The following is a 57671-nucleotide window of genomic DNA, read 5'->3' as shown; positions in this document are numbered from 1 at the left end:
CGCCCTGCTCGGCAAAAATCTGGTTCAGCGCGGTCAGTACGCCCGGACGGTTTTCGTGAATGTGCATCAGACGACGACCGCCGTGTAGCGGCAGCGAAACTTCCGGGAAGTTAACTGCAGACAGCGTAGAGCCGTTATCGGAATACTTGGTCAGTTTCCCAGCCACTTCCAGACCGATGTTTTCCTGCGCTTCCAGCGTTGAACCACCAATGTGCGGCGTCAGGATCACGTTGTCGAAATCACACAGCGGCGAAGTGAAAGGATCGCTGTTGGTTGCCGGCTCGGTTGGGAATACGTCGATTGCCGCCCCTGCCAGGTGCTTGGTCGCTAACGCGTCGCACAGCGCAGGAATATCAACAACCGTACCACGTGCGGCGTTAATCAGCAGCGCGCCTGGTTTCATCAACGCAATCTCACGCGCGCCCATCAGATTTTTGGTGGAGGCATTTTCCGGTACGTGCAAACTGACCACGTCGCTCATATTGAGCAGGTCGGAAAGATGCTGCACCTGCGTGGCGTTGCCGAGTGGGAGTTTATTTTCTATATCATAGAAATAGACATGCATCCCCAGCGATTCCGCCAGAATGCCTAGCTGAGTACCAATGTGGCCGTAGCCGATGATCCCCAGTTTTTTGCCACGCGCTTCAAAGGAGCCGGTAGCCAGTTTGTTCCACACGCCGCGGTGTGCTTTGGCGTTCGCTTCGGGTACACCGCGTAGCAGGAGAAGCAGTTCGCCAATCACCAGTTCCGCAACGGAACGCGTGTTAGAGAATGGCGCGTTAAACACGGGGATCCCGCGCTTTGCCGCAGCGGTCAGATCAACCTGGTTGGTGCCGATACAGAAGCAGCCAATCGCGACCAGTTTCTCTGCGGCGTCAATCACATCTTCAGTCAGATGGGTACGGGATCGCAGGCCAATGAAGTGGGCATCACGGATGGACTCTTTCAGTTGTTCAGTGTCCAGAGCGCCTTTGTGAAACTCGATGTTGGTATAACCTGCTGCACGAAGGCTTTCGAGTGCTTTTTGATGCACGCCTTCTACCAGCAGAAATTTAATCTTATCTTTCTCCAGTGATACCTTTGCCATTTCCCCGACCCTGTCTTTTTTTGTTCAAACTGATGTGTTGTGTGTGGGATTTTCATCCGCCTCTTCAACATATCAAAAAATAATATTGCGGCAATATGAACGTTTGCGTCGCCGTGCTGAAGAAATGTCATTCAGAGAGAAATGTCAGAGGAAAATACTGGCGATAACTTTTTCTTTGGAGAGATCGGCAGGACAATATTATAAACGTGACACAAGTCACCAAATTTGCCCTGCCAAAATTTTTTTAACGGGAGAAGACACTCCCATCAGATCATTTTACGATAGTTTTCACGCCGTCTGGGGTACCGATCAGCGCGACATCCGCACCACGGTTGGCAAACAGACCGACGGTTACCACGCCCGGAATCGCATTGATGGCGTTTTCCATGGCCACGGCGTCAAGGATCTCCAGACCGTGTACATCAAGGATCACGTTGCCGTTGTCCGTCACTACGCCCTGACGGTATTCAGGACGACCGCCCAGCTTCACCAACTGGCGAGCCACAGCGCTGCGCGCCATTGGGATGACTTCAACCGGCAGCGGGAAGTTGCCGAGAATGTCGACTTCTTTGGACGCATCCGCGATGCAGATAAATTTCTTCGCCACGGAAGCAATGATTTTTTCACGGGTCAACGCTGCACCGCCGCCCTTGATCATCTGCATATGGCCGTTGATTTCATCCGCGCCATCAACGTATACGCCGAGACTATCAACTTCGTTAAGATCGAACACGTGGATGCCAAGGCTTTTGAGTTTTTCGGTTGAAGCGTCCGAACTGGATACCGCACCTTCAATCTGACCTTTCATTGTGCCCAGCGCATCAATAAAGTGTGCGGCTGTTGAACCTGTACCTACGCCCACAATGGTACCGGGCTGTACATACTGAAGTGCCGCCCATCCTACTGCTTTTTTCAGTTCATCCTGCGTCATGATCGTTTCGCCTGTGGTGTGAATATGGTGGGAAAATTCACGCGCATTATAGAACATTGTGCAGAAAAATGTCCCCACACCCGCTCGCAAGCGGCGGATTTCGTCTTTACCCAACCTAAATTTGTGTCATAGTGCAGAACAAGCAAAATTTTCAGGAGTGCGTCAAAGCAATGAAACGTCCGGACTACAGAACACTACAAGCACTGGATGCGGTTATTCGTGAACGAGGATTTGAGCGCGCGGCGCAAAAGCTGTGCATCACGCAATCCGCGGTTTCACAGCGCATAAAACAGCTTGAGAATATGTTCGGACAACCGCTGCTGGTGCGTACCGTACCACCACGCCCAACCGAACAGGGGCAGAAACTACTGGCACTTTTGCGTCAGGTTGAACTGCTGGAAGACGAGTGGCTGGGTGATGAACAAACCGGATCGACGCCGCTGCTGCTCTCACTGGCAGTGAACGCCGACAGTCTGGCGACCTGGTTGCTTCCGGCGTTAGCCCCGGTACTGGCCAATTCACCGATTCGGCTGAACCTGCAGGTTGAGGATGAAACGCGCACCCAGGAACGTCTGCGTCGTGGTGAAGTGGTCGGTGCGGTGAGTATCCAACATCAGGCGCTGCCAAGCTGTCTGGTGGATAAACTTGGCGCGCTGGACTACCTGTTCGTTGGCTCCAAACCTTTCGCCGAGCGTTATTTCCCTAACGGCGTCACCCGCTCCGCCCTGCTGAAAGCCCCGGCGGTAGCGTTTGACCATCTTGATGATATGCATCAGGCGTTCCTGCAACAAAACTTCGACCTGCCGCCGGGAAGCGTGCCGTGCCACATCGTTAACTCTTCTGAAGCCTTCGTCCAGTTGGCGCGTCAGGGCACCACCTGCTGCATGATCCCGCACTTACAGATTGAGAAAGAGCTGGAAAGCGGCGAGCTGATCGATTTAACGCCAGGTCTGTTCCAGCGTCGGATGCTGTACTGGCACCGTTTTGCACCGGAAAGCCGCATGATGCGCAACGTTACCGACGCGCTGCTGGAATACGGGCACAAGGTGTTGCGTCAGGATTAAACCGTTTATTGCTCCAGAGTGCCGGATGGCGGCGTAACGCCTTATCCGGCCGACAAGCCTTTACCCTCTATTCATGCTATTCCCGCCACGTCTTTGAAATAAATCACAAAATCAAACACGCCATGCGGCAAAAAACGACGCCCTGTTGGCTATTTTTTGCTGGCGACAAGCCAAATGAAAAAGCTCACCGTATCCGCAAAGATTCAACTTATTGCGTAATACGGAGCAAAAAATGGCAAACGTGCAGGAGTGGCAAACACTCGCTAATAAAGAACTCAGTCGACGGGAAAAAACCGTCGAATCGCTGGAAAGACAGACGGCGGAAGGAATTGCCATCAAGCCGCTGTACACTGAAGCGGACCTCGATAATCTGGAAGTCACGGGCACTCTTCCCGGCCTACCGCCTTACGTGCGTGGCCCGCGCGCCACCATGTATACCGCGCAGCCGTGGACCATTCGCCAGTACGCTGGTTTCTCTACCGCCAAAGAGTCCAACGCCTTTTACCGCCGTAACCTCGCCGCCGGGCAAAAAGGACTTTCCGTCGCCTTTGACCTTGCCACCCATCGCGGCTATGACTCTGACAACCCGCGCGTGGCAGGCGACGTCGGCAAAGCGGGCGTGGCGATCGATACTGTCGAAGATATGAAGGTGCTGTTCGACCAGATTCCGCTGGATAAGATGTCGGTATCAATGACCATGAACGGCGCGGTGCTGCCGGTACTGGCGTTTTATATCGTCGCTGCAGAAGAACAAGGCGTAACGCCGGAGCAACTCACCGGGACCATTCAGAACGATATTCTGAAAGAGTACCTGTGCCGCAACACCTACATTTACCCGCCAAAACCTTCAATGCGCATCATCGCCGACATCATCGCCTGGTGTTCCGCCAATATGCCGCGCTATAACACCATCAGTATCAGCGGTTATCACATGGGGGAAGCTGGGGCGAACTGCGTCCAGCAGGTGGCGTTTACGCTGGCTGACGGCATTGAGTACATCAAAGCCGCGCTGTCTGCCGGGCTGAAAATTGATGACTTCGCGCCGCGCCTGTCATTCTTCTTCGGCATCGGCATGGATCTGTTTATGAACGTCGCCATGCTGCGCGCGGCTCGCTATTTGTGGAGTGAAGCAGTCAGCGGTTTTGGCGCAAACAACCCGAAATCTCTCGCTCTGCGTACCCACTGCCAGACCTCCGGCTGGAGTCTGACCGAGCAGGATCCTTACAACAACGTGATCCGCACGACCATTGAAGCGCTCGGCGCTACGCTTGGCGGCACCCAGTCTCTGCATACCAACGCCTTTGATGAGGCGCTCGGGCTACCCACCGATTTCTCCGCCCGCATCGCGCGTAATACACAGATCATCATTCAGGAAGAGTCAGAGATCTGCCGCACCGTCGATCCGCTGGCCGGATCGTATTACGTCGAGTCACTCACCGATCAAATCGTGAAGCAGGCGCGCACGATCATCAAACAAATTGATGAGGCAGGCGGCATGGCGAAAGCGATCGAAGCCGGGCTCCCTAAACGGATGATCGAAGAAGCTTCCGCGCGCGAGCAGTCGCTGATCGACCAGGGTAAACGCGTTATCGTCGGCGTGAACAAATACAAGCTGGATAAAGAAGACGAAACGTCGGTACTGGAAATCGACAACGTGAAGGTGCGAAACGAGCAAATTGCCTCGTTGCAGCATATCCGCGCAACTCGTGACACAGATGCCGTCAATGCCGCGCTCGCGGCGCTGACCCACGCCGCGCAGCATAATGAAAATCTGCTGGCCGCCGCCGTTAACGCCGCCCGCGTTCGCGCCACGCTAGGTGAGATCTCCGACGCGCTGGAAACCGCTTTTGACCGCTATCTGGTTCCCAGCCAGTGCGTCACCGGCGTGATTGCGCAAAGCTATCACCAGTCCGACAAATACGCCGATGAGTTCGACGCCATCGTTGCGCAAACCGAACAGTTCCTCGCGGAAAATGGTCGCCGACCGAGGATCCTGATCGCCAAGATGGGCCAGGATGGTCACGATCGCGGCGCGAAAGTGATCGCCAGCGCCTACTCCGATCTCGGCTTCGATGTTGACCTCAGTCCGATGTTCTCCACTCCGGAGGAAATTGCCCGTCTGGCGGTAGAAAACGATGTGCATGTAATAGGCGCATCGTCACTGGCGGCAGGTCATAAAACGCTGATCCCGGAACTGGTTACCGCGCTCAAAAAATGGGGGCGTGAAGATATCTGCGTGGTAGCAGGAGGCGTTATTCCGCCACAGGATTACGCCTTCCTGCACGAGCATGGTGTGGCTGCCATTTATGGCCCCGGCACGCCAATGCTCGCCAGCGTCCGCGATGTGTTAACCCGTATCAGTCAGCATCATGATTAACGCCGCCACGCTTGAGGATACCGTCCGCCGCTTGCGGCTTTGCGAGCGGGCTACGCTCGCCCAGGCGATGACGCTGGTCGAAAGCAGCCACCCGCGCCACCAGCCGCTGAGTACGCAGTTGCTGGACGCAATTATGCCGTTCACCGGTAACGCCCTGCGTTTGGGGATAACCGGTACGCCGGGCGCGGGCAAAAGCACCTTTCTGGAAGCATTCGGCATGCTGTTAATCCGTCACGGATTACGGGTGGCTGTGATCGCCGTCGATCCCAGCAGCCCGGTCAGCGGCGGCAGCATTCTTGGCGATAAAACCCGCATGACGGAGCTGTCTCGCGCCGAATCTGCGTTTATTCGCCCGGTCCCTTCCAGCGGTCATTTAGGCGGAGCCAGCCAGCGCGCCCGCGAATTAATGCTGTTGTGCGAGGCGGCTGGCTTTGACGTGGTGATTGTAGAAACCGTCGGGGTTGGGCAGTCAGAAACCGAAGTCGCAGGCATGGTGGATTGCTTTATCTCCCTGCAAATCGCTGGCGGTGGCGACGATTTGCAAGGCATCAAGAAAGGTCTGATGGAAATGGCGGATCTGGTCGTCATCAACAAGGACGACAGTGAGAACCATGCCAGCGTGGCCATCGCCCGTCATATGTACGAATCCGCCCTGCATATTCTGCGCCGCAAATATGACGAGTGGCAGCCGCTGGTTCTGACCTGTAGCGCCCTGGAAAAACGCGGTATTGAGGAGGTTTGGCAGGCGATAACCGACTTTAAAACGTGCCTTACCGCCAGCGGTCGACTGGAAAAAGTTCGCCAGCAGCAGGCGGTGGACTGGTTACACCAGCAGGCTGAAGAAGAAGCCCTACATCTGCTGTTTGCGCGGACTGATTTCGACCGCTATTTCCAGCAGACGCTACAGGCTGTCAAAAACAATGATCTGTCGCCGCGCACCGGTCTGCGGCACATCAGCGAATTTATCCAGCATCATTACTTTCAATAAAGAGAACATTATGTCTTATCAATACGTCAACGTGGTCATCATCCAGAAAGTCGCGGTTATTGAGTTCAATTACGCCCGCAAGCTCAATGCCCTGAGTAAAGTGTTTATTGACGATCTGATGCAGGCGCTGAGCGATCTCAATCGTGCGGACATTCGCTGCATCATTCTGCGCGCTCCGAGTGGAGCCAAAGTTTTCTCCGCCGGGCATGATATTCATGAACTCCCGACCGGACGTCGCGATCCGCTCTCCTATGACGATCCGCTGCGTCAGATAACCCGCATGATCCAAAAATATCCAAAACCGGTGATCTCTATGGTTGAAGGCAGCGTCTGGGGCGGCGCATTTGAGATGATCATGAGTTCCGATCTGATCATCGCCGCTGAAACATCCACCTTCTCGATGACCCCGGTCAACCTCGGCGTGCCGTATAACCTGGTCGGCATCCACAACCTGACTCGCGACGCCGGTTTTCACATCGTGAAAGAGCTGATTTTTACCGCTTCGCCGATTACCGCTCAGCGTGCGATGGCCGTCGGGATCCTCAACCATGTGGTTCCTGTAGACGAATTGGAGGATTTTACTCTGCAAATGGCGCACCACATCTCGGAGAAAGCACCACTGGCGATCGCCGTCATTAAAGAAGAGCTGCGCGTGCTGGGTGAAGCGCACACCATGAATTCCGATGAGTTCGAGCGCATTCAGGGCATGCGCCGCGCGGTGTACGACAGCGAGGATTATCAGGAAGGGATGAACGCGTTTATGGAAAAACGCAAACCTAATTTTGTCGGCCATTAATCACGTCTGAGGAAGGAGACGGCCATGAAACGGATGAGCGCCGAACAGGCGGCAGAAATTATCCAGCACGATGATATGGTGGCGTTTAGCGGCTTTACCCCCGCGGGTTCGCCAAAAGCGTTACCCACCGCAATTGCCCAACGTGCCTGCGAACAGCATCAGAACGGACAGCCTTTTCAGATCCGCCTGCTGACCGGAGCATCAATTGGCGCCGCCGCTGATGACGTACTATCCGCGGCGGATGCCGTTTCCTGGCGTGCGCCTTATCAAACGTCATCGGGCCTGCGCGACAAAATTAATCAGGGCCAGGTGAGGTTTGTCGATCTCCATTTGAGCGAAGTGGCGCAAATGGTTAATTACGGCTTTTTTGGCGAGATCGATGTTGCCGTCATTGAAGCCTCAGCCATCGCGCCGGATGGCCGGATTTGGCTGTCCAGCGGTATCGGTAATGCCCCCACCTGGCTGCTGCGGGCGAAAAAAGTGATCATTGAATTGAATCATTACCATAATCCGCGTGTGGCGGAGTTTGCCGACATCGTGATACCCGGTGCGCCGCCGCGGCGTAACAGCGTACCCATTTTTCATACCATGGATCGCGTAGGCAGTCAGTGCGTACAGATAGACCCCAAAAAGGTGGTTGCGGTGGTGGATACCGAACTGCCCGATGCAGGAAATGCATCGGATAAAACCAATCCGGTCAGCCAACAAATTGCCGATAACGTAGTCTCTTTTCTGCTGGCAGAAATGGCGCACAAACGCATTCCAGCTGAGTTTCTGCCCTTACAAAGCGGGGTGGGCAATATCAACAACGCGGTAATGGCTCGACTGGGCGAGAACCCGGATATCCCGCCCTTTATGATGTATTCGGAGGTGTTGCAGGAGTCGGTGGTGCATCTGCTGGAAACGGGCAAGATAACCGGTGCCAGCGCCTCCAGCCTGACCATTTCAGCCCCGTCGCTACAGAAGATTTACGACAACATGGACTTCTTCGCCAGCCGGATTGTGTTGCGCCCGCAGGAGATCTCCAATAACCCGGAAATCATTCGTCGGCTGGGGGTTATTGCGCTCAACGTCGGTCTGGAGTTTGATATCTACGGTCATGCCAATTCCACGCACGTTGCGGGGGTGAACCTGATGAACGGCATCGGCGGCAGCGGAGATTTCGAGCGCAACGCCTACCTGTCTATCTTTATGGCGCCGTCGATTGCCAAAGGCGGGAAAATCTCAACCATCGTACCGATGTGCAGCCATGTCGACCACAGCGAACATAGCGTTAAAGTGATCGTGACCGAACAAGGGATTGCCGATCTGCGTGGGTTATCTCCGATGCAGCGGGCGCACACAATTATCAATAACTGTGCGCATCCGCTTTACAGAGATTACTTGCACCGCTATCTGGAGAAAGCGCCCGGCGGGCATATCCATCACGATCTCAGCCATGCGTTCGATCTGCATCGCAACCTTCTCGAAACAGGCTCGATGCTAGGTTAACTTGCACTACCGTCACGATCTTCAGCAATATGCTGGAGCATGGTGGCGGTATAGCGATGATTTTTCAGCGAATAGAGAAACTCCTGCATATACATGGGACTGCCGGGCGCGTCGAAATATTTCAGCGTCGACGGGTTCACCAGCCGCCAGGCGAAGTGAGGGATCACCGTCAAAAACTGCCCGCGCTCCACCGCGCTAATCTTGGCCATAAAGCTGTACGGACGATAGATAATCGTCGGGTTGATCCCGCAGGGTCGCATGTATGCATCCAGCATCGCCTCAAAGTTGGCGCGATTCTGGAAGCGCATTTGCAGCCAGGGCAGCTCGCGCAGCAGATCCTGCGGCTGTTTTTCTTCATAGCGCCGGGAAACGAGAAACCCCAGACGCAGCGGAGGCAGTTCGCTGATCGCCAGATTTTCCAGCTCCTGCACGCGGGGGGAAACGTGCTGCGGCGAGATAATAAAATCCAGTTTGCGATCGAACAGGTTATCAATCACCCCATTCTCGCTGAATTCAACGGCCTGAGCCGTCACACCGTCATACTTGTCACCAAGGCTAATCAACTGGTCAAAAATAATCGTTGGGTAGGTATTGTCGATGCCGATAACAATTTCCCGCGAGCGGCGAGAGGCGTTATGGATTTCGTTATCAATGGCAGAGAGGCGCTGATAAACGGGAAACAGCTTCTGATACAGCTCTTGTCCTGCTTTATTCAGGCTGATGTTGTTATCTTTGCGGGTAAACAGCGTATAGCCGATTTGATCTTCCAGTGCAGCAATGCTTTTACCGAAGGGCGATGCGGTCATATGTATTTTTTCTGCCGCTCTGGCGATGTTATTGGTTTGCGCCAGCAGAATGAAATTACGCATCTTTTTCGAGATAAAAATATCCATAGCGTCCCCTTAAAAATCGCTATGGCCTATCCTCATTACGGCGAAAAAAAAGACCGGATGTGAAGTCTCATTTTTACAGTTGCTCACAGAAAAAACCCGGCTGGAAAGCCGGGTCTGCAACAATTACTGAGTTTTGGCTGGCGTTGCGGCTGGTTGCCCCGCCGTCGGCTCAATCTGGAAGACGACATCAACCTGATCGTCAAACTGAATAACCGGCTGTTCGTAGGTTTCCTGAGCAGAAGCAGCAGGTGCGGCATCTGCTTTCATCATCCGTACCATCGGGCTAGGCTGATAATTGGAAACGTGGTAGCGCACGCTGTACACCGGGCCAAGTTTGCTATTGAAGCCCGCAGCCAGTTGTTCTGCCTGATGAATAGCATCATCAATTGCCGCTTTACGCGCTTTATCTTTGTAAGCATCCGGTTGGGCAACACCAAGCGATACCGAACGGATCTCATTCAGACCAGCCTTCAGCGCGCCATCGAGCAGAGCGTTAAGTTTGTCCAGCTGACGCAGCGTGACTTCAACGGTGCGCACCGCACGATACCCTTTGAGGATACTTTTACCGTTCTGGTAGTCGTAATCCGGCTGGGTACGCAGGTTGGCCGCGCTAATGTCTTTCTTCGCTATCTGGTTCTGTTCAAGGAAGGACAGATATTGCGCCACGCGCTCATCGGCCTGCTTCTTCGCTGAAGCCGCATCCTTGGCAGCAACGTTCACTTCAATTGCCAGCGTAGCGATGTCTGGTGTCGCATCCACGCTTGCTGTTCCGGAAGTCACGATGTGCGGTCCATTTGGCAGCTCATTTGCCTGTACCGATAGTGCGCTGAATCCGACTAATGCCGCCAGGGCCATTATTTTGAACTTCACGGTCGTTCCTCCATGTTTCAATAATTACCCCGAAACTCAGGGCACATGCAGGCAAGCTTAGACGATCTCGCTGCGTTGTCCATCAGACAACACTTAGTTGAACAACGCATGAACGTGCGCAACACCTTCTTTTGCCAGTTGAAAAGCAATAAACCACATCACTAATCCTACCAGCGTATTGATTATGCGCTGCGCTTTAGCAGTGCGCAGACGCGGAGCCAGCCAGGCCGCCAGCAATGCCAGACCGAAAAACCACAGGAACGAAGCGCTGACGGTTCCCAGCGCAAACCAGCGCTTCGGCTCAACGTCCAGTTGCCCCCCCAGACTCCCCAGCACCACAAAGGTATCCAGGTAAACATGGGGATTGAGCCATGTCACCGCCAGCATGGTGGCGATGATTTTCCAGCGCCCCTGCTTCATCACCTCGGCACTGGCCAGTTCCAGATTACTGCTCATCGCCGTTTTTAACGCCCCGAAACCGTACCAGAGTAAAAAAGCCACCCCACCCCAGGTGACCAGCGCCATCAGCCATGGTGACTGCATCAGCAAGGCGCTACCGCCAAAGATCCCCGCACAAATCAGCACTAAATCGCTGATAGCACAGAGTAAAGCAATCATGATGTGATACTGGCGGCGAATGCCCTGGTTCATCACGAAGGCGTTTTGCGGACCAAGCGGAAGAATCATGGCCGCACCAAGTGCAAGCCCTTGAAAGTAATACGATAACACGTTAATCATCCCGAACTGTTTCTCTTAGGAGCAGACTATAGCGCGGGGAAAACATTAGCGGAAATGGATAATTTTAATCGTAGATTAGGGAAATTAATGGAAAGAAAGTTTTTATCGGCCCGGAAAGCGATAGCGCCTCCGGGCGCGTAATTACTCTGCCGCGCGCTCTTTCACACGCTTGAAGTTCACATCCATCTGCGGATACGGGAAGCTGATGCCGTTGGCATCGAACTCGCGCTTAATGCGTTCCAGCACATCCCAGTAGACGCTTTGCAGATCGCTGCTGTTGCTCCAGACGCGTACCACAAAATTAATTGAGGAAGCCCCCAGCTCATTCAGGCGTACCGTCATTTCACGGTCTTTAAGAATGCGATCTTCCGACTGAATGATATCAGTGAGGATTTTTTTCACCTGATCGATATCGGAGTCGTAAGCCACGCCGATAATAAATTCGTTACGACGAACCGGCTCACGAGAGAAGTTAATGATGTTCCCGGCAATAATTTTACCGTTCGGGATCACTACAATCTTACCGTCAACGGTACGCATGGTGGTGGAGAAAATCTGCACGTTGAGCACGGTTCCCGCTACGCCGCCGAGATCGACATACTCACCCGCACGGAACGGACGGAACATTACCAGCAGGACACCTGCGGCGAGGTTGGACAGCGAACCTTGCAGCGCCAGACCGACGGCTAAACCTGCGGCACCGAGAACGGCGATCACGGAGGCTGTTTGCACCCCAACGCGGCCCAGAGCGGCAATCAGCGTAAAAGCGATAATACCGTAACGCACCAGTGCAGAGAGGAAGTCGGCAACAGTGGCATCAATTTTACGCGCCAGCATCAGGCGGTTAACGGTATTTGATACAATGCGCGCCACGATCATACCGATAATGACAATCGCGATGGCCGCAACGATGTTGACGGCATAGCTCAACAGCAGTTCCTGGTTGCGCACCAGCCAGGTGCCCGCACCGTTTATGCTGTCGACAACATTCAAATCTTCCATTCAATATTCCTTTTTTGCTTACCCAAACGGGAGAAATAAAGCCGCCCTAACGGGACTGGCAACCTGACAAGGGTAAACAATAAACCTGGATTTTGCCAAACAGATCACAGAATTCTCTGCCAGCAGAACGTTGACATAGCAATAAAAAAGGCCCGCATTTGCGGGCCTCATGTCACGTGGAACTGCGTAAATTACAGAACGTCAACCGCGTTCAGTTCTTTGAAAGCCTGTTCCAGACGGGTGATCATGGTTGCCTGACCAGCACGCAGCCATACGCGCGGATCGTAGTATTTCTTGTTCGGCTGATCTTCGCCTTTCGGGTTACCCAACTGGCCCTGCAGGTAAGCTTCGTTTGCTTTGTAGTAGTTCAGAACGCCTTCCCAGGTAGCCCATTGGGTATCGGTGTCGATGTTCATTTTCACTACGCCGTAGCTTACGGAGTCTTTGATTTCCTGAGCAGTAGAACCGGAACCACCGTGGAAGACGAAGTTCAGGCTGTTGTGCGGCAGGTTATGTTTCTTAGAAACATAGTCCTGAGAGTCGCGCAGGATGGTCGGGGTCAGAACGACGTTACCCGGCTTGTAAACGCCGTGTACGTTACCGAAGGAAGCTGCGATGGTGAAACGCGGGCTGATTTTGCTCAGCTCGGTATATGCGTAATCAACGTCTTCCGGCTGGGTGTACAGTGCAGAAGCGTCCATGTGGCTGTTGTCCACACCGTCTTCTTCGCCACCGGTGCAACCCAGTTCGATTTCCAGAGTCATGCCCATTTTGGACATGCGCGCCAGGTATTTGGAGCAGATTTCGATGTTCTCTTCCAGAGACTCTTCAGACAGGTCGATCATGTGAGAAGAGAACAGCGGTTTGCCGGTTGCTGCGAAGTGTTTTTCGCCCGCGTCCAGCAGACCGTCGATCCACGGCAGCAGTTTCTTCGCGCAGTGGTCAGTGTGCAGGATAACCGGAACACCGTAGTGTTCAGCCATCTGGTGAACGTGATGCGCGCCAGAGATAGCACCCAGGATTGCAGCGCCCTGAGGAACGTCGGACTTCACGCCTTTACCAGCGATGAAAGAAGCACCACCGTTGGAGAATTGTACGATTACCGGCGCCTTAACTTTTGCAGCAGTTTCCAAAACGGCGTTGATGGAGTCGGTACCCACGCAGTTAACAGCTGGCAGAGCAAAGTTGTTTTCTTTAGCTACCTGGAAAACTTTCTGTACGTCATCACCAGTGATTACGCCTGGTTTTACGAAATCAAAAATTTTAGACATTTTACGAGTCCTGTATCTTCGGCCTTGGAAAGGGCGCGCGCCCTAAAGCGCGCTAAAATAAGGGCAGGTTTCCCTGCCCATTAAATTCTTACTTTTTAGCACGCTCTTCGAGCATGGCTACTGCTGGCAGTACTTTGCCTTCCACGAATTCGAGGAACGCGCCGCCGCCAGTAGAGATGTAGGAGATTTTGTCAGCAATGCCGAACAGGTCGATTGCTGCCAGGGTGTCACCGCCGCCTGCGATAGAGAATGCTTCGCTGTCTGCGATGGCATTAGCAACGATTTCAGTACCTTTGCGGAAGTTCGGGAATTCGAACACGCCAACCGGGCCGTTCCACAGAATGGTTTTCGCATTCTTCAGGATGTCAGCCAGTTGCTGTGCAGAAGCGTCGCCGATATCCAGGATCTGCTCGTCTTCTTTTACATCGCTAACGGATTTCAGGGTAGCCGGTGCGGTTTCAGAGAATTCAGTCGCTACGCGAACGTCGGTCGGAACCGGGATGTCGCAAGTGGTCAGCAGACGCTTAGCTTCGTCAACCAGGTCAGCTTCGTACAGGGATTTACCCACGTTGTGACCTTGAGCAGCAACGAAGGTGTTCGCGATACCACCGCCAACAATCAGCTGGTCAGCGATTTTTGACAGAGAATCAAGAACGGTCAGTTTGGTAGAAACTTTAGAACCACCAACGATAGCAACCATCGGACGAGCAGGTTCTTTCAGTGCTTTACCCAGTGCATCCAGCTCGGCAGCGAGCAGCGGACCTGCGCAAGCGACATCGGCGAATTTACCGATACCGTGAGTAGACGCCTGCGCACGGTGAGCAGTACCGAAAGCGTCCATAACGAATACGTCGCACAGAGCAGCATATTTTTTGGACAGCGCTTCGTCGTCTTTCTTCTCGCCTTTGTTGAAGCGAACGTTTTCCAGAACAACCAGTTCACCAGCAGCGACTTCAACGCCGTCCAGGTAATCTTTTACCAGGCGAACCGGAGCAGACAGTTTGTCTTTCAGGTAGTTAACAACCGGCAGCAGAGAGAATTCTTCGTTGTACTCGCCTTCGGTAGGACGACCCAGGTGGGAAGTTACCATCACTTTAGCACCCTGTTTCAGGGCCAGTTCGATGGTTGGCAGGGAAGCACGGATACGCGCATCGCTGGTTACTTTCCCTTCTTTAACTGGTACGTTCAGGTCCGCACGGATAAAAACGCGTTTACCAGCCAGATCCAGATCGGTCATCTTAATTACAGACATGGTGAATCCTCTCGTTGATTCATAAAGTTTTGTCGACGCTCAAGCGTCGAGCCTGAAACCAATAGCAGCCATCGCTAACGTCGTGTCGAGCATACGGTTAGCAAAGCCCCATTCATTATCACACCAGACCAGCGTTTTGATCAGGTGAGCGCCACTCACGCGCGTTTGCGTACCATCAACGATGGCGCTGTGCGGGTCGTGGTTAAAATCTACTGAGACCAACGGTAATTCCGTATAGTCAACTATACCATGAAATGCACCTTGTGCTGCTTTTTGCAGCAACTGGTTGACTTCACTGGCTTTTACTGGTTTTTTCACCGTCACGCTTAAATCGATCGCCGTCACATTTATGGTCGGTACACGCACCGCTATCGCTTCAAAACGATCGTTAAACTGCGGGAAAATTCGCGTGATGCCCGCCGCCAGTTTGGTATCAACCGGAATGATCGACTGGCTGGCCGCTCGCGTGCGACGCAGGTCAGGATGATAAGCATCAATAACCTGCTGATCGTGCATCGCGGAGTGGATCGTGGTGACGGTACCAGACTCAATGCCGTAAGCATCATCCAGCAATTTAATGACGGGTATTATGCAATTCGTGGTGCAGGAGGCATTGGAAACGATCCGGTGCTCAGCGCGCAACTGATCCTGATTAACGCCAAACACAACGGTTGCGTCGATGTCGTGACTACCAGGATGTGAAAAGAGCACTTTCTTTGCGCCGGCGGCAATATGCGCCTCGCCGTGTTCGCGACTGCCAAAGACCCCCGTACAATCCAGCACAACGTCGACACCCAGCTCGCGCCACGGAAGCGCATCGAGCGTTCGCTCATGCAGAATGCGGATCGCGTCATCGCCAACGATGAGCTGGTCTCGTTCCTGACGAACATCCCAGGCAAAACGCCCATGGCTGGTGTCATATTTCAACAAATGCGCCATGCCTGCAGCATCCGCCAGTTCGTTGATTGCCACCACGGTGATTTCCGCCCGACGCCCGGATTCATACAAAGCACGAACCACGTTGCGTCCGATGCGACCGAAACCATTAATCGCTACGCGTACGGTCATAGGTCTCCTGCAAGGATTTCTCAGAAACGATGTGGCAGACAGAGTAATGCAGCAAATCGCTCAGGGAAACCTTACCTGTCGCAAACTGCGACTAATTGGTTAATTGTCGAACATTTAATCGACTGAAACGCTTCAGCTAGAATAAGCGAAACGCGGAATAAAAGGAATGATTGTCCAGCAACAGAACACAGTTATCTGACTTACGTCACATTTTAACGTCCTTCAACGCGACTTTTATTCCATATTCCAGAATTACGAATAACCGTAGCAAGATTATTTCGTTGCCATGTCACAAATCCTGATTTATATCAGAAAGCTCCCTAACCCGCGTCTATATTATCAGCGCAACGTCCGAGTCTCGGAGTCCCTCAACTATGGCAACATTCTATCCCCAACCATCTGAAGCTCGCTTTCATGCGCTGCGTTTATTACCGGGCCAGGAAGTCTTTTCAGCGCTACACGCTTTTATCCAGCAGCATCAACTACAGGCAGCCTGGATAGCGGGTTGCACCGGCAGTTTGACCAACATTGCTCTGCGCTTCGCCGGACGTGAAGAAACCACATTACTTACGGGTACGTGGGAAATTATCTCTCTGAACGGCACGCTGGAACTTACCGGCGAGCATCTTCATCTGGCGGTTGCTGACCCACACGGCGCGATGCTTGGCGGACACATGATGCCGGGCTGTACCGTGCGAACCACGCTGGAACTGGTGATTGGCGAGTTGACGTCTCTGGCATTCAGCCGTCAGCCCTGCGCCGTTTCCGGTTATGACGAACTGGTTATTTCATCCCGCTAACGATTCACTTATACGAGGTCTTTTATGGCGCGTCGCCAATTTTCCAGCCAGTCTCTGGTTCTTATTGTCATTGCTATCGCCATCAACATGGTCGGTGGGCAGCTTATCAGCATGTTGAAATTACCTATTTTTCTCGACTCGATTGGCACGTTGATCAGCGCGGTGCTGTTAGGTCCGGTTGTGGGGATGCTAACCGGATTACTCACTAACCTGTTGTGGGGGTTGCTGACCGATCCGATCGCCGCCGCCTTTGCGCCCGTCGCCATGGTTATTGGACTGGTCGCCGGTTGGCTGGCACGGGCGGGATGGTTTCGCACCTTACCCAAAGTCGTGGTCAGCGGCGTAATTATCACGCTTGCCGTGACCCTCGTTGCCGTGCCGATTCGCACGACTCTGTTCGGGGGTGTCACCGGCAGCGGCGCCGATCTTTTTGTCGCCTGGATGCACTCGGTCGGTCAGAACCTGGTTGAGTCCGTCGCCATCACCGTCATCGGAGCGAATCTGGTCGATAAAATCCTCACGGCAATCATCGTCTGGGTGCTGCTGCGACAACTTCCGCTGCGCACCACGCGCCATTTCCCTACGATGTCTGCCGTGCGCTAAATGCATCCGTTTACGTCGTTAACTCTGTGGGCGCTTGCCGCCTGCTCCACGCTCCTGCTGCCAGCCGGAGTGCCGCTCAGCTTGTACAGCGCCGCGACGTTTGTCGGTTTGCTATGTATGAAGGCTACGCGGTCGCGGGCGAAATACGTACTCTGGCTGATGATCCCCTTAGGACTGGGGCTATGGCTGGTACACGGCGGATGGCTTACCGAGTGGATTAGCGGGCAGCCGCGCACACCAGAACGCTGGGGCGATGCCGTTACGCTCTGGCTGCGGATCCTGGCCATTGTGTCGACATCGCAGATGTGGATGCAGTACGTGCCGGTTGCGCGCTTTATGCGCGCCCTGTTTGCTTCTCGCCTGCCGCCAGGCGTTGCCTATCTGTTCGCAGGCCCGCTGCTGGTGGTTGAACAACTCAAACGCCAATTGGCGATTATTCACGAGGCTCAGCGCGCACGCGGCGTACCGCTGGATGAGTCCTGGTACCAACGTTTACGCGCTATGCCGGCATTGATTGTGCCGCTCACCCATAACGCGCTCAATGACTTGGCCGTTCGCGGTGCAGCGCTCGATATGCGGGGATTTCGCCTGCATCGCACTCGCACCACGCTATGGGCGCCGCCAGACAGCACCTTACAACGTCTGGCCCGCTACGGTATGGTGGTTCTGATGGCAGTTGAGACAGGAATCTGGATATGGTTACGTTAGAGCAGTTTCGCTATATTCCGACGCACGCTATGCGGCCATCCGCCTGTTACGATTTCCATTACGCCAGGCCTGGTATGGTGGCTATTTTTGGTGAGAACGGCAGCGGGAAAAGTACGCTGGCACAGCTGATGGCTGGCTGGTACCCCGACTTCCTTCCGGGAGAAATTGAGGGCACAGGTACGCTACTGGGTAATCCCATCGGGCAACTATCGCTGGTCGAGCAGTCGAGTACCATCCAGCTTGTGCAGCAGTCACCTTACCTGCAGCTTTCAGGTTGTACTTTCAGCGTGGAGGAAGAAGTGGCGTTTGGCCCGGAAAATCTCTGCCTTGCCGAGACTGAAATTATGCAGCGCATAGATGCCGCCCTTACGCTGACAGAATGTCAGCCTCTGCGCCATCGTCATCCCGGCACCCTTTCCGGTGGGGAAACCCAGCGGGTAGTCATTGCCAGCGCACTCGCCATGCAGCCGAAAATATTGATTCTGGATGAAGCGTTCAGTCGCCTGACGGCGCAAGCCACGGCAATGCTGCTGGCGCGACTGCAACAGTGGGCACAGGAACAGCATGCTTTGGTGATATTTTTCGAACGCAACCCTTCACCTTTTCTCAGCTACTGCCAGCAGGCATGGCAGCTGCGCGACGGAGCATTGTCATCACTATGCTAACGCTAAACCAGGTCAGCTATCGCTGGCCGAACGCCGCCGATGACTGTTTACGCAATATTTCGCTGGAACTCCAGGAGGGGGAATGGCTGGCGCTAACGGGCGATAATGGCGCAGGAAAATCCACACTTTTGCGCATCATGGCCGGGCTACTGACGCCCTCATCCGGCACAATAACCGTTCAAAATCGTGCTATTGCGCAACTGAAAAACCGGGAGCGCGCCAGGGTGCTCGGCGTACTGTTTCAGGAAGCGGAGAATCAAATCTTTCACAGCAAGGTTGCAGAGGAAGTTGCCTTCGGATTACGGCTACAGAAGCTTCCGGCGACTGAAATTGCGCAACGCACGATGGCGGCGCTGCAATTATGTCAGTTAGAGGATGTCGCCGACGCGCACCCGCTCGATCTGCATACTGCACAACGACGTATGGTTGCCGTCGCCAGTCTGGAAGCCCTCAAACCCGCTATTCTACTGCTGGATGAGCCCAGTCGGGACTTTGATGCGCACTGGCTTGGCGTCTTCGAAAACTGGCTGGCAGTGTGTCGTACGCGTGGCGCCAGCATTGTAGCGATCAGTCATGACGCTGCATTTACGCAGCGCCATTTTTCGCGCATAGTACGTCTTGAAGCAGGTCAGCTACGCACGTAACTACCCTGAGAAGCAAAAAACGGGCCGCCTGAGCGACCCGTTTTCACCTGTAATCGAAATTACAGCAGTTCTTTTGCTTTCGCGACCACGTTGTCTACGGTGAAGCCGAATTCTTCAAACAGCAGTTCCGCCGGTGCAGACTCACCAAAGGTAGTCATACCAACAATAGCGCCGTTCAGGCCCACGTACTTGAACCAGTAGTCAGCAATGCCAGCTTCGATAGCGACGCGAGCAGAGACGGCTTTCGGCAGTACGGATTCACGGTAAGCCGCATCCTGCTTGTCGAATGCATCAGTAGACGGCATGGAAACCACGCGCGCTTTCACGCCTTCAGCGGTCAGTTTGTCCCAGGCAGCCACGGCAAGTTCAACTTCAGAACCGGTGGCGATGAAGATCAACTCCGGCTGACCCGCGCAATCTTTCAGCACGTAGCCACCGCGAGCGATGTTCGCCAGTTGCTCTGCAGTACGTTCCTGCTGTGCCAGGTTCTGACGGGAGAGGATCAGCGCGGTCGGGCCGTCCTGACGCTCAACACCGTATTTCCATGCTACTGCGGATTCAACCTGGTCACACGGACGCCATGTGCTCATGTTCGGGGTCACACGCAGAGAAGCAACCTGCTCTACCGGCTGGTGAGTCGGACCATCTTCACCCAGACCGATGGAGTCGTGAGTATAGACCATCACCTGACGCTGTTTCATCAGCGCAGCCATACGCACCGCGTTACGGGCATATTCCACGAACATCAGGAAGGTGGAGGTGTACGGCAGGAAACCACCATGCAGGGAAATACCGTTGGCAATCGCGGTCATACCGAATTCACGTACACCGTAATGGATGTAGTTACCGGCAGTATCTTCGTTGATGGCCTTAGAACCAGACCACAGAGTCAGGTTAGACGGTGCCAGGTCAGCAGAGCCGCCGAGGAATTCAGGCAGCAGAGGACCGAAGGCTTCAATCGCGTTCTGAGACGCTTTACGGCTGGCGATTTTCGCCGGGTTAGCCTGCAGCTTAGCAATGAACTCGTTGGCTTTTGCGTCGAAGTCAGACGGCATTTCACCTTTCATACGACGGGTGAATTCAGCAGCTTCCTGCGGGAAAGCTTTGGCATAAGCAGCGAACTTCTCGTTCCATGCGGCTTCTTTTGCCTGGCCGGCTTCTTTCGCATCCCACTGCGCGTAGATTTCAGACGGGATTTCGAACGGCGCGTATTTCCAGCCCAGCTGTTCACGGGTCAGTGCGATTTCTGCATCGCCCAGCGGTGCACCGTGAGAGTCGTGGGTACCGGCTTTGTTCGGAGAACCGAAACCGATGATGGTTTTGCACATCAGCAGGGACGGTTTGTCGGTCACTGCGCGTGCTTCTTCAACAGCGCGTTTAATCGCGTCAGCATCGTGACCATCTACACCACGAATCACGTGCCAGCCGTAAGCTTCGAAACGCTTCGCGGTGTCATCGGTGAACCAGCCTTCAACGTGGCCATCGATAGAGATGCCGTTGTCATCGTAGAACGCAACCAGTTTACCCAGTTTCAGCGTACCGGCCAGGGAACATACCTCGTGAGAGATACCTTCCATCATGCAGCCGTCGCCCATGAAAGCATAGGTGAAGTGGTCAACGATGTCGTGACCAGGACGGTTAAACTGCGCCGCCAGCGTTTTTTCAGCGATAGCCATACCCACTGCATTCGCAATGCCCTGACCCAAAGGACCGGTCGTGGTTTCAACACCCGCGGTGTAACCCACTTCCGGGTGACCCGGCGTTTTGGAGTGCAGCTGACGGAAGTTCTGCAGCTCGGACATCGGCAGATCATAGCCGGTGAGGTGCAGCAGGCTGTAAATCAGCATTGAACCGTGGCCGTTAGACAGTACGAAACGGTCACGGTCAGCCCAGGACGGGTTAGTCGGGTTGTGGTTCAGGAAATCACGCCACAGGACTTCGGCAATGTCAGCCATACCCATCGGGGCACCCGGGTGACCGGATTTGGCTTTCTGTACTGCGTCCATGCTCAGCGCACGAATAGCATTGGCAAGCTCTTTACGTGAGGACATTTTGACTCCAGATCGGATAATGAAGGCCACGCCCTAAACGACTTGACGACAGCGCGTTTTGGGCTACGCCGGAAAAAAGTGCCAACAATGTAACCCAAGCCGCGTGTCATGTACATGGAGCATCCTTTTACCGCTTCAGAAATCTCTGGATCATGCGCGCAAGTTGCGCAATCTTCTCGCCCGCTTATTGTTCTTTTCTTTATACTTATGCCGAGCGTCGGTTCACCTGCAAACGACGCATTTTTTAGAATAATCCTGACTTTGTGCGGAAGAGAAAAAATGAAAATTCGCGCTTTACTGCTTGCTACGAGCATGGCGGCGGCATTGACCGGCTGCCAGAACATGGACTCAAACGGACTGCTTTCCTCAGGCGCAGAGGCTTTTCAGGCCTACAGTCTGAGCGATGCGCAGGTAAAAGCGCTGAGCGATCAGGCCTGTAAGGATATGGACAGCAAAGCTACCATCGCCCCGGCTGGCAGCGAGTATGCAACGCGTCTTGGCAAAATCGCCGCCGCGCTTGGCGATAACATTAACGGCCAGCCGGTGAACTACAAAGTCTATATGGCGAAAGATGTAAATGCCTTTGCCATGGCGAACGGCTGTATCCGCGTATACAGCGGCCTGATGGATATGATGACCGACAACGAAGTCGAAGCGGTGATCGGCCACGAAATGGGTCACGTTGCGCTGGGTCACGTGAAAAAAGGGATGCAGGTTGCGCTGGGTACGAACGCCGTGCGCGCAGCTGCGGCTTCCGCTGGCGGGATTGTCGGCAGCCTGTCGCAATCGCAATTGGGCGATCTTGGCGAGAAACTGGTGAACTCGCAGTTCTCCCAGCGTCAGGAATCCGAGGCGGATGATTACTCGTATGATCTGTTGCGCAAACGTGGGATCAACCCGGCTGGCTTAGCCACCAGTTTTGAGAAACTGGCAAAACTGGAAGCAGGACGTCAAAGCTCAATGTTTGACGATCATCCGGCATCCGCAGAACGTGCGCAACATATTCGCGATCGCATGAGCGCAGACGGGATCAAATAATCTTCGAACAGTGCCGGATGGCGGCGTGAACGCCTTATCCGGCCTACAGAATTACAAATTTAGTCCAGCGATCGGGCGTTATTGGCGAAGCCAGTTTGAGACCGGACAGCGCACAGCCACCGGAGCGTACACGTAGTACGTGAGGATGGCGAGCACTGCCCGGGTTCAAAATGGCGAGTAAAATAGCCCGAAACCGTTACTCGCCTTTTTTCGCCGCCTGGATATAGAGCATTTCTAATGCTAACGTTGCCGCCGCCAGTGCGGTGATCTCTGACTGATCGTAGGCCGGAGCCACTTCAACAACATCCATCCCGACGATGTTCAGATCTTTCAGACCACGTACCAGTTTAATAGCACGATCGGAAGTCAGACCGCCGATCACTGGCGTACCGGTTCCGGGTGCAAACGCCGGATCCAGACAGTCGATATCAAAAGTCAGGTATACCGGCATATCACCGACAATCTGCTTAACCTGAGCGATAATGTCATCAACGCTGCGGTCGTTAACCTGGCACGCATCCAGTACGGTAAAGCCGTTGTCTTTGTCAAACTCGGTACGAATACCGATCTGCACAGAGTGATTCGGATCGATCAGACCTTCGTTCGGCGCAGTGTAGAACATGGTACCGTGGTCGAATTCGCAGCCGTTCGCGTAGGTGTCGGTATGAGCATCAAAGTGCACCAGCGCCATTTTACCAAAGTGTTTAGCGTGTGCGCGCAGCAGCGGTAGCGTGACGAAGTGGTCGCCGCCAAAGGAGAGCATGCGCTTACCGGCAGACAGCAGCTTCTCAGCATGCGCCTGCAGTTTTTCACTCATTTCACGCGCATCCCCGAACGCATAAACCAGATCGCCGCAGTCCACCACGTTCAGGCGCTCGCGCATATCGAAGTTCCACGGGAATCGGTTGTGCTCCCAGGCCAGGTTGGTGGACACCTGACGGATTGCCGCCGGACCATGACGCCCGCCCGCACGACCAGACGTTGCCATATCAAACGGTACACCGGTGATCACCCAGTCGGCGTCGCTGTCGTACGGCATGAAGTTCATCGGCAGACGTAAAAAACCAAAGGCGTTAGAAACCAGGGAGTTGTCGTATTGATGACCTAAGGTGCTCATGTACTGACCTCTTTAAAAATCGATGAAAAAAAATCCCCTCCGCGTCGTTAAGCCCGACGAGGAAGGGATTGATTTGGTAACTGCATATTTACGGCAAATTATCGCCGTTATTTTGTACGGATTCAAGTGAGTGCCACAAATGCTGCCCCCGCGGATTCCGACTGCCGGATGGCGGCTTCGCCTTATCCGGCCTACTTTCGTAGGAACGGTAAGCGCAGCGCCACCAGGCATTTATCGTTACTCATCTTCCAGATAAGTATAACCGTACAGACCGGCTTCAAACTCTTCGAGGAACTGCTGTTGCAGCTCAGCGTCCAGATCGGTGTTTTTCACCTGGTCACGGAACTGCGTCAGCAGGGTGTTCGGATCCAGCTGCACGTATTGCAGCATATCCGCCACGGTATCCCCTTCGTCGGACAGCTCAACTTCTACGCTGCCGTCAGGGAAGACGAACACGTCAACCGCTTCGGTATCACCAAACAGGTTGTGCATGTTGCCGAGGATCTCCTGGTACGCACCCACCATAAAGAAGCCCAGCATCGGCGGGTTCTCAGGGTCATATTCCGGCATCGGCATGGTGGTCGCAATGCCATCACCGTCAACGTAGTGGTCGATAGCACCATCAGAGTCGCAGGTGATATCCAACAGCACCGCACGGCGTTCAGGCACCTGATTCAACCCTTCCAGCGGCATTACCGGGAACAGCTGATCGATCCCCCACGCATCCGGCATCGACTGGAACAGTGAGAAGTTGACGTAAATCTTATCCGCCATACGCTCCTGCAGCTCGTCGATAATCGGACGGTGCGCACGGTTGCTCGGGTCGAGTTGTTTCTGCACTTCATGGCACATGTTCAGATACAGCTGCTCTGCCCACGCACGCTCCTGCAGGCTAAAGGTGCCTGAAGAGTACCCAACGTGAATATCGTGCAGATCCATCTGGCTGTCGTGCAGCCATTCACGCAGCGAACGACGGGTTCCCGGTTCATGCATCTCTTGCCAGGTTTCCCACATGCTTTGCAGGGCACGTGGCGCATCGTCAGCCGGAGGTGTAGCTTCGGTGTGTTCACTACGCTCAACGCCGATAATGTTAGATACCAGCACGGTATGGTGCGCGGTTACCGCGCGGCCAGACTCGGTGATTACCGTCGGATGCGGCAGACCGTGTTCTTCACAGGCGTCGCCAATAGCCCAGATGATGTTGTTGGCGTATTCGTTCAAACCGTAGTTTACGGAACAGTCAGACTGCGAACGGGTACCTTCGTAATCTACGCCCAGACCACCGCCCACGTCGAAGCACTGGATATTAACGCCAAGCTTGTGCAGCTCAACGTAGAAACGCGCCGACTCACGTACGCCGGTGGCGATATCACGAATGTTCGCCATTTGGGAGCCGAGATGGAAGTGCAGCAACTGGATGCTGTCCAGACGACCACGCTCGCGCAGAATTTCTACCAGTTGCAGCACCTGGTTTGCCGCCAGGCCGAATTTTGATTTTTCACCGCCGGAGGACTGCCACTTGCCAGAGCCCTGCGACGCCAGACGCGCACGCACGCCCAGACGCGGAACGACATTCAGGCGTTCAGCTTCATCCAGCACGATAGCGATTTCAGACATTTTCTCGATGACCAGATAGACCTTATGGCCCATCTTCTCGCCAATCAGCGCCAGACGGATATATTCGCGGTCTTTATAACCGTTACACACGATCACGCTACGGGTCATTCCGGCATGGGCCAGAACGGCCATCAATTCAGCTTTGGAACCAGCTTCCAGCCCCAGCGGTTCGCCGGAGTGGATCAGCGATTCAATCACGCGACGATGCTGGTTGACCTTGATCGGGTAAACGAGGAAATAGTCACCGTTGTAGCCGTAGGATTCACGGGCGCGTTTAAACGCGGCGTTAATCGAACGCAAACGATGTTGCAGGATCTGCGGGAAGCAGAACAATGCAGGCAGACGCTGGCCCTGCGCTTCACGGGCTTTCACCAACTCAGCAAGGTCAACGCGCGCTTCGGGTACGTCCGGATCCGGGCACACGCTGATGTGGCCCAGTTCATTGACGTCGTAGTAGTTATTACCCCACCAGGCAATATTGTAAGTACGCAGCATCTTGCTGGCTTCCTGGGAACTCATTGCAACCTCCTGCATGGAGCGTAGTACACCGTGTTCGCCTGCTGACGAAGGCGAACCCAAAGAAATGTCGTCAGACATAGCGAACCTCAAATTTTATTAACAAGTGTAAAACAGTTGACTACTATCGCAATCCGAAGACGCGATAACAACCCAAATACAGGCAGAATTTGCAGCAGATAGTGCTGACGCTCCGACTGTGCGACCGGTTTCTTTTTCATATCAATGTAAACACGTAACCGAACTTAATGCTGACGGTTCGGCGAAACCACGAGAAAACTCTTGTTTACCAAGAGCGCCCTTGTTCAGTTCTTAGTGACCGTTACCGGCCCTGGAGTCCTGAGAAGCGCCGAGATGGGTATAACATCGGCAGGTATGCAAGATGCAGATTGCGGGGAACATATGTACACCAGAACGGTGCGACAGATTCAGCAGAATACAACGGTTCATTATCTCGTATCACCTCCACGGTTGCTCCTGACGGAACGAACCCACAAGCCAAAGCTAAAGTCTTAACCCGGCTGGAAGTGGCAACACGATGAAAACGTCGTGTGCTTTTGTATGAGCCGCGCGCCGCGTTTTATACCCATAAGGAAGTCAAAAAGCAAAAGATAAATGCGCGCATTGCCAGCACCGTCAGGAAAAATTTCCAGTTACATTTTCAGTACAATGCGACCTCAATCAAAAAAAGCTGGAAATCAGGCGAAGAACTGTCCTAAAATAGCCGTCCAGATGTTAATCCATCTATACCGATTAACACTCAGACTGCCAGTGTCCGTCATCTGCAGACTCATGGTAGAATCTTCTACACATGGCTATTCCACTCGACAGTTTGAGCTAACCAAATTCTCCTTAGGTGAAATTAAATATGGCAAAACACCTTTTTACGTCCGAGTCCGTATCAGAAGGGCATCCTGACAAAATCGCTGACCAAATCTCTGACGCCGTACTGGACGCAATCCTCGAGCAGGATCCGAAAGCACGCGTTGCCTGCGAAACCTACGTCAAAACCGGTATGGTTTTAGTTGGCGGTGAGATCACCACCAGCGCATGGGTTGATATCGAAGAGATCACCCGTAATACGGTTCGCGAAATTGGCTATGTGCATTCCGACATGGGCTTTGACGCCAACTCTTGTGCGGTACTGAGCGCGATTGGTAAACAGTCTCCGGACATCAACCAGGGTGTTGACCGCGCCGATCCGCTGGAACAGGGCGCAGGCGACCAGGGTCTGATGTTTGGTTATGCAACCAACGAAACCGACGTGCTGATGCCAGCTCCAATTACCTATGCTCACCGTCTGGTGCAGCGTCAGGCTGAAGTGCGTAAAAACGGCACTTTATCCTGGCTGCGTCCGGATGCAAAAAGCCAGGTTACCTTCCAGTATGACGACGGCAAAATCGTCGGTATTGATGCGGTTGTTCTGTCGACTCAGCACTCTGAAGACATCGATCAGAAATCGCTGCAAGAAGCCGTTATGGAAGAGATCATCAAGCCGGTACTGCCGACTGAATGGCTGACTGCTTCGACCAAGTTCTTCATCAACCCAACCGGTCGTTTCGTAATCGGCGGTCCAATGGGCGACTGTGGACTGACAGGTCGTAAAATCATCGTTGATACCTACGGCGGCATGGCGCGTCACGGCGGCGGTGCATTCTCTGGTAAGGATCCGTCTAAAGTTGACCGTTCCGCAGCCTATGCAGCCCGTTACGTCGCGAAAAACATTGTTGCCGCTGGTCTGGCTGACCGTTGTGAGATTCAGGTTTCCTACGCAATCGGCGTGGCTGAACCGACCTCTATCATGGTGGAAACGTTCGGTACTGAAAAAGTGCCTTCTGAGCAACTGACCCTGCTGGTGCGCGAGTTCTTCGACCTGCGCCCGTATGGCCTGATTCAGATGCTGGATCTGCTGCACCCGATTTACAAAGAAACCGCTGCTTACGGTCACTTTGGTCGCGAACATTTCCCATGGGAAAAAACCGACAAAGCCGCTCTGCTGCGTGAAGCTGCCGGTCTGAAGTAATTCCCTCACGGTTCAACGCTTATGAAGACCAGCCTCGCGCTGGTCTTTTTTATGTCCTTTTCTCTTCCGTACCCCATAGCCAAAGCTACGCTAACCTCCCTTGTTGTAAACAACAAATGAAAGCGATTACATATCACAGTACCTCAACCCAAACTGAATTAACTTCTCTTCGCCCCTATGATTGCATCAGTGTTACATTATATTTCAGCATTATCTTAAATTCAGACAATTAACTTTATTCACGCTAAATGAATAGCGTTATTTTTCAATGAAATAACTGATAATCCATGTGAATGCCAGTGTAACCGATTACACTAATGTGATGTGATTCTCATTTTTTTACCCCGTACTCACCTACCCTTAACATCAACAAAACTAGCTACCCAACCGGAGGGCATCATGCCTGACAATAAAAAAACGGGGCGTTCCAACAAAGCCATGACATTTTTTGTCTGCTTTCTTGCAGCCCTGGCTGGATTACTTTTTGGCCTGGATATCGGTGTTATTGCCGGTGCTTTACCCTTCATCACCGATGAGTTCCAAATTACCCCCCACACTCAGGAATGGGTGGTGAGTTCGATGATGTTTGGTGCTGCCGTGGGTGCAGTCGGCAGCGGTTGGCTCTCCTTCAAACTGGGGCGTAAAAAGAGTTTGATGATCGGCGCAATCCTGTTTGTTGCCGGTTCACTGTTCTCCGCCGCGGCACCAAACGTTGAAGTGCTGTTGGTTTCCCGCGTGCTGCTCGGCCTTGCGGTAGGCGTTGCGTCTTATACCGCGCCGCTTTACCTGTCTGAAATTGCCCCGGAAAAAATTCGTGGCAGCATGATCTCTATGTATCAGTTGATGATCACCATCGGTATTTTGGGTGCGTATCTTTCCGATACGGCGTTTAGCTACAGCGGCGCATGGCGCTGGATGCTGGGCGTGATCATCATCCCTGCCCTGCTGCTGCTGGTTGGCGTTATCTTCCTGCCGGACAGCCCACGCTGGTTTGCTGCTAAACGTCGTTTTGTCGATGCTGAACGTGTTCTGTTGCGTTTGCGTGATACCAGCGCAGAAGCCAAACGCGAGCTGGATGAAATTCGTGAAAGTCTGCAGGTGAAGCAGAGCGGCTGGGCGCTGTTTAAAGAAAACAGCAACTTCCGCCGCGCGGTATTCCTTGGCGTCCTGTTACAGGTGATGCAGCAGTTCACCGGGATGAACGTCATTATGTATTACGCACCGAAAATCTTTGAGCTGGCGGGCTACACCAACACCACCGAGCAGATGTGGGGGACTGTTATCGTCGGTCTGACCAACGTGCTGGCAACCTTTATCGCCATTGGCCTGGTTGACCGTTGGGGCCGCAAGCCTACGCTGATCCTCGGCTTTATCGTCATGGCCGTCGGTATGGGCGTGCTGGGTACGATGATGCACGTGGGTATTCACTCGGCGGCCGCGCAATACTTCGCTGTACTGATGCTGCTGATGTTTATCGTTGGCTTTGCCATGAGCGCCGGTCCGCTGATTTGGGTTCTGTGCTCTGAAATCCAACCGCTGAAAGGCCGCGATTTCGGTATCACCTGCTCTACCGCAACCAACTGGATTGCCAATATGATCGTCGGTGCAACCTTCCTGACGATGCTGAACTCGCTGGGCAGCGCCAATACTTTCTGGGTCTACGGTGGTTTGAACGTCCTGTTCATCTTCCTGACCCTGTGGCTGATACCTGAAACTAAAAATGTCTCTCTGGAACACATTGAACGTAACCTGATGAAAGGTCGTAAACTGCGCGAAATTGGCGCACACGACTAATCACGAAAAGCTTCCTCCCCCGCGGGAGGAAGCCTTCCTCTTGCAGTCCCTTCCCTGTCGCACTATCCTCTGGCGCTATGAAAACCTCCCGTCTCCCTATCGCCATCCAGCAAGCCGTTATGCGCAGCCTGCGGGAAAAGCTCGCTCAGGCCAACCTCAAGCTCGAACGCAATTACCCGGAGCCAAAGCTGGTTTACCAACAGCGCGGAACCGCCGCGGGTACCGCGTGGCTACAAACCTATGAAATTCGCCTTAATCCCGTCCTGCTGATGGAGAACGTTGACGCGTTCGTTAACGAAGTGGTGCCCCATGAACTGGCGCATTTACTGGTGTGGAAATACTTTGGCCGCGTGCCGCCGCACGGCAAAGAGTGGAAATGGATGATGGAGAGCGTACTTGACGTACCAGCCCGACGCACGCATCAGCTCGAGCTGCAATCCGTGCAGCGTAAGACCTTTACTTACCGCTGCAAGTGTCAGGAACACCAATTGACCGTACGCCGCCATAACCGCGTGATACGCGGCGAAGCCACCTACCGCTGCGTTCACTGCGGCGAACCACTGATTGCAGAATAATCTTCAGAATTATCAGGAACTTTTCTGATCTAACTGATTGCATACAGGAATGACTTTCGCTACGTTGCGGGCTCGTTTTGACACGGAGTTCGTGATGTACCGTAATTTTTCTTTTGCTGCGGCCCTGTTAGCCGCAGCATTTTCAGGCCCGGCTTTAGCCGAAGGCATCAACAGTTTTTCTCAGGCAAAAGCGGCGGGCGTCAAAGTTAACGCCGATGCGCCAGGCGATTTCTACTGCGGTTGTAAAATTAACTGGCAAGGCAAAAAAGGGGTCGTGGACCTCGAATCCTGCGGCTATAAAGTGCGAAAAAACGAAAACCGCGCCAGTCGAATTGAATGGGAGCACGTTGTCCCCGCCTGGCAGTTTGGTCATCAGCGCCAGTGCTGGCAGGACGGAGGGCGTAAAAACTGCGCTAAAGATCCGGTCTATCGCAAAATGGAAAGCGATATGCATAACCTGCAGCCTGCGGTAGGTGAAGTGAATGGCGATCGCGCTAACTTCATGTACAGCCAGTGGAACGGTGGCGAAGGCCAGTATGGACAGTGCGCGATGAAGGTTGATTTCAAAGAGAAAGTTGCCGAGCCGCCTGCCCGCGCCCGTGGCGCCATCGCGCGTACCTATTTTTATATGCGCGACCAATACAACCTGACGCTCTCTCGCCAGCAAACCCAGCTTTTTAATGCCTGGAATAAGCAGTATCCGGTCACCGACTGGGAGTGTGAGCGCGACGAACGCATCGCGAAGGTACAGGGGAATCATAACCCCTATGTGCAACGCGCTTGCCAGGCGCAAAAGAGCTAACCTACACTAGCGGCAATATTTTTAACCATGCCCTGGCCTGTTGCAGCCCAGGGCCATGACGCGGATGTTTAACTATGCGCATTCCTCGCATTTATCACCCAGAGCCACTCGCTTCCGGTAGCCAAATTTCACTGTGTGAAGATGCTGCCAACCATATCGGCCGTGTACTACGTATGGGTCCAGGCCAGCCGCTACAGCTGTTTGATGGCAGCAATCAGGTATTCGACGCCGAAATTACCCACGCCAGTAAGAAAAGTGTGGAAGTGAAGGTGCTTAACGCTGAACTCGACGATCGGGAATCACCGTTGCATATCCACCTGGGCCAGGTAATGTCGCGCGGTGAAAAAATGGAATTTACTATCCAGAAATCGATTGAACTGGGTGTAAGCCTCATTACGCCACTTTTTTCTGAGCGTTGCGGCGTTAAACTGGACAATGAACGCCTGAACAAGAAGCTCCAGCAGTGGCAGAAAATCGCTATTGCCGCCTGCGAACAGTGCGGTCGTAATCGGGTGCCTGAAATTCGCCCGGCAATGGATCTGGAAGCATGGTGCGCAGAACAGGACGAAGGACTGAAGCTCAATCTGCATCCTCGCGCCAGCGCCAGCATTAACACGCTGCCGCTCCCGGTGGAGCGTATCCGCTTGCTGATTGGCCCGGAAGGTGGGTTGTCGGCAGATGAAATTGCCATGACCGCACGGTATCAGTTTACTGATATTCTGTTAGGACCTCGCGTTCTGCGTACTGAGACAACTGCGCTCACCGCCATTACCGCGCTTCAGGTGCGTTTTGGCGATCTGGGCTAAGGCATAAACGGAGAAGAACATGATCAAGCTCGGCATCGTGATGGATCCCATCGCAAGCATCAACATCAAGAAAGATTCCAGCTTCGCAATGCTGCTGGAAGCGCAACGCCGCGGTTACGAAATTCATTATATGGAGATGGCCGATCTTTATCTGATCAACGGCGAAGCCCGCGCCCATACGCGTACCCTGAGCGTAGAGCAGAACTACGACAAATGGTATGAGTTCAAGAGCGAGCAGGATCTCCCGCTGGCAGACCTGGACGTTATTCTGATGCGTAAGGATCCGCCGTTTGATACCGAGTTCATCTACGCGACCTATATTCTGGAACGTGCAGAAGAGAAAGGAACGCTGATCGTCAACAAACCGCAGAGCCTGCGCGACTGCAACGAAAAGTTGTTCACCGCATGGTTTGCCGATCTGACGCCGGAAACGCTGGTCACGCGTAATAAAGCGCAGCTGAAAGCCTTCTGGCAAAAACACAGCGACATCATACTTAAGCCGCTGGACGGCATGGGCGGGGCCTCTATTTTCCGCGTGAAGGAAGGCGATCCGAACCTTGGCGTTATTGCGGAAACGCTGACCGAGCACGGTACCCGCTACTGCATGGCGCAGAACTATCTGCCAGCCATTAAAGACGGCGATAAACGCGTGCTGGTGGTCGATGGCGAACCCGTTCCTTACTGCCTGGCGCGTATTCCGCAGGGCGGCGAAACCCGTGGCAACCTGGCCGCAGGTGGTCGTGGCGAGCCGCGTCCATTAACCGACAGTGACTGGGAAATTGCCCGTCGCATTGGGCCAACGCTGAAAGCGAAAGGTTTGATTTTTGTCGGTCTGGATATCATTGGCGATCGTCTGACGGAAATTAACGTCACCAGCCCAACCTGTATTCGTGAAATTGAAGCGGAGTTCCCGGTTTCGATTACCGGTATGCTAATGGATGCTATTGAAGCGCGCCTGCAAAAATAAAAGAACTCGCCGGTAGAAGGGACCCTACCAATACTAATAGTGACAGCGCTCCTGTTTGTACGCATACTGGGCGCTGTTGCTTTTTTGAACCAGGAAACAGAACCTCTGACAATGAATTTACAGCATCACTTTCTAATTGCCATGCCTGCTCTCCAGGATCCAATTTTCCGCCGTTCCGTGGTGTATATCTGCGAACACAATGAGAACGGAGCAATGGGGATTATCGTCAATAAGCCTCTGGAAAACTTACAAATTGAAGGGATTCTGGAAAAGCTGAAGATTACTCCAGAAGAACGCGATCCGGCCATTCGTCTGGATAAGCCCGTGATGCTCGGCGGCCCGCTGGCAGAAGACCGTGGATTTATACTTCATACCCCACCGTCGCGCTTTGCATCCAGTATTCGCATTTCTGATAACACCATCATCACAACCTCCCGCGATGTATTAGAAACTCTGGGCACGCAGGAGCAACCATCCGAGGTGCTGGTGGCATTAGGCTATTCATCATGGGAAAAGGGCCAACTGGAACAAGAGTTACTGGATAACGCCTGGCTTACGGCCCCTGCCGATCTCAACATCTTATTCAAAACGCCGATTGCCGACCGCTGGCGCGATGCGGCGAAGCTTATCGGGATAGATATTCAGACCATGCCCGGCGTGGCGGGACACGCATGATGAACGGAACATTACTCTCTTTTGATTTTGGTACGAAAAGTATCGGCGTCGCCGTGGGTCAGCGCATTACCGGTACGGCCAGGCCATTGCCCGCCATCAAAGCACAGGACGGTACGCCAGACTGGAATTTGATTGAACGCCTGTTGAAAGAGTGGCAACCGGATGAAATCATTGTCGGCCTGCCGCTCAACATGGATGGCACCGAACAGCCCCTTACCGCGCGCGCACGTAAATTCGCTAACCGCATTCATGGTCGCTTTGGCGTAACCGTAACGCTGCACGATGAACGTTTGAGCACCGTCGAAGCCCGCTCAGGCCTGTTTGAGCAAGGCGGTTACCGGGCGTTGAATAAAGGCAAAGTGGACTCCGCTTCTGCCGTTATTATCCTGGAAAGCTATTTCGAGCAGGGCTATTAAAGCCGCCCCTGCGCCTGTCGCTGCTGTAAACTTTGTGCAAACGTCTGCATACCTGTCTGCTGCCCGGTTTGAATCACGCCGGGTAGCTGATGCGTTTTCCCTTCGCGGATCAAATTGCCCACGGCGGGCGTGTTGACGAGCAGTTCGAATAGCGCCACGCGTCCCCCCTGCTTATCCTCCTCCAGTTTTTGCGAAAGAACCGCCCGCAGGCTATCTGCCAGTTGGTTACGCACAGGATCTTTCTCTGTTGCTGCAAAGGAATCCACCAGCCGCGCGATGGCCTGTGCCGCACCTCGCGTATGTAACGTTGCCAGCACCAGATGTCCGGTCTCCGCCGCCGTTAATGCCAGCCGAATGGTTTCCACGTCGCGCAGCTCGCCCAGCAAAATAACGTCGGGATCTTCTCGTAGCGCACCGCGCAAACCGGTGGCGAAAGAGGCGCAATGTGCGCCCACCTCCCGCTGTTGAATCAGACAACGTCGGCTGGTGTAGCGATATTCAATAGGATCTTCCAGCGTCAGAATGTGCCCCTCAATATGCTGATTAAGATACTCCACCATCGCCGCCAGGGTCGTAGATTTACCACTGCCGGTAGCGCCTGTCACCAGAATCAACCCGTTTTCACTGTGAAGCAGTTCAGGTATGACCGCGGGAGGCTGAAGATCGTCTAAATGAGGACAATCCAGCGGTAGCAGTCTTAGCGCCAGCGAGGTTCCCTGCAGATGGACAAATGCGCTGGCGCGCAGCCGCCGGGAGTCCGTCAGGGTAACGGCAAAATCAATCTGCCCTTGCTCCTGCAACTGTACCTGTTGTTGCTCACTGAGCCAGCACATCAGCAGATTCTCTACGTCAGGCGCAGTAAACGGTGCGCTTTCGACTTTTCCATGTCTGCGCCAACGCGCAGGCCATGCATTGCACAGGTGTAGATCCGACACGTTATGCTTTACACTAAGGGCCACTATTTCTTCCATATTCATATGAACATCCTCGGAAAATGAACGATATCGCGCATAACCTGGCACATGTCCGGGACAAAATCTCAGCCGCCGCGACGCGTTGCGGGCGGTCTTCAGAAGAAGTTATGTTGCTTGCAGTCAGCAAAACCAAACCTGCGAGCGCCATCGAAGAAGCCATTACCGCAGGGCAGCGTGCCTTCGGTGAAAACTATGTCCAGGAAGGGGTGGATAAAATCCGCTACTTTCAGGAAAAAGGCGTCAACGATCTGCAGTGGCACTTTATCGGCCCGCTGCAGTCCAACAAAAGTCGTCTGGTCGCCGAGCACTTTGACTGGTGCCATACGATCGACCGTCTACGTATCGCTGCCCGTCTGAGCGAACAGCGCCCGGCAGACCTGCAGCCGCTGAATGTGCTGATCCAGATTAATATCAGCGATGAGAACAGTAAGTCAGGGATTCCGCTGGCAGAGCTTGATGCCCTGGCCGCTGAAGTCGATGCGCTGCCGCGCATTACCCTGCGTGGTTTGATGGCTATTCCCGCTCCTGAGTCAGATTATGTAAGGCAGTTTGAAGTTGCACAGCAAATGGCTGTAGCATTTGCCGGGTTGAAAACACGCTATCCAAATATCGATACGCTCTCGCTGGGGATGTCTGATGATATGGATGCCGCTATCGCGGCGGGTAGCACGATGGTGCGCATCGGCACTGCCATTTTTGGTGCTCGTGATTACACTAAAAAATAAGGAAAATTAAGGAACACCATGAATACGTTGACCTTCCTGCTCTCAACGGTAATTGAGCTGTATACCATGGCGCTGCTGCTGCGCGTGTGGATGCAATGGTCTCGCTGCGATTTCTACAACCCGTTCTCGCAGTTTATTGTGAAAATCACTCAGCCCATTATTGGGCCGTTACGCCGTATTATTCCGCCAATGGGGCCCATTGACAGCGCATCAGCATTAGTCGCGCTCGTTCTCAGCTTTATCAAAGCCATCGTGCTATTTAAGGTGGTCACGTTCCAGCCGATCATCTGGATCGCCGCCGTGCTGATTGTCCTGAAGACCATTGGGCTGCTGATTTTCTGGGTGCTGCTGGTAATGGCGATTATGAGCTGGGTCAGCCAGGGTCGCAGTCCGGTGGAGTACGTGCTGATTCAACTGGCGGATCCGCTGTTGCGTCCTATCCGTCGCATACTTCCAGGCATGGGCGGGATCGATTTCTCCCCAATGATTCTGGTTCTGCTGCTCTATGTCATTAACATGGGTATCGCAGAAGTGTTACAGGCGACAGGCAACATACTGCTGCCGGGGCTGTGGATGGCGCTATGAGTGCCGTTACACCCTGCGACGACGGTCTGGTTTTACGGCTCTATATTCAGCCGAAAGCCAGCCGTGACAGTATTGTGGGTTTACATGGCGACGAAGTTAAAGTCGCCATTACCGCCCCGCCGGTCGATGGACAAGCCAACAGCCATCTGGTGAAGTTTCTCGGCAAACAGTTCCGCGTAGCGAAAAGCCAGGTCGTTATTGAGAAGGGCGAGCTTGGTCGTCACAAACAGGTTAAAATTATTCATCCGCAACAGATCCCGCCCGAAATTGCGGCGCTAACTGATTAGGTATCCCATGCAAAAAGTTGTCCTCGCGACCGGCAATGCCGGTAAAGTGCGTGAACTCGCCTCTCTTCTGAGTGATTTCGGTCTTGATGTTGTTGCCCAAACGGATCTGGGTGTTGATTCTGCAGAAGAGACCGGGCTGACGTTTATTGAGAACGCCATTCTGAAGGCGCGTCATGCCGCGCAAATTACGGGTTTGCCAGCCATTGCTGATGACTCCGGCCTGGCAGTAAATGCCCTTGGCGGCGCGCCGGGTATCTATTCAGCCCGCTATTCCGGCGAAGATGCGACCGATCAGCAGAACCTGGAAAAACTGCTGCACACCCTGCGGGATGTCCCGGATGACCAGCGTCAGGCGCAATTCCACTGTGTGCTGGTGTATATGCGCCATGCGGACGATCCCACGCCTTTAGTGTGCCACGGAAGCTGGCCGGGCGTGATTACCCGTGAACCGGCCGGAAACGGTGGTTTTGGTTACGACCCAATCTTTTTTGTGCCGTCCGAAGGAAAAACAGCTGCTGAGCTGACCCGCGAAGAAAAAAGTGCGATTTCTCACCGCGGACAGGCACTGAAGCTGCTGCTGGATGCCCTGCGTAATGGTTAACCTTCCGCCGCTAAGTCTTTATATTCACATCCCCTGGTGCGTGCAGAAATGCCCGTACTGCGACTTTAACTCGCATGCGCTTAAGGGCGAGGTTCCTCATGACGACTATGTTCAGCACCTGCTGAGCGATCTGGATACTGAGGTGGCCCACGCCCAGGGGCGCGAAGTAAAGACAATTTTTATCGGTGGTGGTACGCCGAGCCTGCTTTCTGGCCCGGCAATACAAACGCTGCTCGACGGCGTGCGTGCACGGCTGAATCTGGCCGCAGATGCAGAAATCACAATGGAGGCGAATCCCGGGACGGTGGAAGCCGATCGCTTTGTTGATTATCAACGCGCTGGCGTAAACCGTATCTCAATTGGCGTACAGAGCTTTAGCTCCGCCAAACTCGAGCGTCTGGGACGTATTCACGGGCCGGAAGAAGCCAAACGAGCAGCACACCTGGCGAGCGGTCTGGGGCTACGCAGCTTTAACCTCGACCTGATGCATGGTTTGCCAGATCAGACGCTGGAAGAGGCGCTGGGCGATTTACAGCAGGCCATCGCGCTCAATCCACCGCATCTTTCCTGGTATCAGTTGACCATCGAACCCAACACGCTGTTCGGTTCCCGTCCGCCTGTTTTACCAGACGATGATGCGCTGTGGGATATTTTTGAGCAAGGCCACCAGTTGCTGACCGCCGCCGGGTATCAACAGTACGAAACCTCAGCCTATGCAAAGCCGGGCTATCAGTGTCAGCACAACCTTAATTACTGGCGTTTTGGCGACTATCTCGGTATTGGCTGCGGCGCGCATGGCAAAATTACGTTCCCGGACGGGCGCATTCTGCGTACCACCAAAACGCGGCATCCGCGTGGCTACATGCAAGGGCGTTATCTCGAAAGCCAGCGTGATGTCGCCGAAGCCGATAAGCCGTTCGAGTTCTTTATGAACCGTTTCCGGTTGCTTGAGGCCGCGCCTCGCGCGGAGTTCAGACAATATACCGGGCTTACCGAGGACGTTATTCGTCGACAGATCGATGAGGCTATTTCCCAGGGCTACCTGAGTGAATGCGATGAATACTGGCAGATTACTCAACACGGTAAGCTGTTTTTGAACTCTCTGTTGGAGCTGTTTCTGGCGGAGTAATGGCTGGTGAACATGGCGTTTTAAATCAAGTTCGGTAGCGCTAACGCTACCGAACTCGAAATTTATTTGATAATACCTTTGCGCCGTAAATCAGTAATCTCTCTATCCCAGCGCTCATACTCGCTTTTTAATTGATTGATCTGCGTATCCAGCGCCATTCCCTGACCACGCAGCTCACTTTGCTGGTCATAAAGCGGTTTCAGCTTTTCATCTTGCGCTGCCATCTCTTCTTTGATTTTTGCATTCATAAGTGCGTGCTGACGGTAATATTCTCGCTTCTGTTCATTAAGCGCAGTATCACGCGCAGCGCGTAACGGCGCAGCATCACATTCTGGTTTGGCCTGGCAGGAAGCAAGCGCGGGGTCGTATACGGTTTTATAGTAATAATTCTCGAATTTCAGCGGATCGTTTTGCCTGTCGATCTCGTACATTTGCTGCAACTTTTCTTGCATAACATCGCTGCGGGTACGGGGATTGCCGTTTGCATCCTTACCCCATGATTGCTTAATTTGCGTATCCAAGTCAGCAATCTGTTTTTCCACTTTATCTATCTGGCTCTGAGCTTTTTCCTGAGCAATTTTTTTATCGTGATAGCAGGCCTCTATCCTGGCCAACTTTGGGTAGAAATTGCTGTCGGTAATCACGAGGTACTGATCTTTATTTTCCGTTTTTGACAATGGATAACCGATATTTTTAGCCGCTGTTTGCATGGAAAAAAACTCAGTCCGCCACCCTGAAGCAGGTGTACCAACAGATGTCACCATGGCAGAAAATTTAACCTGATGACCTTTAACCCAGTTTTTTTCCATAAATTTATAGTCGCCCGCCATCCCGACCATGCTATAGAGATCTTCAGTAGCGGACATATCACCTTCTGCCGACCACGTTGCCTGGTTTCCTTCTGCGCTAATCAACTTTAACGAAATATCATCTAGCTTCATCAGTCCCGTAAAGTCGGCATAAAATTGGTCTTTAAGGATCTTGTCAGTCGGAGGAGTAACGTCATTAGCAAGGCAATATGTTGATAACATTGCCAGGAGTACAATTCCAGCAGTCCATTGTTTTTTCATTCGTGGGGCTCCACCCAAATAATAACAACAGTTATTATAACAAGGAGCATTATTGCGTGGGAATTACAATGCGTGTACAGAAACGAACCCCGGCCAAATGACCGGGGCCGGAGTGATTAATACTGATTAAACATTTCCTGGATCTGTTTAGGATCCTTGGTTTGAGTCAGCGCAAGCTGCAGCAGAACACGTGCTTTTTGCGGGTTCAGGGAACCTGAAGCCACAAACCCGTATTTTGCATCATCAACTTCTGCATCCTGCGTGGTGGCACCCGTTGGTACACGAGATGAACGCACCACAACGGTACCTTTATGCGCGGCGGTTGCCAGCGTATCGAAAATGGTTTTATACAAGTTACCGTTACCTACACCTGCACTAACGATCCCTGCGTAACCCGCATCTACCAGTGCTTTTGCCGGCAGATCGGAGGCGTTAGCATAGTTGTAAACAATCCCAACTTTCGGCAACTCGGTCAGCTTAGAAACATCGAACGGAGTAGACGTGGTGTGCTTACGCGCAGGCGTACGCTGGTAGTCGATTTTACCGTTATGAATGTAACCCAACGGGCCGTAGTTAACGGATTTGAAGGTAGCAACGTCGGTAGTGTTGGTTTTAGTCACGTCGCGACCATCCATAACGGTGTCGTTCATCACCACCAGCACTCCGCGGTTGGCAGAGGCTTTGTCTGCGGCAGTTACCACTGCGTTATACAGGTTGAACGGGCCATCAGCACTCATACCCGTAGATGGACGCATGGCGCCGACCAGCACGACCGGCTTGTTGCACTTGACGGTCAGGTCGAGGAAATAGGCGGTTTCTTCCATGGTATCCGTACCATGTGTCACCACGAAGCCGTCGGTTTTATCACACTCGGTATTAATCTTTTTGGCCAGCGTTAACCAGACTTCGTCATTCATATCCTGGGAGCCGATGTTCACCACCTGCTCGCCTTTAACGACAGCGATATCTTTCAACTGAGGTACGGCCTCAACCAGATTTTCTACGCCAACCTTGCCTGCCGTGTAGTTAGATTTTGTCGCGGAATCACCACCGCCGGCAATCGTCCCACCGGTCGCTAAAATGGTGATGTTTGGCAGTGCAAGCGCCGCGCCGCTGAAACCCATAACCAGTGCGGCAAGTGCCGTTCTCTTGAAAAACTCCATGTTATTTCTCCAGTTACTTGAATTTGCAGCATTATGTCTATCCTACAGATGAATAATGTGACGAGTTCCAATTAACCAGATTTATATCTCCATCAAATTGTCATTCTTAGAGATGGATATCAAAAAAACAGAAATATACAAAATAAAACGGCACAGAATGTTTCTGCGCCGTTAAAAAGGGGTGAAGATTATTTCAGAGTGCTAACCAGCGTTTTACGATCGTTTTCCAGCGTCACGACGCGGGCACAAACATCTTTGCCAAACTGTTGGAAGTCTTGTTCCTGATTCTTCCATTCGTTTTGAATTGAGGTTTGCAAGCCACCAAGGCTACCGAGCACGCCCTGCAACGGATTACCACCGCCTTTGAGTACGGCTTTGGCACCCATTTCGTTGATGCTGTCCTGCAAAATACCGCCCATCGCCTGATTCACCAGCTGTTGTCCGTCCGCGCGGACTTGATCAATCGCCTTATAATGGAAGGTCAGGCCATCAGTTCGATGCTCGATGATACGGTTCATCTGCTCTTTCAATTGCGCATCCAGCTTGGTTAAGCGGCCACGCATGTTGCTGCTTTCACCGACCTCTTTGGCGATGATTTTATCCAGCGCCACGCGACCTTTCTCTACGCGCGCTCTGGCACCTTCGTCAATCCACGGCAGGCTGCTACGCAACGCCGCCTGATAATCTTTGGCCTGCTCACGCTGTGCGGCGTTCAGGCTGTACTGTTTACCGTTGAAGGTGACATCGCCGGCCTGGGTAATAATCAGGTCGCCGTTCTCACCCTTCACTTGCACCGTTTGTGGGCTCAAAATCACATCGTCACGCGGGGTGACGCTGCACTGGTAATCTGCATGTGCGGCCATCGCCGTGAACGTTAGGACTGCCGCCAGCAGCGTTTTGCGCATCATATCTTTCCCTCAAGACAAATCGGGCCGGCATTTGCCGACCCTGTGCTACTTAGTCCCACCAAATATCGAAAAGTTCGCTGGTACGCACTTCTTCTAGTTTGTGCTCTTCCAGCCACTTACGCACGATTGCCTGGTGTTCTTCGGTGCATTTGCCAATTTCCTGCAGACAGATCAGACCTTCCCAGGCCAGATAGCCGCTGCCGTCAAAAGCCAGCTTGTTCGGTTCGATAACTTCATTGATAAAGTCATCAACGATTTGATCGACCTGCTCTCCAGATGTACCCTCCGGGAAACGCCATGCAACTGAAAATCCTACTTCCTGGAATTCTTCGATGTGCATCTTTTTACGCAGACGACGGCTACGGTTCTTTGCCATTATTTCACCCTCTCGAACATTAAGTCCCATACGCCGTGGCCAAGACGATGACCACGTTGTTCAAATTTGGTTACCGGGCGCGATTGTGGGCGCGGTACATAATCGTTACTCTCGGACTGGTTTTTATACCCGTCAATGGAGGACATCACTTCCAGCATATGTTCCGCATAAGCTTCCCAGTCGGTTGCCATGTGGAATACGCCGCCCAGCTTCAGCTTACTTAAGATATGCTCAGCAAACGGTACCTGAACGATACGGCGTTTATTATGACGTGCTTTATGCCACGGGTCAGGGAAAAACAGTTGAACCATAGATAAAGAATTGTCAGGAATCATTTTATGCAGGACTTCAACGGCATCATGGCACATGACGCGCAGGTTCTCGACACCCTCTTCATGGGCTGAAGCCAGACACGCACCAACGCCCGGCGAGTGAACCTCAATGCCAAGGAAATTCTGTTCCGGACGCGCTTTTGCCATTGCGACCAGCGACGCTCCCATACCAAAACCGATTTCCAGCGTGACTGGCGCATCACGGCCAAACAGTTCTGCGAAATTTACAGGCTCTTCGCTGAACTCAACGCCCATCACCGGCCAGTAGTTTTCCAGCGCGTGCTCCTGCCCTTTCGTCAGTCGCCCCTGGCGACGAACAAAACTACGAATCCGGCGCAGAGGGCGGCCGTTTTCATCAAATTCCGGTGAAATGACGTCGTTCTTCATAAAAGTTTAGTCTGCTGTGTTTGAGTTCTGAAAACGGGCATTATCCAAAGTTAGTTGCCGGATGCAAGTAAAGGAAGAAAGTGAGCAGCGGAAAGTTCCGGTTTACACCCCGTTGCCGCTGTGCTGCAATCTTGCCCCCGGCAATAATGAAACGGTAATCATGCAAGCGTCTCAATTCTCGGCTCAGGTTTTGAGCTGGTACGACAAATACGGGCGGAAAACGCTGCCCTGGCAAATTGATAAGACGCCTTACAAAGTATGGCTCTCTGAGGTAATGCTGCAACAAACTCAGGTTGCGACCGTTATCCCTTATTTTGAGCGCTTTATGGCGCGCTTCCCAACGGTAACGGATTTAGCCCATGCGCCGCTGGATGAGGTTCTGCATTTGTGGACCGGGCTGGGTTATTACGCCCGAGCGCGTAATCTGCATAAAGCCGCGCAGCAGGTTGTCACGCTACATAGCGGTATATTTCCGCAAACTTTTGATGAGGTGGCCGCCCTACCTGGCGTCGGTCGCTCAACCGCAGGCGCGATCCTTTCCCTCTCTCTGGGTCAGCATTTTCCGATTCTCGACGGTAACGTCAAACGCGTGCTGGCTCGCTGTTATGCTGTAAACGGCTGGCCGGGTAAAAAAGAGGTCGAAAAGAAGCTGTGGGAGTTGAGCGAGCAGGTGACGCCCGCCCACGGCGTTGAGCGTTTTAATCAGGCGATGATGGATTTAGGCGCCATGGTCTGTACGCGCTCAAAACCTAAATGTTCGCTGTGTCCGTTGGAAAATGGCTGTGTGGCCAGCGCCAATGCAAGCTGGGCGTTGTACCCGGGTAAAAAACCCAAGCAAACGCTGCCAGAACGAACGGGCTATTTTTTACTGATGCAGCATGATGACGAAGTGCTACTCGCACAGCGACCGCCCAGCGGCTTATGGGGTGGTTTATACTGTTTTCCACAGTTTGACGACGAAGATGGACTGCGCAACTGGCTGGCGCAACGGCAAATTAACGCAGATAATCTGACCCAACTTAATGCGTTTCGCCATACCTTTAGCCATTTCCACTTAGACATTGTGCCTATGTGGCTTCCTGTGTCTTCATTCGGCTCATGCATGGATGAAGGCAACGCGCTCTGGTATAACTTAGCGCAACCGCCGTCGGTCGGACTGGCGGCTCCCGTGGAGCGTTTGTTACAGCAATTACGTGCCGGTACACACGTTTAACGTACCGGTCGATAGAGAGGATTTTTTATGAGCAGAACGATTTTTTGCACTTTCCTGCAACGCGAAGCAGAAGGCCAGGATTTTCAGCTGTACCCGGGCGATCTGGGGAAACGCATCTACAACGAGATTTCTAAAGAAGCATGGGCGCAATGGCAGCATAAGCAAACCATGCTGATTAACGAGAAGAAGCTCAATATGATGAACGTTGAGCATCGTAAACTGCTTGAGCAGGAGATGATCAACTTCCTGTTTGAAGGCAAAGACGTGCATATTGAAGGCTATACACCAGAGTCTTAAGAACCGTTGCCGGATGGCGCTGCGCTTATCCGGCCTACGATTTACTCTGGTCCTTGCAAATAACAAACACAACACGCACTCCCGGAATGATGAAAAAATTTCTCGCGCTTGCCGTTATTGCGCCGTTGCTCATCTCCTGTTCCAGTTCGACCAAAAAAGGCGATTCCTATAACGAAGCCTGGGTCAAGGATACCAACGGTTTTGATATTCTGATGGGGCAATTTGCCCATAACATTGAGAATTTGTGGGGATTTAAGGAAGTGCTGATTGCGGGTCCAAAGGACTACGTAAAGTATACCGATCAGTATCAAACCCGCAGCCATATCAACTTTGATGACGGTACGATAACCGTCGAGACCATTGCCGGGACAGATCCCGCCGGACACCTGCGTAGGGCGATTATCAAGACATTGCTGATGGGCGATGATCCGGGTTCTATCGATCTCTATTCCGATGTCGACGACATTAAGATTTCCAAAGAGCCGTTCCTGTACGGGCAGGTGGTCGATAATACCGGCCAGCCCATTCGTTGGGAGGGGCGTGCCACCAATTTCGCTGACTATCTGCTGAAAACACGCCTGAAAAGCCGCAGCAATGGTATTCGCATCATCTATAGCGTGACGATCAACCTGGTACCGAACCACCTTGATAAGCGCGCGCATAAATACGTCGGCATGGTGCGTCAGGCTTCGCGTAAGTATGGCGTCGATGAGTCGCTGATTCTGGCCATCATGCAAACCGAATCCTCATTTAACCCATATGCGGTCAGCCATGCCGATGCGCTGGGACTGATGCAGGTGGTACAGCACAGCGCCGGGAAAGATGTGTTTCGCTCGCAAGGGCGCTCCGGCACACCGAGCCGTAGCTTCCTGTTTGACCCGGCCAGCAACATTGATACAGGTACCGCCTATCTGGCTATGCTCAACAATGTCTATTTAGGCGGCATTGATAATCCAACGTCCCGTCGCTACGCGGTGATCACGGCATATAACGGCGGTGCGGGCAGCGTGCTGCGCGTTTTCTCGAACGATAAAATCCAGGCCGCGAATATTATCAACAGCATGACCCCGGGGGACGTTTATCAAACGCTGACTACCCGACATCCGTCGGCTGAATCACGCCGATACCTTTACAAGGTCAATTCCGCACAAAAATCATATCGACGCCGCTAATATATCCCCTCTTCTGCCCCGGTAAACGGGGCCCGGAAGAGGGTAAAGTGTTAACTCCATCACTCTTTTGCTTTGCAATCAGAAATTGTTTGCAAATATTTGTCACAGGTAACAAAAAAAGAGTGTCCCTCGTTGATAGAATCACATCATCAAGCCCCGGCAAATGTGCCTTTTAAAACATTCATCCGCATTACGGTGTGAGGAAATTAACATGAATCTTAAGCTGCAGCTGAAAGTGCTCTCGTTTCTGCAGTTCTGCTTATGGGGTAGTTGGCTCACTACCCTCGGCTCCTATATGTTTGTCACCCTAAAATTCGATGGTGCATCCATTGGCGCAGTGTATAGCTCGCTGGGGATCGCCGCCGTGTTTATGCCTACGCTGTTAGGGATCGTGGCCGACAAATGGATCAGTGCGAAATGGGTGTACGCCATTTGTCACCTGGTCGGTGCAGCAACGCTGTTCGCCGCAGCCGAAGTCACCACCCCAGGCGCGATGTTCTTTGTGATCTTGCTTAACTCTTTGGCCTATATGCCAACGCTGGGGTTAATCAACACCATTTCTTACTATCGCCTGCAGTCAGCCGGGATGGATATCGTAACGGACTTCCCGCCAATCCGTATCTGGGGCACTATCGGCTTTATCATGGCGATGTGGGGCGTGAGCTTCTCCGGCTTCGAGCTGAGTCATATGCAGCTGTATATCGGTGCAACGCTGTCCGTTGTTTTGGCGCTGTTCACGCTGACGCTGCCGCATATTCCGGTGGCTAACCAGCAGAAAAACCAGAGCTGGTCGTCCATGCTGGGCCTGGATGCTTTCGCGCTGTTTAAAAACAAGCGCATGGCGATTTTCTTCATCTTCTCAATGATGCTGGGCGCGGAGCTGCAGATTACCAATATGTTCGGTAATACCTTCCTGCACAGCTTCGATAACAACCCGCTGTTCTCCGGCAGCTTCATCGTTGAACACGCCTCGGTGATGATGTCGATCTCGCAGATTTCCGAGACGCTGTTTATCCTGACCATCCCGTTCTTCTTGAGCCGTTACGGTATTAAGAATGTAATGCTTATCAGTATTGTGGCGTGGATGCTGCGTTTCGGCCTGTTTGCCTACGGCGATCCGACACCGTTCGGTACCGTGCTGCTGGTTCTGTCGATGATTGTTTACGGCTGCGCCTTCGACTTCTTCAACATCTCTGGCTCGGTATTCGTGGAGAAAGAAGTTCGCCCTGAAATCCGCGCTAGCGCACAGGGTATGTTCCTGATGATGACCAACGGCTTCGGTTGTATTCTGGGCGGACTGGTGAGCGGTAAAGTAGTTGAACACTATACGCTGAACGGTATTACCGACTGGCAGACCGTGTGGCTGATCTTCGCAGGTTACTCGCTGGTTCTGGCTTTTGCCTTCGTGGCGCTGTTTAAATATAAACACGTACGCGTTCCGGCAGGCACCCAAACTATCGCGCACTAACGTTTACGCAGAGAAAAGCGGGTTGCCAAAAGGTAACCCGTTTTTTTTTGCGCTTACTTCACAACATATCCATACAGACGCTTAATACCGTCTGCATCCGTTTCACTGTAAACACCTTGCAGCTCCGGCGAGAAGCCCGGCAGCAGGTTAACACCCTCTTCCAGCGCCAGGAAATAACGTTGCACCGCCCCGCCCCAGATTTCGCCCGGTACCACGCACAGAACGCCTGGAGGATAAGGCAGCGCACCTTCTGCCGCAACGCGACCTGCGGCATCACAAATACGCACCAGTTCGACATCACCACGGATAAAGGCGCTGTTGGCATCCTGCGGGTTCATCGCCACGGCAGGCAAACTCTCCTGTCGGAACATCGCTTTTTGCAGATCCTTCACATCAAAGCTGACGTATAAATCGTGCATCTCCTGACACAGTTCACGCAGCGTGTAATCCCGATAGCGTACCGGATACTTGTTGAAGATGGTGGGCAGCACATCTGCCAGCGGCGTATCGTCCTCAATATGCTGCTCAAACTGCGCCAGCATCGCCACCAGTTGCGCCAGTTTCTCGGTGCTTTCTGCCGGGGTCAGCAGGAACAGAATCGAGTTAAGGTCGCATTTCTCCGGAACAATGCCGTTTTCACGCAGGTAATGCGCCAGAATCGTCGCCGGAATACCAAACTCAGTATATTGCCCGGTTTGCGCATCAATGCCCGGAGTAGTTAACAACAGCTTGCAGGGATCAACGAAGTACTGGTCGCGCGCGTAGCCGGAAAAACCATGCCATTTAGCACCCGGTTCAAAGCTAAAGAAGCAGCGCTCGCTGGCAATCACCTGCGTCGGATAGCTTTCCCACGGCTTACCATCAACTACCGGAGGAATAAACGGCTGAATCATCTTACAGTGGGTAAGAATCGCTTTACGGGCCTCAATGCCCAGCGCTACACACTCCGCCCATAGCCGACGCCCGCTCTCGCCTTCATGGATTTTGGCGTTAACATCCAGCGCCGCAAACAGCGGGTAAAACGGACTAGTGGAAGCATGCAGCATAAATGCATTGTTCAGACGTTTATGCGGACAGAACCGCGCCTGACCGCGAATATGGTTATCCTTTTTGTGGATCTGCGAGGTTTGCGAGAATCCGGCCTGCTGTTTGTGTACCGACTGGGTGACAAAGATCCCCGGATCGTCAGCATTGAGCTCCAGTAGCAGCGGTGACCCATCGGCCATCATCGGAATAAATTGCTCGTAGCCAACCCAGGCAGAATCAAACAGGATGTAATCGCACAGGCTACCGATCTTGTCGATCACCTGCCGGGCGTTGTAGATCGTACCGTCATAGGTACCAAGCTGAATGATTGCAAGGCGGAACGGGCGCGGCTGGTCAGCCTTGTGCGGCGCAACGTCACGTAGTTGCTGGCGCAGATACGCCTCATCAAAGCAGTGCTCGTCAATGCCGCCAATAAAGCCAAACGGATTACGCGCCGCTTCCAGATAAACCGGCGTCGCACCTGCCTGGATCAGCGCACCGTGGTGGTTCGACTTATGGTTGTTGCGGTCAAACAGCACCAGATCGCCGCGCGTCAGCAGCGCATTGGTGACCACTTTATTCGCCGCAGAGGTTCCGTTCAGCACAAAGTAGGTTTTATCCGCGTGGAAAACTTTCGCGGCAAATTTCTGCGCATGTTTCGCTGATCCCTCATGAATCAGCAGATCGCCCAGCTTAACGTCAGCGTTACACATATCCGCGCGGAACAGGTTCTCGCCAAAGAACTCATAGAAATGTCGGCCCGCCGGATGCTTCTTAAAAAACTCACCGTGCTGGTGCCCCGGGCAGGCAAACGTGCTGTTCCCCATTTCGACATACTGGGTAAGCGTGTCATAGAACGGCGGTAGCAAATCTTCCTCATACTGACAGGCAGCAGACTCCATCTCCAGCCAGTCCTGAGCCTGACCGCAAATCACCGCGTTAACGCCCGCAGGTACATCGACATCAGACTCTGCGAACAAAAACACCGGTATATGAAAACCAGTGCGTTTCAGCAAAGCCAGGATCCCACTGCGGCTGTCCGCAACGGTAATGACGACTGCCGCGACGTCAGTAAAATCGGTGCTGTCCAGCGCAACCACCTGGCGATGGCTGGAAAGACGAGAAGCCAGTTCACCACTGGCGGCAATTTTCATTGATTTCATAAGCGCAATAACCCGTTTCGGGAAAATCAAAGGTCCCGGGCAAAGCCGCATTGCTTTGCCCACGAAATGACGGGTCAAACTGTTTACCAGCCCCGACCGCCAGACATCAGTAAAAGCAGATAGCCTCTGATCTTACTGTTATCCTGCAGTGAGCGTGCGCTGCCCTCACCGCATGGTGGCAGAGTATAGATAAGTCGCAGGAAGGGGAAAACGTCGCGCAAAAAGGCGATATTGAAGGCGATGTAGGGGGAGTAATATCATCCCAGGCAGCCCCATTCAGACAGGAGAAAATTCGCGCAATCATGGCACCTTTCACCTACAGGCGCAAGATAAAATCCTGTGCTTAAACCTCACAGATAAACAAGCATTTCGTCTGAAAATAGCGGCATAATAATGCAATCTGAAACATAATTTCACCCAAACAGTTGCCTTTAGCATCAAGACGATAATGGGTATGCAGGAGCAAACGTGGTAATCGGACCCTTTATTAATGCCAGCGCCATTTTATTAGGCGGTGTTCTCGGCGCGCTGCTCAGTCAGCACTTACCCGAACGTATTCGGATCTCAATGACCTCAATATTCGGGTTGTGCTCGTTGGGAATTGGTATCTTGTTGGTTATCAAATGCGTTAACTTGCCGGTGATGGTTCTGGCGACACTGATCGGTGCATTAATTGGCGAATTCTGCCATCTGGAAAAAGGAATCAATTCCGCGGTTGCCAAAGCGCAACAGCTTTTCACCAAATCGGATGTCAATGCAACACACGAATCCTTTATCCAAAGCTATGTGGCGATCATCGTGTTGTTTTGCGCCAGCGGGACCGGGATATTTGGGGCGATCCATGAAGGGATGACCGGCGATCCTAATATTTTAATCGCCAAGTCATTTCTCGATTTCTTCACCGCTATTATCTTCGCCTGCTCGCTAGGGATCGCCGTGTCTGCCATTTTCATACCGATGCTGGCAATTCAGTTGACGCTTGCCACCTGTGCGGCTCTGATTTTACCGCTGACAACCCCAGCCATGATGGCCGATTTCAGCGCTGTAGGCGGACTGTTGCTACTTGCAACCGGTTTGCGGATTTGTGGCATCAAAATGTTTGCGGTGGTGAATATGCTTCCTGCCCTTCTACTGACAATGCCGCTTTCCGCAGCGTGGACGGCTTTTTTTGCCTGAGAATGCGTGCAATAGCAACAATGTGGTGATAGATTGTGCAGTCTGCATTGATTTGAAGAAATTTCGTTGACGAAACGAAGTGAATCGGGTTTAATGCGCCTCGTTGCCCGGATAGCTCAGTCGGTAGAGCAGGGGATTGAAAATCCCCGTGTCCTTGGTTCGATTCCGAGTCCGGGCACCAAAATTTAGTTTCATGGCGTTCCTATAAGTCCTGAAACGTTAAAAAATCAGTAAGTTAAAGAAACCTGATGGTGCTGAAAAGTTCCGTCAGGTTTTTTGACATCCAGAGTTTTTGGGGGCTTAATTGGGGGCCTGTTGGTTCGATAAACTCTGGAGCCCCCGCTATGCCACTCACCGATACCGCCATCCGCAACGCCAAGCCCATCGACAAACCTTACAAGCTCAGTGACGCGCAGGGCCTGTACCTGCTGATTAAGCCCAACGGTTCTAAACTCTGGCAACTCAAGTACCGCTTTGGCGGCAAGGAAAAGAAGCTGGCGTTTGGCGCTTACCCGACCGTGACGCTGGCGAATGCACGCAAGCTGCGTGAAGAGGCTCGCGCCGTACTCAGCGCGGGTGACGATCCGGGGGTGAAAAAGCAGCAGGAGAAGCAGGCAAAGAAAAGCGGCAATACCTTTGAAGAGATCGCCCGCAAATGGGTGGCAGGGAATATCCGCTGGACTGAGGCACACGCCGCCAAAGCCCTGCGCTCGCTGGAGCTGCACGTATTTCCGCTGATTGGCAAAATTCCCGTTACCGACCTGAAAACCGCCGATCTGCTGATCCCGCTGCGGGTAGCGGAGAGAAAAGGCAATCTGGAGACCGCCGCACGCATTCAGCAGCGCACCACGGCGATCATGCGCTATGCGGTGCAGGAGAGCCTGATCGCCAGCAATCCGGCCAACGATCTGACAGGTGCCATCGCGCCGCCGCCGAAAAACCACTACCCCGCCCTGCCGCTGGAAAAGATGCCGGAATTACTGGAGCGACTGGAAAGCTATTCCGGCAGATTACTGACCCGGCTGGCGGTACAGCTTAACCTGCTGATCTTTATCCGCTCCAGTGAGCTGCGCTTTGCCCGCTGGGCGGAGATCGATCTGGATGGCGCAATGTGGACTATCCCTGCGCAGCGTGAGCCTATTCCGGGTGTACGCTATTCAGAGCGTGGCGCAAAGATGAAAACCCCGCATCTGGTGCCGCTGTCAAAACAGGCGGTGACGGTGCTGAAGCAGCTAAAACTGCTGTCCGGCAACAGTGAGCTGCTGTTTCCCGGCGATCACGATCCGCGCAAGCCGATGAGCGAGAACACCATCAACAAGGCGCTGCGGGTAATGAGTTACGATACGAAGGTGGACGTCTGCGGTCATGGCTTCCGCACGATGGCCTGTAGTGCGCTGATTGAGTCCGGGCGCTGGTCGAAAGATGCGGTTGAGCGGCAGATGAGCCATCAGGAACGTAACAACGTTCGCGCCGCGTATATCCACAAGGCGGAGCACCTCGACGAGCGCACGCAGATGATGCAGTGGTGGTCGGACTGGCTCGACGCCTGTCGGCAGAAGTTTGTTGCGCCATATCGGTATGACAGACAGGTTCAGGTAGCCTGAGCACGTTAATAAGCCACACCGGAAAGCAGATCTCAGCGGATCTGCTTTTATTTGCACTTACTTTGGTCCTTTTTAATCTGATGTTATTCAGCGCTTCCCCTTTTATGGTGGCGACTGATAACATGCTCAGCGTCACTCTACCTGCTTTTTACTTCCTGTTTTTCCTTTCTAACAAAACTTCTTATTCTATTTTTATTGGAGAATTTTATGTCAAACCTCCAGCAGCGTATTGTTATTACCGGCGGGCCAGGTTCCGGTAAAAGCACACTCATTGACGCTTTGATTACTAAAGGTTATACGTGCTTGCCTGAAGCTGGCAGAGGCGTTATTCAGACTCAGGTTTCCATCAATGGAAATGCGCTTCCATGGAGCGACAGAATGGCTTTTGCAGAATGGATGCTATGCTGGGAAATGCGTTCATGGCATGCCGTTGAAGGGTGCAATGAGATCTGCTTTTTTGATCGAGGAATTCCTGATATTGCAGGCTATCTCAACTTATGTCATTTGCCTGTACCCGCCCATTTAGATAAAGCCATTCAGACATTTCGTTACAGTAAACAAGTGTTTATTGCGCCTCCATGGCCAGAAATTTACACACAGGATGCGGAGCGAAAACAGTCGATTGAGGAGGCCGAACTGACATATCTCGCAATGGTGACCACTTATCAAAAATACGGTTACCAGCTACTTGAATTACCTCGAGCCTCAGTGGAGAAACGGGCTGAGTTTGTCATTTCTAATATAGCCAATAAGGGAAAAAACTGAACCAACATATTTTGCAGGTTTTTAAAAGTTGCTGCGGTTCTGCTTTTAATTTGCACCAGTATCAAAATCCATTTCGCTGCGCCAGATCCCCCCAGTTAAATGTCGAACTGCGCCAGTTCCGGCCTTTTAAGCCCTTTGGCCCTTTCCGGTCTGGCGCTGTTACCCTTAGCGTCCCCTTATCCCTTCGGCCTTTTCATGATTGCACCAGAACAGGAAATTACTCCTCTTCCCACCGTCCGTAGACCTGCACCACATACCGCCCGCGTCCGTCGCCGTGGCCCAAATCCATTGAGGTCAGCGCCAGCGCTTCTTTGTCGCTGAATCCCTGCGCCAGATAGTGACGGATGGCATCCTGCGCCCACGCATAGCGCAGTGAGTGCGGGGTATAATTCCCCGTCAATCCGGCTTCAGCGAGCGCTCCCCGCCAGTAATTCATGGCCTTCTGGAGGCTGGGCTGATCAATCAGTCTGCCGTTACGCAACTCTGCGACAGATAAGGCGTTATCCAGCGCTTTTTTCACTGCGCCAGTATCCTAAATAATAGTTTCACGGGGACGATGCCCCTTGGTGCCAAACACCACCGTCAGCCGGGTTTCGCCGCGCTCCATCGCCTGCCTCCACGTTTTCAGTGACTGACAGCACTGAACCGCTTCCTGCGAGCGCAACCCCATCAGCCTTGCCAGTTCCAGCGTTACCGCCAGCCCTGCGTCTTTATCGCGGGCGGCTTCCAGTACCTTGCTGTAATACTCCGGTGTGATGGCCCGGTTGGTGCCGTTACGCGATGCGCCAGCCAGCCCTAATGCTTTATTGGTCAGTCGCTCATGTTCAGCCACCTGCCTACGTCCGGCCTGTTGCAGTACGCCGCGCAGTGCGGCCATTTCATTTTGCAGCGTCCGTTTACCGATTTCCTGCGCCAGCCGCGCCTGAATGTAGTATTCAATATGGCGAACCTTGATCTGCTCCACCCGCTGGATCTGGATATTCAGCGAGCGTAAATGGTGGCTGAACCGCTGCACAATATGAATGCGGTCATCCACCGTTTTAAAACTGCCACCGACCTTTTTCGCCAGCGCCTTCATTTCACCGCCTAATTTACCCATAGCTACCCCTTGCCGCTGTTAAAAAGCACAATCTGGCCCCGGCGTATGCTTTATGGCTGCGCCAGAACGATACCTTCACGCCGGGGTGGCAGGTTGTTGAGGTGTAGGGAGTTTCAGACTGTACGCGGTACAGGCTGCCTGCCGTAGCAGGAAATTCTCCGGGGCATCATACCCCCCTCGGTATCGATCTTCTTCTCCTTTTTATGGCTGACTGCGGCCTGAAAGCGGCGTGTCAGTGTGGGGGATTGAGGGCGCAGGCCGGATTTTCCGTGGCTTGCGTCGGCGTGGTGGAACGGCGTCACTTGCGCCCGTGATACGGGACTCAAGTGACGCCCGGTCAGGTGTCGTGCTCTGAAAGAGGCAGTTCTGGTGCAGATTTACGGTCACGCGGCAGCAAAGCCCGTAAGGTAAACAGCGCTGGTGTGGCAGCAGGTGCGGGATTTACCGGAAAGTTTCCGGCGCGGTGAAACATCGACCAGTGGACTGGTGCAGGTAAAAAGCGCTGAAATTCAGCAGGTGTAAGTGAGCCGTGAAATCGGGTGATTTCCGGTTGGGTGAAATGACAGCCGATGAACTGGCGCAGTTAAAGAATGCATCGTGTATGAACTTCGGGCCTCCGCCGCGATGTTCTGCGACCCGGTGTTTGCAGAGGTCTGCACCGGTAAAGGGATCAACCGTCCTGATAACAGGTGCTTCTTTCAGGTTTTGAAGCAAAGGGAGCTGTCGACGACAGCATATTGCAGGAGGGAGATTACACCCGGTTTATGAGGATGAAAAGGGGAAATCTTTTTTCTGGAAATTGAGTTGTTTGTGGATTTTTCGTCATTCTGTGAATGGCAGTCTGCCGCGCTTCGCTTGCCTTCTCCCGATCTTCAGCCAGCAGAGCTGACAGAAGATCGCGAGAGTCTGTTTTAACTTGGTCTGTGATAGCGGGAAGGCCAGATTTGCTCAGGCGCAATGCCCAGCGCTTCGGCGATCAGCCTTTCACCTTTGGGCCAGTAGCGTGGAGGACGCCAGCCCTGAGTTGCGGGAAACGGCGGACAGCGACGTTCCACGCTTTTTCAGCGCCGCGATAATGTCGGCGGAATGCCAGTCCGGTTGCATCATGCCGCCACCCCGTCAATAAACTTTACGCCGTCAGGTGTACGCAGCCAACGCGGGGCTTTCATTTCTGCCGCAAAGTAATTGATCAGGTCATACAACAGCCAGCTAAGGTATTTCTCCGTTTCAGAGGAAAACCCCTGCCCCGCCAGCGTCTGCGTCAGGGCAAGGCAGTAGTTACATAGCTCGGTACATTCAGGCCCAAACTGAGGGGCGTTTGCGGGGAGGGTGTCAACGGTCAGGCTTTCAACAAGATGGGGCGGGACGGGGTCTAACAGCGTGGGCTGGAGCAGCGTCAGAGCGGTGTTGAGTCTGCCGCAGAGCGCCATTTTTAACGCGATATCTTTACTTTCAATCAGGGTTTCAGCGAAGTTTTCGCAGTGGCTGGCAAGGACGGTGAAGTCCGTAGCGGCATTGAAGGGAACGGCAAGTAACGGGTGTGTTTGGATTGGGGTAGTAGCCATAAGGCAACCTCCGGTATGTGAATTTAAATTCCACCACCGAAGAGACCAATCTTCCGGGTGGTGGACTGTACGGAGTTGGTCTTACCGGCCATACCTACACCGGCGCACCTTGCAGTGCCCCCGCCCAGCCCACCATAGAGGTATAGCCGAACGCACGACATAAAAAAGACGCTAACGCGCCATATGTCGCAGGTATGATATTCGGGAGACCAATCCCGGCACCTGAATTTGCAGGCGCCGGGAAAAGATACCGCTATTGGTAACAGACGGCAAGAAATTTTTAGCCCCTTATTTAATTATTCTCCACCCGCCTACATTATTATTCTTTAAAGTATAAATCCCATATATCTCCAGCCATTTATCACCATCGAGAACAATAGGACGCATTGAGTGAATATTCTTTTCACCGGTAACAACCCAAACTATATTCAATTCATTTTTTAATAAAAATTGCTCTAGTTTATCTTTATCAACAATGAGTGCTGATTTATTTTCACAGTGAATAGACGGATCCAAAAATGTAACATCGCCATCACTATCCAACCATTCCCCTGTATTTTCAGAATAATTCAACTTCATACCATGATACATAAATTCGCAAGGTGCCAGATATGATAGTTCATTATCACCGGACGAATCAGACTCCCAATGATGACTTTCAGATGTCAGACAAACCGTCGCAATGGGTTTTCCCTGCTTTTGCCAATCAGTATAAATATTCTGCCATCCCTTATCTCCGTAGTACGGGTCGTCAAAATATTGATATGCAGGCGACCAGTAATACTCTCGGCTAAAAACTCGGTATTGATCATGCGATTCTGGTAAATTTCGGATTAATGACAGATCTTTATTCAAATTGGATATTAGCGTTGGTAATTCACCTTCTTTTACTAAATAACTTCTAATATGATACCAAAGGTGTTTTTTTGCATAGCCATATTCGTCCTCACCAAGAGGAAGTGGCTCATCCCATGTAAAAAAGCCATCAAGCAATAAATATTTTTTATCATCAGCAGACAGAACTGATATCAGTTCAAGTGGATCAGGTAAATTAGTCTCTCTCTTCAACCAATCATTAATAGTGCCATCCCAGTCATTATATGGATTTTCATTATTCCAGAAGCTTTTTTGTCTTATAATCTCTTTGCTATAAGATGGCGTGGTTGGATCTATTTTTCTGACAAACAACTCCCAGGGTCCCTGAAACCAGACATAATTTTTCGACTCTGACCAGCGGCTTCCCCCTTCGGCCACCTGATGATTGTCCGCAATACGCGCCAAAACCTCATACAATGCAATCCATTGGTATTTTTTACCTATTCTTTCTTTTTTGTTCCTGCTTCTATCCCCCTCACTGGCGTATCGATCAAACTGTCCATGCTTCTCAACATCATAGCCATATTTCTCAAAAATCAGTTTACAGGCATAGTTACTTAGATCATTAGGGTCAAAATCACACCATCCAGATAATGCACTCTGAAAAGTATAACGTCCGAAATCACCATAGCTACAGATCCCCCGTCCATACTCAGTAACCATTGAGCTTAATATTGCATTTTGTCCCCAATAGTAATCTTTAAAATCCGCAGCATTATAATCATATTTATACGCATCAATTTCCTCATTGGTTGGGAAAGTCGTTGGAAAATCACTTCGATATGGAGGCCGAATAATATCAACATTATCCATTTGATATACTTTTTTATATAAAGCATATTCTATTATATTTCTGGCATAATCCCTGACAAGAACATTAGGATATACTTCTTCAGCTTCAAAAATAGTGGCAACAATATTTTCAGACAATTTATCTAAATCATCCAGAGTAACAGAATTTAAAACCGCGCCATAAGAGGCCGCCAGGATCCGCTCCAGTACGTAAGGATCATTAACATCTTTAAAGCTGTCTATGAGCGCCGTAATCGTTTTAATATTATTTTTCAATAAATTGGCTAACGATTTCGTTGCGCCATCTCGTAATTTTATATTCGTGCTCGTCAGTAGCCATGACAGCGCCTTAGCAGCCAGTAATCTTGAGTCATCCGATAAATAAAACTTATCCTCTTCCGCGCCAGCCCAGTCAATTAAACGCTGCATCGAAGAAGTTTCGTAATAATCTAAATTATGGAGATACTTCGTCCAGAATGAATCTCTGATTGCCATTGAATGTTTTGAAAGAAATTTGTGTAACTTGTCTGCGTTATAAATATGTTCGGGGTCGGAGGATACGGTATAAACCATTTGCATAAAGGCATCAAAGCCGTTATCAAATGGAATGATATATTTATTAATATATTCAAGCGTCTTTTTCTCAATATTATCAGGCTTACGCCAGATAAGACTTGAGATAAATGCACGAATAATACCATCATGTTTTTTATACTCAACTTCAACCAATTCATAAAGCTCTTTGCCAAATTTCTCAGGCAACTGAATAGAAAGTGATTCAATTATACCCTGATAAAAATAGCTCGATTTTATATATTTATATAACTCACCATTCTCTTTAAAAAAAGAATCTAGTGCATCATTATTATTTATTGAATATTTATCTAAGAGAAAAGATACTGTCAGATGGTCTTCAAATCGTTCATAAGCCAGATATACCCCTTCTTCATAATTATCTTTCGAATTCCAATAGATATTCTTTGACAATATCCCTTCTGAAATTAATTCATCGAGAAAACGACGTCGATCACTATATCGACCAATGATTTTCTCTGCAATATCAAATGCTGCTTCATACGGAATAAAACTCAAGTCATTATTTAGCTTATATTCTATTAATTCATTAATGGTTTTCTCTATAAGCTTAAAATTTTCAGGGTAATTGAAAGAGGAAGGTCTCGATAACTTAGCCTCAATACTGTTTATGAAAAATGAAATGATATTACTTATCCCAGAATATCCTTTCGGAATTTTATTTAATCCAGAGCGATAT

The 57671-nt window shown here is 52.3% G+C and carries 54 protein-coding genes, 1 tRNA gene and 2 pseudogenes (2 of these 57 cut by a window edge); 32 read left to right on the top strand and 25 right to left on the bottom strand.

The genetic code is table 11. From position 1 onward, the window contains the following. Together serA and rpiA are read right to left on the bottom strand one after the other, a co-directional pair. A protein-coding gene (serA, locus tag GUC46_RS04095; protein ID WP_003026984.1) for a phosphoglycerate dehydrogenase crosses the window boundary here: on the bottom strand, nt 1-1087 show its 5' portion. Its footprint begins 146 nt before the window's first position; the window shows 1087 of its 1233 coding nt (coding positions 1-1087); the start codon lies at nt 1085-1087; its stop codon lies off the left edge, out of view. Nucleotides 1088-1358: 271 nt separating this feature from the next. Beyond that, entirely contained in the window at nt 1359-2018 is a 660-nt protein-coding gene (gene rpiA, locus GUC46_RS04090) for a ribose-5-phosphate isomerase RpiA (RefSeq protein ID WP_003026986.1), read from the bottom strand. Nucleotides 2019-2188: 170 nt separating this feature from the next. On the opposite strand from rpiA, the gene argP reads away from it, so the two are divergent. The 5 genes from argP to GUC46_RS04065 all read left to right on the top strand — a co-directional run bounded on the left by argP (nt 2189) and on the right by GUC46_RS04065 (nt 8734). Beyond that, complete coding sequence (gene argP / locus GUC46_RS04085; protein WP_003026988.1) at nt 2189-3082, top strand: DNA-binding transcriptional regulator ArgP; 894 nt, start codon at nt 2189-2191, stop codon at nt 3080-3082. A 232-nt stretch (nt 3083-3314) separates the two neighbouring features. Continuing rightward, on the top strand, nt 3315-5459 hold the full coding sequence (gene scpA / locus GUC46_RS04080; protein ID WP_130715137.1) for a methylmalonyl-CoA mutase: 2145 nt from the start codon (nt 3315-3317) through the stop codon (nt 5457-5459). Further along, the gene (gene meaB, locus GUC46_RS04075) at nt 5452-6447 is read left to right on the top strand and encodes a methylmalonyl Co-A mutase-associated GTPase MeaB (protein WP_160179789.1); all 996 of its coding nucleotides are present in this window, start codon (nt 5452-5454) and stop codon (nt 6445-6447) included. The genes scpA and meaB overlap by 8 nt, the downstream gene beginning before the upstream one ends. Nucleotides 6448-6457: 10 nt before the next feature. Further along, entirely contained in the window at nt 6458-7243 is a 786-nt protein-coding gene (gene scpB / locus GUC46_RS04070; RefSeq protein ID WP_003026994.1) for a methylmalonyl-CoA decarboxylase, read from the top strand. Between the two features lie 24 nt (nt 7244-7267). Continuing rightward, complete coding sequence (locus GUC46_RS04065; RefSeq protein WP_016150958.1) at nt 7268-8734, top strand: acetyl-CoA hydrolase/transferase family protein; 1467 nt, start codon at nt 7268-7270, stop codon at nt 8732-8734. Here the strand turns inward: GUC46_RS04065 and GUC46_RS04060 are convergent. The 7 genes from GUC46_RS04060 to epd all read right to left on the bottom strand — a co-directional run bounded on the left by GUC46_RS04060 (nt 8731) and on the right by epd (nt 15828). Continuing rightward, nucleotides 8731-9627 carry a LysR family transcriptional regulator gene (locus GUC46_RS04060; RefSeq protein ID WP_003026999.1) on the bottom strand — a complete coding sequence of 299 codons (897 nt, stop codon included), beginning with the start codon at nt 9625-9627 and terminating at the stop codon, nt 8731-8733. The genes GUC46_RS04065 and GUC46_RS04060 overlap by 4 nt on opposite strands. Nucleotides 9628-9750: 123 nt before the next feature. After that, entirely contained in the window at nt 9751-10497 is a 747-nt protein-coding gene (locus GUC46_RS04055; RefSeq protein WP_003027002.1) for an oxidative stress defense protein, read from the bottom strand. Nucleotides 10498-10590: 93 nt separating this feature from the next. Then, nucleotides 10591-11226, bottom strand: coding sequence for an arginine exporter ArgO (gene argO / locus GUC46_RS04050; protein WP_003027005.1), 636 nt, complete (start codon nt 11224-11226; stop codon nt 10591-10593). A 150-nt stretch (nt 11227-11376) separates the two neighbouring features. After that, complete coding sequence (locus GUC46_RS04045; RefSeq protein WP_003027007.1) at nt 11377-12237, bottom strand: small-conductance mechanosensitive channel MscS; 861 nt, start codon at nt 12235-12237, stop codon at nt 11377-11379. Between the two features lie 191 nt (nt 12238-12428). After that, nucleotides 12429-13508: a class II fructose-bisphosphate aldolase gene (gene fbaA / locus GUC46_RS04040; protein ID WP_003027029.1), complete on the bottom strand. Its 1080-nt coding sequence runs from the start codon at nt 13506-13508 to the stop codon at nt 12429-12431. Nucleotides 13509-13596: 88 nt separating this feature from the next. Then, nucleotides 13597-14760: a phosphoglycerate kinase gene (pgk, locus tag GUC46_RS04035; RefSeq protein WP_003027032.1), complete on the bottom strand. Its 1164-nt coding sequence runs from the start codon at nt 14758-14760 to the stop codon at nt 13597-13599. Between the two features lie 39 nt (nt 14761-14799). Beyond that, the gene (gene epd / locus GUC46_RS04030; protein ID WP_003027035.1) at nt 14800-15828 is read right to left on the bottom strand and encodes an erythrose-4-phosphate dehydrogenase; all 1029 of its coding nucleotides are present in this window, start codon (nt 15826-15828) and stop codon (nt 14800-14802) included. 374 nt (nt 15829-16202) lie between these two features. Here epd and GUC46_RS04025 point away from each other — a divergent pair, with 374 nt between their 5' ends. The 5 genes from GUC46_RS04025 to GUC46_RS04005 are packed head-to-tail and all read left to right on the top strand — an operon-like array spanning nt 16203 to nt 19248. Further along, on the top strand, nt 16203-16628 hold the full coding sequence (locus GUC46_RS04025; protein ID WP_003027037.1) for a PPC domain-containing DNA-binding protein: 426 nt from the start codon (nt 16203-16205) through the stop codon (nt 16626-16628). Nucleotides 16629-16652: 24 nt separating this feature from the next. Further along, a complete protein-coding gene (locus GUC46_RS04020; protein ID WP_003027040.1) occupies nt 16653-17231 on the top strand; it encodes an ECF transporter S component in 579 nt (192 codons plus the stop codon). Continuing rightward, nucleotides 17232-17939 (top strand): energy-coupling factor transporter transmembrane component T, encoded by a 708-nt coding sequence (locus GUC46_RS04015; protein ID WP_061547623.1) that lies wholly within the window; start codon nt 17232-17234, stop codon nt 17937-17939. Then, nucleotides 17927-18604, top strand: coding sequence for an ABC transporter ATP-binding protein (locus tag GUC46_RS04010; protein ID WP_032950047.1), 678 nt, complete (start codon nt 17927-17929; stop codon nt 18602-18604). Before GUC46_RS04015 ends, GUC46_RS04010 begins: the two co-directional genes overlap by 13 nt. Continuing rightward, complete coding sequence (locus GUC46_RS04005; protein ID WP_130715135.1) at nt 18598-19248, top strand: ABC transporter ATP-binding protein; 651 nt, start codon at nt 18598-18600, stop codon at nt 19246-19248. The genes GUC46_RS04010 and GUC46_RS04005 overlap by 7 nt, the downstream gene beginning before the upstream one ends. Before the next feature lie 59 nt (nt 19249-19307). Here GUC46_RS04005 and tkt read toward each other — a convergent pair whose 3' ends face one another. Then, nucleotides 19308-21299: a transketolase gene (tkt, locus tag GUC46_RS04000; protein WP_003027049.1), complete on the bottom strand. Its 1992-nt coding sequence runs from the start codon at nt 21297-21299 to the stop codon at nt 19308-19310. A gap of 279 nt (nt 21300-21578) precedes the next feature. On the opposite strand from tkt, the gene GUC46_RS03995 reads away from it, so the two are divergent. Next, nucleotides 21579-22337 (top strand): M48 family metallopeptidase, encoded by a 759-nt coding sequence (locus GUC46_RS03995; protein ID WP_003027053.1) that lies wholly within the window; start codon nt 21579-21581, stop codon nt 22335-22337. A 196-nt stretch (nt 22338-22533) separates the two neighbouring features. Here the strand turns inward: GUC46_RS03995 and speB are convergent, their stop codons facing one another. The 4 genes from speB to GUC46_RS24195 form a co-directional block, all read right to left on the bottom strand. After that, nucleotides 22534-23454 (bottom strand): agmatinase, encoded by a 921-nt coding sequence (speB, locus tag GUC46_RS03990; protein WP_003027056.1) that lies wholly within the window; start codon nt 23452-23454, stop codon nt 22534-22536. 237 nt (nt 23455-23691) lie between these two features. Beyond that, the gene (gene speA, locus GUC46_RS03985; protein WP_003027059.1) at nt 23692-25668 is read right to left on the bottom strand and encodes a biosynthetic arginine decarboxylase; all 1977 of its coding nucleotides are present in this window, start codon (nt 25666-25668) and stop codon (nt 23692-23694) included. A gap of 8 nt (nt 25669-25676) precedes the next feature. Further along, the gene (gene yqgB / locus GUC46_RS03980; RefSeq protein WP_003027062.1) at nt 25677-25808 is read right to left on the bottom strand and encodes an acid stress response protein YqgB; all 132 of its coding nucleotides are present in this window, start codon (nt 25806-25808) and stop codon (nt 25677-25679) included. Nucleotides 25809-25899: 91 nt separating this feature from the next. Beyond that, a complete protein-coding gene (locus GUC46_RS24195; protein WP_269147429.1) occupies nt 25900-26037 on the bottom strand; it encodes a hypothetical protein in 138 nt (45 codons plus the stop codon). Between the two features lie 418 nt (nt 26038-26455). Between GUC46_RS24195 and metK the strand changes: the two genes are divergently transcribed. The 8 genes from metK (at nt 26456) to ruvX (ending at nt 33645) form a co-directional block, all read left to right on the top strand. Beyond that, the gene (metK, locus tag GUC46_RS03970; RefSeq protein ID WP_003027071.1) at nt 26456-27610 is read left to right on the top strand and encodes a methionine adenosyltransferase; all 1155 of its coding nucleotides are present in this window, start codon (nt 26456-26458) and stop codon (nt 27608-27610) included. 399 nt (nt 27611-28009) lie between these two features. Then, entirely contained in the window at nt 28010-29404 is a 1395-nt protein-coding gene (gene galP / locus GUC46_RS03965; RefSeq protein WP_003027074.1) for a galactose/proton symporter, read from the top strand. A 77-nt stretch (nt 29405-29481) separates the two neighbouring features. Beyond that, nucleotides 29482-29979 carry a SprT family zinc-dependent metalloprotease gene (locus tag GUC46_RS03960; RefSeq protein ID WP_160179786.1) on the top strand — a complete coding sequence of 166 codons (498 nt, stop codon included), beginning with the start codon at nt 29482-29484 and terminating at the stop codon, nt 29977-29979. 94 nt (nt 29980-30073) lie between these two features. Next, entirely contained in the window at nt 30074-30781 is a 708-nt protein-coding gene (gene endA / locus GUC46_RS03955; protein ID WP_016150969.1) for a deoxyribonuclease I, read from the top strand. 74 nt (nt 30782-30855) lie between these two features. Then, complete coding sequence (gene rsmE, locus GUC46_RS03950) at nt 30856-31587, top strand: 16S rRNA (uracil(1498)-N(3))-methyltransferase (RefSeq protein ID WP_003027080.1); 732 nt, start codon at nt 30856-30858, stop codon at nt 31585-31587. Between the two features lie 19 nt (nt 31588-31606). Beyond that, entirely contained in the window at nt 31607-32554 is a 948-nt protein-coding gene (gshB, locus tag GUC46_RS03945) for a glutathione synthase (RefSeq protein WP_003027083.1), read from the top strand. Between the two features lie 111 nt (nt 32555-32665). Then, nucleotides 32666-33229: a YqgE/AlgH family protein gene (locus GUC46_RS03940; RefSeq protein ID WP_003027086.1), complete on the top strand. Its 564-nt coding sequence runs from the start codon at nt 32666-32668 to the stop codon at nt 33227-33229. After that, nucleotides 33229-33645: a Holliday junction resolvase RuvX gene (gene ruvX, locus GUC46_RS03935; RefSeq protein WP_003027087.1), complete on the top strand. Its 417-nt coding sequence runs from the start codon at nt 33229-33231 to the stop codon at nt 33643-33645. The genes GUC46_RS03940 and ruvX overlap by 1 nt, the downstream gene beginning before the upstream one ends. Here the strand turns inward: ruvX and GUC46_RS03930 are convergent. After that, the gene (locus tag GUC46_RS03930; protein ID WP_003027090.1) at nt 33642-34622 is read right to left on the bottom strand and encodes a type IV pilus twitching motility protein PilT; all 981 of its coding nucleotides are present in this window, start codon (nt 34620-34622) and stop codon (nt 33642-33644) included. The genes ruvX and GUC46_RS03930 overlap by 4 nt on opposite strands. Before the next feature lie 17 nt (nt 34623-34639). Between GUC46_RS03930 and GUC46_RS03925 the strand changes: the two genes are divergently transcribed. The 5 genes from GUC46_RS03925 to hemW are packed head-to-tail and all read left to right on the top strand — an operon-like array spanning nt 34640 to nt 37946. Then, entirely contained in the window at nt 34640-35344 is a 705-nt protein-coding gene (locus tag GUC46_RS03925; protein WP_049015284.1) for a YggS family pyridoxal phosphate-dependent enzyme, read from the top strand. Between the two features lie 18 nt (nt 35345-35362). Further along, nucleotides 35363-35929 carry a YggT family protein gene (locus GUC46_RS03920; protein ID WP_003027097.1) on the top strand — a complete coding sequence of 189 codons (567 nt, stop codon included), beginning with the start codon at nt 35363-35365 and terminating at the stop codon, nt 35927-35929. Beyond that, nucleotides 35926-36216, top strand: coding sequence for a DUF167 family protein YggU (yggU, locus tag GUC46_RS03915; RefSeq protein ID WP_003027101.1), 291 nt, complete (start codon nt 35926-35928; stop codon nt 36214-36216). Before GUC46_RS03920 ends, yggU begins: the two co-directional genes overlap by 4 nt. A 7-nt stretch (nt 36217-36223) precedes the next feature. Beyond that, nucleotides 36224-36817 carry an XTP/dITP diphosphatase gene (locus GUC46_RS03910; RefSeq protein ID WP_003027104.1) on the top strand — a complete coding sequence of 198 codons (594 nt, stop codon included), beginning with the start codon at nt 36224-36226 and terminating at the stop codon, nt 36815-36817. Further along, nucleotides 36810-37946, top strand: a complete 1137-nt coding sequence (gene hemW, locus GUC46_RS03905) for a radical SAM family heme chaperone HemW (RefSeq protein ID WP_130715133.1) — start codon at nt 36810-36812, stop codon at nt 37944-37946. The genes GUC46_RS03910 and hemW overlap by 8 nt, the downstream gene beginning before the upstream one ends. Nucleotides 37947-38008: 62 nt before the next feature. On the opposite strand, the gene GUC46_RS03900 is transcribed toward hemW, so the two are convergent. The 5 genes from GUC46_RS03900 to trmB form a co-directional block, all read right to left on the bottom strand. Next, nucleotides 38009-39016, bottom strand: coding sequence for a DUF1202 family protein (locus tag GUC46_RS03900; protein ID WP_130715132.1), 1008 nt, complete (start codon nt 39014-39016; stop codon nt 38009-38011). Between the two features lie 116 nt (nt 39017-39132). Next, entirely contained in the window at nt 39133-40179 is a 1047-nt protein-coding gene (gene ansB, locus GUC46_RS03895; RefSeq protein ID WP_044713806.1) for an L-asparaginase 2, read from the bottom strand. 188 nt (nt 40180-40367) lie between these two features. Further along, complete coding sequence (locus GUC46_RS03890) at nt 40368-41087, bottom strand: DUF2884 domain-containing protein (RefSeq protein WP_003838208.1); 720 nt, start codon at nt 41085-41087, stop codon at nt 40368-40370. 49 nt (nt 41088-41136) lie between these two features. Then, nucleotides 41137-41463, bottom strand: a complete 327-nt coding sequence (locus tag GUC46_RS03885; RefSeq protein ID WP_003027115.1) for a YggL family protein — start codon at nt 41461-41463, stop codon at nt 41137-41139. Continuing rightward, on the bottom strand, nt 41463-42182 hold the full coding sequence (gene trmB / locus GUC46_RS03880; protein ID WP_003027117.1) for a tRNA (guanosine(46)-N7)-methyltransferase TrmB: 720 nt from the start codon (nt 42180-42182) through the stop codon (nt 41463-41465). Before trmB ends, GUC46_RS03885 begins: the two co-directional genes overlap by 1 nt. A 160-nt stretch (nt 42183-42342) precedes the next feature. Here trmB and mutY point away from each other — a divergent pair, with 160 nt between their 5' ends. From mutY to GUC46_RS03860, 4 genes are all read left to right on the top strand, one after another. Continuing rightward, nucleotides 42343-43395, top strand: a complete 1053-nt coding sequence (mutY, locus tag GUC46_RS03875; protein ID WP_003846351.1) for an A/G-specific adenine glycosylase — start codon at nt 42343-42345, stop codon at nt 43393-43395. 27 nt (nt 43396-43422) lie between these two features. Beyond that, nucleotides 43423-43692, top strand: coding sequence for an oxidative damage protection protein (locus GUC46_RS03870; protein WP_003027126.1), 270 nt, complete (start codon nt 43423-43425; stop codon nt 43690-43692). Between the two features lie 86 nt (nt 43693-43778). Beyond that, nucleotides 43779-44864: a membrane-bound lytic murein transglycosylase MltC gene (mltC, locus tag GUC46_RS03865; RefSeq protein WP_049001609.1), complete on the top strand. Its 1086-nt coding sequence runs from the start codon at nt 43779-43781 to the stop codon at nt 44862-44864. Nucleotides 44865-45075: 211 nt separating this feature from the next. Beyond that, nucleotides 45076-46332, top strand: coding sequence for a nucleoside permease (locus GUC46_RS03860; protein ID WP_003027130.1), 1257 nt, complete (start codon nt 45076-45078; stop codon nt 46330-46332). Between the two features lie 53 nt (nt 46333-46385). On the opposite strand, the gene GUC46_RS03855 is transcribed toward GUC46_RS03860, so the two are convergent. After that, nucleotides 46386-48521: an ornithine decarboxylase gene (locus GUC46_RS03855; protein ID WP_160179784.1), complete on the bottom strand. Its 2136-nt coding sequence runs from the start codon at nt 48519-48521 to the stop codon at nt 46386-46388. Between the two features lie 468 nt (nt 48522-48989). On the opposite strand from GUC46_RS03855, the gene GUC46_RS03850 reads away from it, so the two are divergent. From GUC46_RS03850 to GUC46_RS03835, 4 genes are all read left to right on the top strand, one after another. Further along, on the top strand, nt 48990-49697 hold the full coding sequence (locus tag GUC46_RS03850; protein ID WP_130715130.1) for a DUF554 domain-containing protein: 708 nt from the start codon (nt 48990-48992) through the stop codon (nt 49695-49697). Nucleotides 49698-49802: 105 nt separating this feature from the next. Beyond that, a tRNA-Phe gene (locus GUC46_RS03845) sits at nt 49803-49878 on the top strand. Between the two features lie 163 nt (nt 49879-50041). After that, nucleotides 50042-51301, top strand: a complete 1260-nt coding sequence (locus tag GUC46_RS03840) for an integrase arm-type DNA-binding domain-containing protein (RefSeq protein WP_088903070.1) — start codon at nt 50042-50044, stop codon at nt 51299-51301. Between the two features lie 207 nt (nt 51302-51508). Further along, entirely contained in the window at nt 51509-52066 is a 558-nt protein-coding gene (locus GUC46_RS03835; protein WP_048213204.1) for an AAA family ATPase, read from the top strand. 217 nt (nt 52067-52283) lie between these two features. On the opposite strand, the pseudogene GUC46_RS03830 reads toward GUC46_RS03835, so the two are convergent. The 4 genes and pseudogenes from GUC46_RS03830 to GUC46_RS03810 all read right to left on the bottom strand — a co-directional run. After that, nucleotides 52284-53165: pseudogene (locus GUC46_RS03830) on the bottom strand (integrase domain-containing protein). A 911-nt stretch (nt 53166-54076) separates the two neighbouring features. Beyond that, nucleotides 54077-54272 (bottom strand): annotated as a pseudogene (locus GUC46_RS03825) (helix-turn-helix domain-containing protein). After that, nucleotides 54269-54730, bottom strand: coding sequence for a hypothetical protein (locus tag GUC46_RS03820; RefSeq protein WP_088903068.1), 462 nt, complete (start codon nt 54728-54730; stop codon nt 54269-54271). Before GUC46_RS03820 ends, GUC46_RS03825 begins: the two are co-directional and overlap by 4 nt. Before the next feature lie 288 nt (nt 54731-55018). Next, nucleotides 55019-57671: the 3' portion of a hypothetical protein gene (locus tag GUC46_RS03810; RefSeq protein ID WP_160179782.1), read on the bottom strand. Its footprint extends 1541 nt past the window's final position; the window shows 2653 of its 4194 coding nt (coding positions 1542-4194); its start codon lies beyond the right edge, outside the window; the stop codon is at nt 55019-55021.

The organism is Citrobacter sp. LUTT5 (genome assembly GCF_009905315.1).
In the GTDB taxonomy this organism is placed as follows: Bacteria; Pseudomonadota; Gammaproteobacteria; order Enterobacterales; family Enterobacteriaceae; genus Citrobacter; species Citrobacter freundii.
The sequence above is the reverse complement of the archived record's forward strand: the minus strand, read 5'-3'. Positions and strand labels throughout refer to the sequence as shown.

Bases quoted from the DNA above. Each gene is read 5' to 3' on its own strand.
- rpiA (WP_003026986.1), bottom strand. From the start codon at position 2,018: ATGACGCAGGATGAACTGAAAAAAGCAGTAGGATGGGCGGCACTTCAG.
- argP (WP_003026988.1), top strand. From the start codon at position 2,189: ATGAAACGTCCGGACTACAGAACACTACAAGCACTGGATGCGGTTATT.
- scpA (WP_130715137.1), top strand. From the start codon at position 3,315: ATGGCAAACGTGCAGGAGTGGCAAACACTCGCTAATAAAGAACTCAGT.
- meaB (WP_160179789.1), top strand. From the start codon at position 5,452: ATGATTAACGCCGCCACGCTTGAGGATACCGTCCGCCGCTTGCGGCTT.
- scpB (WP_003026994.1), top strand. From the start codon at position 6,458: ATGTCTTATCAATACGTCAACGTGGTCATCATCCAGAAAGTCGCGGTT.
- GUC46_RS04065 (WP_016150958.1), top strand. From the start codon at position 7,268: ATGAAACGGATGAGCGCCGAACAGGCGGCAGAAATTATCCAGCACGAT.
- GUC46_RS04060 (WP_003026999.1), bottom strand. From the start codon at position 9,627: ATGGATATTTTTATCTCGAAAAAGATGCGTAATTTCATTCTGCTGGCG.
- GUC46_RS04045 (WP_003027007.1), bottom strand. From the start codon at position 12,237: ATGGAAGATTTGAATGTTGTCGACAGCATAAACGGTGCGGGCACCTGG.
- fbaA (WP_003027029.1), bottom strand. From the start codon at position 13,508: ATGTCTAAAATTTTTGATTTCGTAAAACCAGGCGTAATCACTGGTGAT.
- pgk (WP_003027032.1), bottom strand. From the start codon at position 14,760: ATGTCTGTAATTAAGATGACCGATCTGGATCTGGCTGGTAAACGCGTT.
- epd (WP_003027035.1), bottom strand. From the start codon at position 15,828: ATGACCGTACGCGTAGCGATTAATGGTTTCGGTCGCATCGGACGCAAC.
- GUC46_RS04025 (WP_003027037.1), top strand. From the start codon at position 16,203: ATGGCAACATTCTATCCCCAACCATCTGAAGCTCGCTTTCATGCGCTG.
- GUC46_RS04020 (WP_003027040.1), top strand. From the start codon at position 16,653: ATGGCGCGTCGCCAATTTTCCAGCCAGTCTCTGGTTCTTATTGTCATT.
- GUC46_RS04015 (WP_061547623.1), top strand. From the start codon at position 17,232: ATGCATCCGTTTACGTCGTTAACTCTGTGGGCGCTTGCCGCCTGCTCC.
- GUC46_RS04010 (WP_032950047.1), top strand. From the start codon at position 17,927: ATGGTTACGTTAGAGCAGTTTCGCTATATTCCGACGCACGCTATGCGG.
- GUC46_RS04005 (WP_130715135.1), top strand. From the start codon at position 18,598: ATGCTAACGCTAAACCAGGTCAGCTATCGCTGGCCGAACGCCGCCGAT.
- tkt (WP_003027049.1), bottom strand. From the start codon at position 21,299: ATGTCCTCACGTAAAGAGCTTGCCAATGCTATTCGTGCGCTGAGCATG.
- GUC46_RS03995 (WP_003027053.1), top strand. From the start codon at position 21,579: ATGAAAATTCGCGCTTTACTGCTTGCTACGAGCATGGCGGCGGCATTG.
- speB (WP_003027056.1), bottom strand. From the start codon at position 23,454: ATGAGCACCTTAGGTCATCAATACGACAACTCCCTGGTTTCTAACGCC.
- speA (WP_003027059.1), bottom strand. From the start codon at position 25,668: ATGTCTGACGACATTTCTTTGGGTTCGCCTTCGTCAGCAGGCGAACAC.
- yqgB (WP_003027062.1), bottom strand. From the start codon at position 25,808: ATGAAAAAGAAACCGGTCGCACAGTCGGAGCGTCAGCACTATCTGCTG.
- GUC46_RS24195 (WP_269147429.1), bottom strand. From the start codon at position 26,037: ATGAACCGTTGTATTCTGCTGAATCTGTCGCACCGTTCTGGTGTACAT.
- metK (WP_003027071.1), top strand. From the start codon at position 26,456: ATGGCAAAACACCTTTTTACGTCCGAGTCCGTATCAGAAGGGCATCCT.
- galP (WP_003027074.1), top strand. From the start codon at position 28,010: ATGCCTGACAATAAAAAAACGGGGCGTTCCAACAAAGCCATGACATTT.
- GUC46_RS03960 (WP_160179786.1), top strand. From the start codon at position 29,482: ATGAAAACCTCCCGTCTCCCTATCGCCATCCAGCAAGCCGTTATGCGC.
- endA (WP_016150969.1), top strand. From the start codon at position 30,074: ATGTACCGTAATTTTTCTTTTGCTGCGGCCCTGTTAGCCGCAGCATTT.
- rsmE (WP_003027080.1), top strand. From the start codon at position 30,856: ATGCGCATTCCTCGCATTTATCACCCAGAGCCACTCGCTTCCGGTAGC.
- gshB (WP_003027083.1), top strand. From the start codon at position 31,607: ATGATCAAGCTCGGCATCGTGATGGATCCCATCGCAAGCATCAACATC.
- GUC46_RS03940 (WP_003027086.1), top strand. From the start codon at position 32,666: ATGAATTTACAGCATCACTTTCTAATTGCCATGCCTGCTCTCCAGGAT.
- ruvX (WP_003027087.1), top strand. From the start codon at position 33,229: ATGAACGGAACATTACTCTCTTTTGATTTTGGTACGAAAAGTATCGGC.
- GUC46_RS03930 (WP_003027090.1), bottom strand. From the start codon at position 34,622: ATGAATATGGAAGAAATAGTGGCCCTTAGTGTAAAGCATAACGTGTCG.
- GUC46_RS03925 (WP_049015284.1), top strand. From the start codon at position 34,640: ATGAACGATATCGCGCATAACCTGGCACATGTCCGGGACAAAATCTCA.
- GUC46_RS03920 (WP_003027097.1), top strand. From the start codon at position 35,363: ATGAATACGTTGACCTTCCTGCTCTCAACGGTAATTGAGCTGTATACC.
- yggU (WP_003027101.1), top strand. From the start codon at position 35,926: ATGAGTGCCGTTACACCCTGCGACGACGGTCTGGTTTTACGGCTCTAT.
- GUC46_RS03910 (WP_003027104.1), top strand. From the start codon at position 36,224: ATGCAAAAAGTTGTCCTCGCGACCGGCAATGCCGGTAAAGTGCGTGAA.
- hemW (WP_130715133.1), top strand. From the start codon at position 36,810: ATGGTTAACCTTCCGCCGCTAAGTCTTTATATTCACATCCCCTGGTGC.
- GUC46_RS03900 (WP_130715132.1), bottom strand. From the start codon at position 39,016: ATGAAAAAACAATGGACTGCTGGAATTGTACTCCTGGCAATGTTATCA.
- ansB (WP_044713806.1), bottom strand. From the start codon at position 40,179: ATGGAGTTTTTCAAGAGAACGGCACTTGCCGCACTGGTTATGGGTTTC.
- GUC46_RS03890 (WP_003838208.1), bottom strand. From the start codon at position 41,087: ATGATGCGCAAAACGCTGCTGGCGGCAGTCCTAACGTTCACGGCGATG.
- GUC46_RS03885 (WP_003027115.1), bottom strand. From the start codon at position 41,463: ATGGCAAAGAACCGTAGCCGTCGTCTGCGTAAAAAGATGCACATCGAA.
- trmB (WP_003027117.1), bottom strand. From the start codon at position 42,182: ATGAAGAACGACGTCATTTCACCGGAATTTGATGAAAACGGCCGCCCT.
- mutY (WP_003846351.1), top strand. From the start codon at position 42,343: ATGCAAGCGTCTCAATTCTCGGCTCAGGTTTTGAGCTGGTACGACAAA.
- GUC46_RS03870 (WP_003027126.1), top strand. From the start codon at position 43,423: ATGAGCAGAACGATTTTTTGCACTTTCCTGCAACGCGAAGCAGAAGGC.
- mltC (WP_049001609.1), top strand. From the start codon at position 43,779: ATGATGAAAAAATTTCTCGCGCTTGCCGTTATTGCGCCGTTGCTCATC.
- GUC46_RS03860 (WP_003027130.1), top strand. From the start codon at position 45,076: ATGAATCTTAAGCTGCAGCTGAAAGTGCTCTCGTTTCTGCAGTTCTGC.
- GUC46_RS03855 (WP_160179784.1), bottom strand. From the start codon at position 48,521: ATGAAATCAATGAAAATTGCCGCCAGTGGTGAACTGGCTTCTCGTCTT.
- GUC46_RS03840 (WP_088903070.1), top strand. From the start codon at position 50,042: ATGCCACTCACCGATACCGCCATCCGCAACGCCAAGCCCATCGACAAA.
- GUC46_RS03835 (WP_048213204.1), top strand. From the start codon at position 51,509: ATGTCAAACCTCCAGCAGCGTATTGTTATTACCGGCGGGCCAGGTTCC.
- GUC46_RS03820 (WP_088903068.1), bottom strand. From the start codon at position 54,730: ATGGCTACTACCCCAATCCAAACACACCCGTTACTTGCCGTTCCCTTC.